Below are 46,982 nucleotides of genomic sequence, written 5' to 3' on the forward strand. Positions count from 1 at the left end.
TGCCAATTGTGAGCGAGGGTTCCATGAGCACTGCCCTGAAAATCGATTTCGTCTCCGATGTGTCCTGCCCATGGTGTGTGGTTGGTCTGCGCGCGTTGAACCAGGCGCTGGCTGATCTAGGCGATGAGGTCAAGGCGGAGATCCATTTCCAGCCGTTCGAGCTTAATCCTAAGATGCCAGCCGAAGGCCAAGACCTCAACGAACACATCTTCGAGAAATATGGTTCGACACCTGAACAGTCGAAGCAGAATCGCGAAATGATCCGTCAACGGGGCGCCGAGCTGGGCTTTACGTTTTCTCAAGGCGACCGCCGTATCTACAACACCTTCGATGCCCATCGGCTGCTGCATTGGGCTGAGTTGGAAGGCAAGCAGCAAGCGCTGAAAGAAGCGCTGTTCGCCGCGTACTTTACCGACCACGCTGACCCTTCGGATCATCAGGTTCTGGCTAATGTGGCCGGGCAGGTTGGCCTGGATCGGCAACGCGCAGAATCAGTTCTGGCGTCGGGCGAATACAGCGCCGAGGTCCGCGAAATTGAACAGCTGTGGGTGTCACGAGGCGTCAGTTCGGTGCCGACCATCGTCTTTAACGACCGCTATGCAGTGTCGGGCGGCCAGCCAGTAGAAGCGTTTGCCGACGCCATTCGTCAGATCATCAGCGAGTCGGTTGAGGTGCAATAACGCTGAACTGAAAAACCACTTGCCTGACGCCCCCACTTTCGGTTATCACTTTGTACATGATTAGACATGTCCGATTTGATAAGAAACAACGCGTAGTCGATGAACTCGCACGGCGCATCGAGAGTGGCCAGTGGGGCGCCGGGAATTTATTGCCGGGTGAGCACCAAATGGCCGTTGAGTTTGATGTCAGCCGAGGCACGCTGCGTGAAGCCCTGTCCGAACTCAAGCGGCGCAATTACATTGCGACCCAGTCCGGCGTCGGTTCTATCGTCACCTACGACGGCATCTCGCTTGACCAACGCAGTGGTTGGGCACAAGCCCTGGCCGACTCCGGCGCGGGTATCAGCACCGAAGTTCTGCGCATCGTAGCGGTCGAGCGGCCTGACTTGGACGTGCGCTTCGGCACCACCCAATTCATTGCCGTCGACCGTCGTCGCCGGGCAGCCGACGGCAGCATGGTCTCCCTTGAGCGCGCTTTGATCCCCGCCCGCGACGGTTTGGAAAGCCTGCCTAAAACCGGCCTGATCGACGACTCCCTGACCATTACCATGGCTGCCCACGGCTACGTCGGTGATCGTGGTGATCAATGGATCGGCGCGGAGCCGTTGGCAGCTTCCGATGCGTTGTTGTTGCTACGCGAGCCCGGCAGTGTATTTCTCAAAGCACTGCGCACCACCTACGATCGCCACGAACGGTTCATGGAGCATGTAGAAAGCTTGCTCGACCCCGTGCATTTCCGTTTGCACCTGGCGTTCGGGAGCCAGTCATGAACCCCGAAGGCCGAGCTGATCGCGCATTGGCCGCGTTTTACGGGTTGGCCTTGGGCGACGCCCTGGGCATGCCGACGCAATCACTTAACCGCGAGCAAATCACCGCACGCTTCGGCTCAGTGACGAGCCTGCTCGATGCCGGCCCTGATCAACCCATCGCACCGAACATGGTCGCCGGTTCGATTACTGACGACACCGAACAAGCGGTGCTGGTCGCTGAGTTATTGATCGAAAGTGGCGGACACATCATCCCTTCGGACTTGGCCCAGCGCCTGATCGATTGGGAAGCGGTGATGCACGCCAAGGGTTCCCAAGACCTGCTGGGTCCTTCCACCAAGCGCGCCATCGAGATGATTCTCGCCGGTCACAGCCCCGAAGAAGCGGGCCGTTTCGGCACCACCAATGGTGCCGCGATGCGCATAACGCCGGTGGGCATCGCCGCCGATATCGCCCATCCACAACGTTTTATTAAGTCCGTGGTGCAAGCCTGCCAAGTTACCCACAACACCACGTTGGGGATCTCCAGCGCAGCGGCAGTGGCGGGCGTGGTCTCCGCTGGCATCAACGGCGCAACCCTGACCGAGGCACTCACTGCTGGGGTGATGTTCGCGCGAATGGGCGAGGGCTACGGGCACTGGGTAGCGGGCGGCCAGATCGCTGCGCGTATTCAGTGGGCCCGGACCTTGTGCGCTGACTGCGACAACACTCAGTTACCGGCGCTGTTGTACGAGGTGGTCGGTACCTCCGTAGCGTCGCAAGAATCGGTTGTCGCCGCATTCGCCCTAGCACACCAAGTGGCGTCGGGCCGATTGTCGGCCATCGATGCGTTGTGCATGGCTGCAAGTCTGGGCGGCGACACCGACACCATCGCGGCGGTATTGGGCGCGATGCTGGGTGCATGCCAAGGCTTGGGCGCCTGGCCGGTCGACATGATCAACCAGATAAAAGCGGTTAACCAACTTGAACTGGCGCCGCTGGTAGAGGGATTGCTGGCGTTGCGCGCTACCTGACACTGCTGCGGTAAAGAACGCTGCTGTCGCGCCGGGAAACCGCTGCCGGCATGAGGCGTCTGGCTGTCTGGATAACGCTGCAAGACATGGATGTCATTAGATTCCGTACTGCCCACAACCAAAACAATTGGCACATCAGGAGCCTGACTATGACTTCATCCAACGTCACTCAAGGCGCGGGACAGCTGGAAACCCGTGGCATCGAACCGGTGCCGGAAAACGAATGCAACGGCCATCCGCTGCAATTGTTCTGGGTCTGGTTCGCCGCCAACATCAGTATTCTCGGCTTGCCGCTGGGGGCGACGCTGGTCGCATTCCGTGGCCTGTCGATCTGGCAGGCAATCATCGTTGCCATTCTCGGTGCGGGCGGATCATTTGCCGTGGTCGGGATTATCTCGATTGCCGGACGTCGTGGCCGTGCGCCGAGCCTGACCTTGTCCCGCGCAATATTCGGCGTGCGCGGCAACATCGGGCCGACCATTGTTTCATTGATGTCACGGCTGGGCTGGGAAACGGTTAACTCCACCACCGCCGCCTTTGTGCTGCTGTCGCTGTGCGCCATCCTGTTTAACACGCCGGTGGAAGCCAAAAGCGCCCCGGGACTGACCCTGCTGTTCATTGGCATTTTTGTGCTGCTGACCTTGTGCGTTTCCGGTTTGGGCCACGCCACGTTGCTGGTGATTCAGAAGACCGCCACCTATGTGTTCGGTGCGCTGAACGTCGTGGTGGGCGGATTCTTGATTGCCAATATCGACTGGTCTGCCGTGTTCAATGCCACCCCGGCACCGGTCAGCGCCATGATCATTGGCGTCGGCACCATGGCTGCCGGTACCGGGATTGGTTGGGCCAACGCTGGCGCTGATATGTCGCGTTACCAACATGCCGGTGTGCGTGCCGGAAAACTGGTGGCGTCTGCTGCGTTCGGTGCCGGGATACCGCTGGTGCTGTTGATCACCCTCGGTGGGCTGCTGTCGGTGGGCAACGACCATCTGGCGTCCGCCACTGATCCGATCATTGCCATTCGTCAGCTGTTGCCGACCTGGATGGCGGTGCCGTACCTGATTACCGCGTTTGGCGGATTGCTGTTATCCAACAATTTGTCGGTGTATTCGGCGGGCCTGACCACCTTGACCCTGGGGTTGAAGATCAAGCGCGTGCACGCGGTGATCGTCGACATCGTTGCGATCTTCGCCGGATCGATCTATTTCATGCTGATCGCCGACAGCTTTTACGGCCCATTTATCACCTTTATTTCGCTGCTGGCGGTGCCGATCACCGCGTGGGTCGGGATCTTCGTCGTGGATTTGATGCACCGTCACTACTACTCGCCGACGGACTTGATGAACGTCACGTCAAGCAGCGCATATTGGTACCAAGGCGGTGTTGAATGGCGCGCGCTGGGTGCCTGGGCAGTCGCCATCGTGCTCGGCTTCAGCTTTACCACCATCGCCACCACGGCAGATAACGTGTTGTTTGCCGGCCCGTTGTCTGATTCGTGGCTGGGCCACAACGGCCTGGGCTGGATCGTCACCTTCATCGTCGCCGGCGGCATTTACGCCTTGCTCGGCGGCGCACGTGATCGTCGGATGGCCCTGAACGAGATGTCCCATGTCCGCTAGATTGCTTCACACCGGCCAGGTCGTTGTCGACCTGGTTATGGCTTTGGATAACCTGCCGCGCTCCGGTGGAGACGTGTTGGCGAGCTCCGCACGCTTCGAGGTGGGCGGCGGTTTCAACGTGATGGCTGCGGCTCGCCGCAACGGGATGTCGGTGATTTATCTGGGGCGTCACGGCAACGGGCAGTTCGGCGAACTGGCGCGCCAGGCGATGACCGGCGAAGGCATTCAAATCGCTGCGCCGGTCACTGATGGACAAGACACCGGTTTGTCCGTGGCACTGATTGAACCCTCGGCCGAGCGCTCGTTCATTTCTTACGTCGGCGCGGAGGGTGGGCTGTCGGCGAAGGATTTGGCCGGCGTTGAAGTGCAGGCAGGGGATTATGTCTATGTCAGCGGCTACAGCTTGCTGCACCCCGGCAAGGTTGAGTACCTGTTGGATTGGCTGAGTGCGCTGGGCGAGTCGGTAACCGTGGTATTCGACCCGGGTCCGTTGGTGAGTTCGCCCACGGCGCCAGAGGTGGCGAAGTTGCTACCCAGGGTTGATCTGTGGACCAGCAACCGTGAGGAAGCGCTGCGCTTCACTGGCGTTGAAGAGACCGCCGATGCGTTGCAGCGTCTGAAGGATCTGTTGCCGAAGGACGCGTTGATCGTGGTTCGTGACGGACCGCAAGGGTGTTGGATCAGTCAGCACGGGCAAGTGCGGCAGATACGCGGCTTCCCCGTGACCGCCATCGACACCAACGGCGCAGGCGACGCCCACGCCGGTGTGTTACTGGCAGCGCTGGCCGATGGCCTGACTGCCGACCAGGCGGCGTTACGCGCTAATGCCGCAGCGGCGCTCGCCGTCACCCGCAGAGGCCCGGCGACTTCGCCGACCTCCGCGGAAGTGGATGCGTTAGTGCTGCGCTAAGCCGCTTCGCGAACAAGTTCACGCCTACAGGATTTATGCAACCGACCCGAATCTGTAGGAGCCAACGTGTTGGCGAGGCCATTTAAGTCTCGCTAACATGTTGGCTCCTACAGTGGGTCTTGAGAACGCCGTCCACTCAACGAACAATCTTATCCACATGGATTTCAAGCTTTTTCAGTCGATACCACAGGCTCCGCTCGGAGATGCCGATCAACTGTGCAGCGGCGGCCTGGACGCCGTTGGTTTCTTGCAGGGCGGCCAGGATGTAGGCTTTTTCAACGTTGGCCAGCGCCGCATCCAGGTTGTCGGGAATGCCCACGCCTTCCGTCAAAAACTGACCGGTATTGCTCTCTATCGGCCGTGAGCCAAACAAGTAGGCGGGCAAGTCGTTTTCTTCGATGGTATTGCTCGACGCCACGATGGTGGCGCGTTCTACGCAATTTTGTAGCTCGCGAATATTGCCCGGCCACGGGTAGTTGGCCATCGCCTGCAACGCGTCTGCGCTGAAGCCGCTAATGCGTTTTCCCGCCGTGGCGCCCAGCACATGGGCAAAATGCCGGGCCAAGGGGGCGATATCTTCCGAGCGCTCGCGCAAGGGTGGCAGCGGAATCGGAAACACATTCAGACGGTAATAAAGATCCTCGCGAAATTCTTTATTGGCCACGGCTTCCAGCAGATTCTTGTTGGTCGCAGCGATTACCCGCACATCCACCTTGCGCTCTCGGGGATCGCCGACCGGCTCGATCACCCGCTCTTGCAGCGCGCGCAGGATTTTCGCCTGCAACGCCAGCGGCATATCGCCGACTTCATCGAGAAACAGCGTGCCTTTGTCGGCCTGCATAAAGCGCCCTACGCGGTCAGACACCGCGCCGGTAAATGCGCCTTTGCGGTGACCGAACATCTCGCTCTCCAGCAGCCCTTCGGGAATCGCCGCGCAGTTGACCGCGACAAACGGTTTGCCCGCGCGGTTACCGTGCTTGTGAATCGCACGTGCGATCATTTCTTTACCCGTACCGCTTTCGCCGGTCAGGAGGATCGTGGCGCTGCTGTCGCGGACCGAGTCCACTGCTTGCAGCACCCGACGAAAGGCCGGGCTTTCACCCACCATGCTGTCAATCTGCTGATGATGATCAAGCTCGGCGCGCAGCCGCTCGTTGTCACGCAAGATGTCACGAAACTGCAGGGCCTTGTTGACGGTGATGTCCAGCTCGTCGATGTCGAACGGCTTGCTGATGTAATCGAAAGCACCGTTGCGCATGGACTGCACGGCATTTTTCACCGTGCTATAGGCGGTCATGACGATCACCGGCAAGCCGGGATAGCGAAGTTTGATTTCCGCCAACAACTGCGGTCCGTCCATCCCCGGCATACGCCAGTCGCTGATCACCAGATCAATCTCTTCACGCTCGAGCACCGCCAGGGCATGCAGGCCGTTGCCGGCAGTGAACACCTGAATCTCGCCTTGGCTCAAGGCTGACGCCAACAGATCGCAGAGCTTGGGTTCGTCGTCGACCACCAGCACGTTATGGCTCATGCCAGACCTCCGTCATGGGCTGGCAGGTACAGATTGAACGTTGCTCCAGCGCCCACAGTGCTGACGCATTCCACCCGGCCGTCATGGTTCTCCATGATCGAAAAGACCTTGGCCAGGCCCAATCCGGTACCGGAGGCCTTTGTGGTGACAAAGGGGTTAAAGATACGCTCGAGCATGTCGGATTCAACGCCTTGGCCGCTGTCGGAAATGCCAATGATTGTAATGTTTTGGGCCCAGGAGATGTCGATTGTCAGGGTACCGCCGCCGGGCATGGCGTCGATGGCATTAAGCACCAGATTCAAACACGCTTGGGTGAGCTGGCGTGCGTCTGCGTAAATCGTCGCGTTGGCATCATGTTCGACTATTCGCGCTTCCACTTTATGCGTCGACAATTCAGGCGCGCAGAAGCCCAGCAGGTCCTCTAACAGCGGCCTGGCCAGCTGCGTGGAGCGGATCGGTGCGCTGGGTTTGGCGAAGTCGAGAAACTCAGTAATCAGGTCGTTGATCCGGGTGACTTCGGAAATCACATATTCCAGGTGACGCATGTCGGCTTCTGGCAAAGACGCCCGGCGGTGCAGCAACTGGGTCGCGGTCTTGATGATACCCAGTGGATTCCGGATTTCGTGGGCCAGGCCCATGGCCACTTCGCCCAATGCATGCAGGCGGTCGCGACGGCGCAGTTGGGCTTCAAGGTGCTGGAGTTCCTTCAAGCGCTCGGTCATATGGTTGAAGGTGGTGCTCAGCTCGGCAATTTCATCGCTGCCCACCACTTCAACCCGTTGCCGATAATCGCCTGCGGTGACCGCCCTGACGCCTTCGGACAGCCTGCGCAACGGCCGGGTCAAACGCCGGGAAATCAACCAGCCGACGCTCAACGAGAGCACTGAACCGAGCAGCAGAATAGCCAGGAACAAGTTGGTTTGATTCACCAGCCCGACCAGTGTCGTGTGGCGCAGCAGCCCGCTGAAGATGATTCCTTGCAGTTCGCCGTTGTCATTGAAAATCGGCGTGTACAGCCCGGAATAAGCGCTGGTGGATTGTTCGTTGGGCTGTTTTGTATCGCGCAGGATCTGTTCGATTTGCTGCGGCACCACCGCCGGGTGGTTCATGAAGCGCTGGGTCGAGAAAATCTCGCTGAACCCGCCCGCGTCGTTCATGTACAAGCGCAAGTCCAGAGAGTGCACATCGGCCACGCTGGTGAGAAAGCTACTGTCCAGATAGGTGCCGATCAGCAATTCGTAGTCAACGCCGTCCTGGGTAGACGGATACGTCGATACCACGACACCGGCAAACACGCTGCCGTTGTGGATAGTTTGCAACACCGCGTCAGGGGCGAGGCTGATCTGGTCGATGATGTTATCCGACGCTGTCGAAAACACCACCTTATGATCTTTGGTGCGAATCAAAGCGACCACGTCGATGCCCATGGCGTTGGCGAGGTCGGAGGTCAATTTGTTGTGCCGAGCCGATGAGTTCGTGAACGGGCGAGTATTTTGCAGAAACAGTGGCGAGACCCTGGCGTTATCGCGCTGGATTTCGCTGATTTCGTCTTGAACGATCCGGGTAGATTCTTGCAACCAGACCCGCACGTTACTTTCGAATATTTGTGACAAGGTGGTCGCGGCGAGCTCAGCGGCGATCATCGTCGGAATCACGCTCACCAGCCAAAATGCCAGTACCAGCTTACGCTGCAAGCTCCAACGCGAGAGGGAAAACACTTTCTGGGTGGGGCCGGGTTGTTCAGTCATTACGTTCGCTTATCGGAGCAGCCAAACCAGGTGGTGATCGTTCCGAAGAACGGCGAGCGTTTCCAGCCAGACCCAGTCCTTTCAGTACGCCGGATAAGCAGTCGTGGTACGGACTGCCCAGAGAACTGAAAGGAGTATGGGCGAGAAACAGGATGGGTTCAGGCCGTTTGTCGCTGATCGTTCAAACAGACCGCTTCAGCCGGTAATTGTTCTATCACGCCATCGATGAAGTCAGCGCTCAAGGTAATGACCTTCCGATACTGCAGATCCACGGTGATCATGTGATAGCAATTATCCAGCAACACTTTAGTGACAGGGCCCGCTAAATGTTTCTCGCAGTAATCCGCGTTCCAACGACTGGTGATGTCGTCCTCGATGGAATGCAGAATCAAGGCCGGAGCCTTGACCGTACGCATGCCTTTTTTAACCACGGCGACCAGGCGATGCAATTCTCGGACGTTGATCCCCGACATGGTCAACAACCCGGCATTGCTGCTTTCGCCGGCTTTCATCTGACGTTCGACGATAGCCCGCAGACGTGCGTCTTTGATGCCGTACGGCGAGGTTTCATTGAAGCGGCACAAGTGCACGCCAAACGGAATGGCCATCAGCAAAGGCGCCAATACCGCCGCTTTCGGAATGTTCCAGCCGTCGTAGCGCAAAGTGGTCGAGTACAGCAGTAAACCGGCGACTTGCCCCGGATGCTCGGCCGCCATATGCATGGACAATACAGCGCCCATGGACAACCCGCCGACGAACACCTGTTCGTGCCGTTGGCGAATGCCGACAAAGGTTTTACGCGCGCTTTCGTACCAGTCTTTCCAACCGGTGGCTTGCAGATCAGCGTTGTCGCCGCAGTGCCCGGCAAGCGTGGGCACATAAACCGTGTACCCGCGCTTGGCCAGGCCTTGGGCCACCCGACGGAGTTCCGTCGGGGTGCCGGTCAGGCCGTGGATCAACAACACCGCGACCGGGCCGCTGCCGAGAACGAAACTGGCGTCGCCTTCGCCCATGTCGATCTCTGACAGGTTCACCGCTTCATTGCCCGATGCAGCAGGCGGTCGAGAAGGGCGATGCCGAGGTCGATTTCTGCGTAGCTGATTTCCAGCGACGGTGCCAAGGTGATCACGTTTTTGTAGTAGCCGCCCACGTCGAGAATCAGGCCGAGTTTCTTACCGTCGATTTCAATGTCGCCCTTCATGCCTTCGTCAACCATGAAGTCCAGGGTCGCTTTGTCTGGGGTGAAGCCGTCTGGACCGCAGATTTCTGCACGCAAAGCCAAGCCCAGGCCATCGACGTCGCCGATGATCGGGTAGCGCTTTTGCAGGTCTTGCAGGCCCGCCAGGAAGTACTTGCCCTTTTCCATGACCATCGCGCCGTAATCGACTTCCGAGGTCATTTTAAACATTTCCAGACCTACCGCCGTACCCAGTGGGTTTGAGGCGAAGGTGGAGTGGGTCGATCCAGGTGGGAAGATCGTAGGGTTGATCAACTCTTCCCGCGCCCAAATGCCGCCCAGTGGGTTGAGGCCGTTGGTCAACGCTTTACCGAAGACGATAACGTCTGGTTTGACGTCGAAGTGCTCGATGGACCACAGCTTGCCGGTGCGGTAGAAGCCCATCTGGATTTCGTCGACAACCATCAAGATGCCGTGCTGATCCAGCACTTGCTTCAATTCTTTGTAGAAGTTCATCGGCGGAATAACGTAGCCGCCGGTGCCTTGGATAGGCTCGACGTAGAACGCGGCGTATTCGCACTGATTGGTTTTAGGATCCCAGACGCCGTTGTATTCGGTTTCGAACAGGCGGGCGAACTGCTGAACGCAGTAGCTGCCATATTCTTCTTTGGTCATGCCTTTTGGACCACGGAAGTGGTACGGGAAAGGCACAAACTGTGCGCGCTCGCCGAAATGGCCATAACGGCGACGGTAGCGGTAGCTCGAAGTGATGGACGAAGCGCCCAGCGTACGACCGTGGTAGCCGCCTTCAAAAGCAAACATCAGGCTTTTGCCGTTGCTGGCGTTACGCACGACCTTCAAGGAGTCTTCGATGGACTGCGAACCGCCGACGTTGAAGTGAACGCGACCGTCCATACCGAATTTCTTCTTGGCATCAACCGCGATCATTTCCGACAGCTCGATTTTGCCGCGGTGCAGGTATTGGCTGGCAATCTGCGGCATCGAATCGATCTGTGCCTTCAGGGCGTTGTTCAGACGTGGGTTGGCGTAACCGAAGTTCACCGCCGAGTACCACATTTGCAGGTCGAGGTAAGCCTGGTCGCTGGTATCGTAAACATACGAACCTTCACAGCGGTTGAAAATTCGCGGCGGATCGATGTAGTGAACGGTGTCGCCGAACGAGCAATATTTCGCTTCTTTTTCCAGAAGAATCTGGTCTTCAGCGGTAGCGATACGGATGTCAGACATGGTGGAAGAGTTCCTGCTGTTCAAGAGGGAGGCTGTGTGCGCGCGCCGGTTCGCTGTGAGGCAAGCGGGCGAGCAGGGCCGGTAAATCGGCAAAGGTGTCGAAGCGGGCATACGGGATGCCATTGCGTTCGCAATGTTCTGCCAGGCGATCCTTGGCGAATACGAAGTCGGCGGTGCTGGCGACGCACATGTCCGATTGGCCGTCGCCGATCACCAGCACGCGTTTGCCTTCAGGCGCGGATTTGCATTTGCAGTTACCGGATGCTGCGCGGCAGGCGTCGCTGGAATAAGGAAATTCTATGCGCCAGCCGTCAGGACCGATCTGACGCAGGCGGTTGGCAATGATCGGCAGCAGCGGTGCATTGTTGCGCGACAAAATGCGTGCGATGCCCTGCTCGATGCCATCGCTGACAATGTCCAGCGACGCGCCGCGACCCATGACCAGTTCAACGAAATCAGGAAATGCCGGATCAATAGCGATAGTGTCGAAATAGCCCAGAAGCTCGTTAGGCGTGGCTTTAACCATAGCCAATTGGCGGCTCAAACATTCTCGCGAACCGATTTTGCCAGACAGCCATTCATCTTCGATGGCCTCCCAGCTTGGGTCAGCGAAACGCTCCAGGATGTTATCTATCGCGTCAGTCCGGGTGACGGTCCCATCGAAATCACACACGATATGCCAATGCATCATCTGCAGGTGCCTACTTAAGTGAGAGCGCTCTTTGCGCTTGCACAGGGGTAGAGCATAGACTGTGCCACATGCAGATTTCGCCGCCAGAGCCCGGTGTAGAGCGGGTTCGCCATTAAGGGAGTAGGGTTGGCCGTCAGGCGAGCTACAATTTTTGTAGGTCGCTACAAACAACATAAGTGCTTGCGTGAATGGGTCCGGCCAGGGATTGATTCACGCACGTTCCAACAGTACGAGAATATTTTTCATGCACTTGATCCTGCTTAACCGTTGCGTTCGCTCGGTAGTCACTGGCTTCGCAGCCTTCGCCTGCGCTATGAGTTTTAGCGCCCAGGGCCACGCCGAACCCATTACCGGCGACGTCGGTGCGGGCATCGGTTACAAAGCCAGCGATCCAACCGGCGTGCATTACGACCTTGAAGCATTTCCCTATCTGGATTTGGACTGGGGCGACGTGGGCTTGAGCTCCGACGACGGGCTGAACTGGAAGGTGTTCAAGTTTGACGGCTGGAGTGTCGGCCCGTTTGCCAACTACGTACCGGGTCGTACCGCTAACGGCTCGTTGCGCGGCTTGCGTGATGTGTCGGACATGGCTGAACTCGGTGGATTTGTGCAGTACAGCCCGGCTGATTTTTGGCGAGTGTTCGCGGAAATGGGCCGCGCTGTGGGTGGCAGCGAGGGCCAGGGCGGGATACTGGGCCGGGTTGGTGGCGAGTTAGGTTACCCGTTAGGGCTGGGGATTATTGGCGACACCGAGGTGACTGCCCATTACGCGGACGGCCGGCAGGCGCAGACTTTCTTCGGCGTCAGTTCACAAGAAGCACAGGCTTCCGGCTTCCAGCAATACAACGCCAGCGGCGGCCTGCAAAAAGTTGCACTGACCCAAAGCTTGCAGTTTCCACTGGCTGACGGCTGGCTGCTGCTGACCAGCGCCACCTGGACTCACCTGACCAACTCCGCGGCAGACAGCTCGATCGTCAAGGACAAAGGCGATGACAACCAGAGCGAAGTCAACGTGGCCGTGGCGTATCACTTCAAGGGGTTGTGAGTACGTCTCGCGCCTCAAATCTGTAGGAGGGAATGTTCATACCTCTTGCTTACCCTCCGCCAGTAACACGATTCCGCCGATGATCACGCACACGCCCAGCCAATGCAGGGCGCTGATGCTTTCGCCCAAACCCAGCCATGACCCAAGCAATACCACGACAAACACCAGCGAACTCAGCGGGAACGCCAGCGACAATTTGCTGCTGCGCAAGATCAGCATCCAGGTGAGAAACGAGCCGATATAGCAGAACACCGCGACCATCACCGCCACGCTGCTCAGCGCTGCCAACAGCCAGTTCAAGCCGAACGGAATCGCCGCCAAGCCATCGCCGCCCACTTTCAACGACAACTGCGCGCCGCTTTCAAACGCGATCAACAACACCCACAACACCCAACTCGCGCCGGGACTTTCAATCCAGTTATTGGTCATGATGACCTCAAGCTCCCGTGGCGCAAACCAGCATTACGCCGGCAGTGATGACCAGCGTACCTACCCAACGACGTCGGCTGACGGCTTCGCCCAGCACCAATCGCCCGCCCAGCACTACACCGCAATAGCTCAGACTGATGGCTGGAAATACCAGACTCAGCGGCGCCAGGGACAGCACCTCCAGCCAGGCAACGAACAGCACCGCATAACAACTCACGCCACACCACAGCAGCGGGGCGCCGGCGATCTGCCGCCAGAAATGGCTCAAGCGAAAGCCACCCGCGTGCTCCGGCAAGCGATCGAGGCCGAGCTTGAAGGCGATTTGGCCAATGACATCGAGGGCGATGCACAGCGCGATCAGCAGCATCACGGATGGGGTCAAGAGAACAGCTCCAGCAGGTTGGACCGGAGTGATGCAAGGGCTGGGCCGTTCTTGGATGATTTCGGTCCTACAGGCATTTGCAATCCTCTTTAGGAGCCACGTGTTGGCGAGGCAGGAGACGCGGTTCATCTGAATATCTTTGGTACTGCTGATATCGCCAACACGTTGGTTCCTGCAAATTTGCGTATGTCTGAATCATGCCTCACCCATGAAACCGCACCCACACCGTCACCAAAACGGTCGCCGCGATCAGCCAGGCCACGGCTGCCAGTGCGAGAGAAACCTCCAGGCGCCAGCGGTCAACCAGCACGTACAGCGCGGCCAGGTACACGAAGTAGGGAATGATTGACCACATGCCAAACAGGATGGTGGTCTTCAGATCGTCCAGTGATCGACCTTTACCGACGATGTAATGGGCAATCAAGGCAAAGGTCGGAAACAGTGGGACCAGCCCGGCGATGTAATAATTTTTGGTCTTGGCCAATGCGGCCAGAATCAGTACGACAGCAGCGCCCAACAGGGCTTTGAAAATCAGGTCCACGAGGTTCTCTTATTTAATTGCCAACACAGCGGACGGATCAGCCCAGTCCATATTTTTTTACCTTGTCGAACAACGTGGTCTTGGCCATTCCCAATTCCTGGCTGGCCTGGCTCAGATTGCCGCCGCTGCGGTTCAAGGCATCGGTCAACAGGTTTTTTTCGAAGGTCTCCACCGCCTCGGCGAAGTCGAGGCTGCTGTTCGCCGCGCCGGTTCCCGACTTCTTGAATGCCGGAAGGCCCAGCGCATAACGCTCGGCGACGTTGCGCAGTTCCCTGACATTCCCCGGCCACTCATGGGCCATCAGGCTCGATAACGTCTGGCGGTCCAGTTCTGGCGTGTCGCGGTCGAAACGTAGCGCTGACAACTGCAGAAAGTATTCGAACAATTGCAGGATGTCTTCGCGTCGCTCGCGCAGTGGTGGCAGTTCCAGCGTCACCACGTTCAGTCGGTAATACAGGTCGCTGCGAAACTGATTGGCTTTGCTCCGCTCGTCCAGATCGGATTTGGTCGCGGCGATCACCCGACAATCCACCGCTACACTTTGGTTTGACCCCAAACGTTCCAGTGTGCGTTCCTGCAAAACCCGCAGCAGTTTGATTTGCAGGTTCAGCGGCATGCTCTCCACTTCATCGAGAAACAGCGTGCCGTTGTGGGCGTGCTCGATCTTGCCGATCCGCCGTTTGCCAGCGCCGGTAAATGCGTTGGCTTCGTGGCCAAAGATTTCACTTTCGAACAAGCTTTCCGGCAGTCCACCGCAATTGAGCGCAACAAATTGATGAGTGTGACGACGGCTGAAGTCATGCAAGCAGCGGGCGACCAATTCCTTACCGGTGCCGGTTTCACCTTCGATCAGCACATTGGCCGAAGTGTCCGCCACGTTGGCGATCAAGGCGCGCAGGTTCTGCATGGCGGGCGAACGGCCAATGATTCGACTTTCCAACGAGTTGCGTTGGGCCAATTGCCGACGCAGCGACCAGACCTCTCGGGCCAGTCCGCGCTGCTCCAAAGCACGTCTCGCCACTTCCACCAGGCGCTCGGGAGAAAACGGTTTTTCCATGAAGTCGTAGGCGCCGTCGCGCATGGCATTGACGGCCATGGAGATGTCACCGTGCCCGGTAATCAACACCACTGGCAGGCTACGGTCCCGGGCTTTAAGGCGGGTCAGCAATTCCAGGCCGTCGATGCCGGGCAAGCGGATGTCGCTGATGACAATACCGGCGAAATCATCGCCGATTCGCGCCAGCGCTTCTTCGGCACTGCCCACGCCCTCGCTGGGAATATCTTCCAGTGCCAGCGCTTGCTGGCAGCCCAAAAGCACGTGGGGGTCGTCCTCGACGATCAGAACGGTGAGTTCGCTGTTCATGCTTGCAGGACTATTCATAGCAGTTCGGCTCCACAAGACTCGGGTGCGTTAAGCAATGGCAGGCACAGGATAAAAGCGGTACCGCCGCCAGGCGGATGCTCCGCGCCGAGTGTGCCGCCGGCCGCCGCGGCAAGGCTGGCGGACAGGGTCAATCCAAGCCCGAGGCCGTGATCGCCCGGCTTGGTGGTGAAGAAGGGTTCGAACAAATGCTTGCGCGCTTCGGAGTCAATGCCATGACCGTTGTCCCGCACGTATAGACGGTATCGGCCGTCAGCCATTTCGCCCTGCAGCCATAATTCCGGCAGTGGCTGTGCGTGCATGGCGTCCAGTGCGTTGCCGATGAGATTGACCAGGATTTGCTCAAGCCGGGTCTGGTCAATCTTCAACGCCACATTGTCGAACTGCTCGTGTAATTGCAGATCGAAATTCTCCAGGCGTCCGTTGAGGACCTGCAGTGCAGCCGCCACTGCCAACCCCAGCGATGCCTGGCCTTGATCATCGCCACGGCGGGCGAAGGCACGCAGGCTGGCAGTGATGCGGCCCATGCGATCTACCAAGTCATTGATGGTCCGCAGATTGGTGCTGGCGGTGTCAAGCGCGCCCCGCTCGATGAAGCGCACGGTGTTGCCGGACAAGGTGCGCAGGGCGGCCAATGGTTGGTTCAACTCATGGGCAATGCTGGTAGACATCTGGCCGATGGCCGCCAATTTGCCCGCCTGGACCAGTTCATCCTGAGCCCGGCGCAACGTGTCCTCAGCCTGGCGTCGTTCGCGAATCTGGCCTTTCAGGCGTTCGTTGCTGGCCCGCAAGTCTGCCGTGCGCTCGGTGATTTTACGTTCCAGTTCGTCGTTGGCGGCTTGCAATGCTTCCCGGGCGGCGAGCCGGGTCGAGAGCACCTTGCGCCGCTCGTTCCAGGCAATCAACAGAAACGCCACCAGCGCGCAGACCACCGCCACCAACATGCCTTGGCGGGCGGCTTCGCTGCGTAATTCTTCCAGCGGCGTGAGCAGGGTCAAGTGCCAAGGGGTGTCGGTAAGCTGGGTACTCTGCGCCAGATAGCTGACCTGAGTATGGTCGTGATCGACGCTGCTGTTGGCGGGATAGGTCAGTTTTTCCACGCCCTCGGCCAGTGGCTCACGGGCCAGGGGCACCAGTTCGTTCAGCGGCCACCAGTAATATTGCAGACTGCGGGCAAGACGCTCTTTGATTTCAGGGGTTAATGGTCGAACCGATTTAAGCCGGCGTGCCGGATCGCTCGACAAAATAATGATGCCGTTTTCGTCGGTCACATAGGCTTCCAGCCGCGCGCGTTGCCAGCGCTCCTCGAGGGCTTCGAGGCGCACCTTGATCACCGCCACGCCGATGATTCTGCCGTTCTCTTCAAGACCATGGGCCAGGTAATAACCCGGCTCACCGGTGGTGGTGCCAATCCCATAGAAGCGCCCAGGCTGACCGCGCACGGCGTCTTGGAAATACGCGCGAAACGATAGGTCTTCGCCCAGGTAACTATCAGCGTCGCGCCAATTACTAGTGGCCAATACGCGGCCCGTGGTATCGAGCACGTAGATCGCCCGGCTGCGGCTGCGGCGGTTAAGCCCTTCCAGGTAATTGTTGACGTTCTGCCGCAACTCCGGCGTAGGGTCGTTCAACAGCCGCGACACATTGGCTTCGAGTTCGAGCACGCTCGGCAGGTAGGTGTAGCGGTTGATCTCGCTTTCTACCGTGCGGGCGTGGAGTTCCAGTTGACGCTGGCCGTTTTCGCTCAGCGCCTTGACGCCGTTGCGTTCGCTGACCAGATAGCTGACGTAACCCAACGCGACCATCAACAAGACAATCAGCGGGGGGATGAACAGATGGCGTATCAGGCGGGGTTTCACGGCAAGTGATGGCGGGGGCGCGCGATAGGATTCGGGGTCGCATTTCATCACAGTCGTCCGGGACCGGCCAGCGTCCGTGCCGCAATCGATGCGGGCACGGACAGCCGGCATTGCTTAGTGCTGCAAGATCTTGGCAAGGAATTGCTGAGCGCGCTCTGAACGGGCGGTCACATCACCAAAAAACTCTTCTTTTTCGCAGTCTTCGACAATCGAACCCTGGTCCATGAAAATCACCCGATTCGCTACTTTGCGGGCGAAACCCATTTCGTGGGTCACGCACATCATGGTCATGCCTTCGTGGGCCAGTTGCACCATGACGTCGAGGACTTCGTTGACCATTTCCGGGTCAAGGGCCGAGGTCGGTTCGTCGAACAACATCACCACCGGGTCCATCGCCAATGCGCGGGCAATTGCCACGCGCTGCTGCTGGCCGCCGGACAATTGCCCCGGATGCTTGTTGGCATGAGCCGACAGGCCGACCCGTTCCAGCAGTTGCAGGCCTTTTTGAGTGGCCTCGTCCTTGCTACGACCCAGGACCTTGATCTGCGCGATGGTCAGGTTTTCTACGATGGACAGGTGCGGAAACAGCTCGAAATGCTGGAACACCATGCCGACCCGGGAGCGCAGTTTTGGCAAGTTAGTCTTCGGGTCGGCAATCGAGGTACCGTCGACAATCACGTCGCCCTTCTGAAATGGTTCCAGTGCGTTGACGCACTTGATCAAGGTCGATTTACCGGAACCCGAGGGGCCGCAAACCACCACCACTTCACCTTTTTTGACTTCGGTGCTGCAATCGGTGAGCACCTGAAAGTCGCCATACCACTTGTTGATATTTTTGATGGAAATCATACGGCGAACCTTTTTTGCAGACGCTTCACCAGTTGAGAGGCGGCAAAGCTGATCACGAAATACACCAGACCGGCGAAGATCAGGAACTCATTGGAGCGGCCAATGATGTCGCCACTGGAGCGCGAGGCGTTAAGGAAATCCACTAGGCCTACGGTGTAAACCAGCGAGGTGTCCTGGAACAAAATGATGCTCTGCTGCAACAGCAGCGGAGTCATCTTGCGAAACGCCTGGGGCAGGATGATCAAGCGCATCATCTGCCAGTAGTTCATCCCCAACGCCTGGGCTGCGCCCATCTGCCCTTTGGGAATGGCTTGAACCCCGGCCCGTACGATTTCGCAAAAGTACGCGGCCTCGAACATCATGAACGCCACCAGACACGAGGTGAACGCGCCGATGGGCGTGTCTTCGCCGGTTATCCAGCGCAGCACGAAAGGCACTGCCAGATAGAACCAGGTGATCACCAGTAGCAGCGGGATCGAGCGGAAATAGTTCACGTACGCGCCGGCGAACCGCGCCAGCAGCGTGCTGGACGACAACCGCATCAGCGCCAGGATTGTGCCCAGGGCAACGCCGCCCACAACCCCGAGCACCATCAGTTGCAGGGTCGTGATCATGCCGTTCCACATGCCGGGAAGGGCGGGAATAATTCCAGTGAAGTCCATTATTTACCCCCCAGGGATATCAACCCAGGCACTGCGACTTTCTTCTCGATCAGGCGCATCAGCAACATCAGGCTCATGTTCAAGGTGAAGTAGATCAGGGTGGCCAGGGTGAACGCTTCAAACAGGTTGGCGGAGAACTCGGCGGTTTGCTTGGTTTGCGCGAGCAACTCCATCAGGCCGATCAGCGAGGCTACGGACGAGTTTTTGAAGACGTTGAGAAATTCCGAGGTGAGCGGTGGAATAATGATCCGGTACGCTTGGGGAAGCAGCACATTCCAGTAGATCTGCGGCAGGGTGAACCCCATGGCGCGGGCGGCCGATTCCTGACCACGCGGCAACGCCTGAATCCCGGTGCGCACTTGTTCGCAAACCCGGGCAGCGGTAAACAGACCCAGGCAAACCACCACGCTGAGAAAGGCCGACGTCGTTGGGTTCAAGTCCTGCTTGTACCATTCCTGCAGGTGGGCAGGCAGTAGGTCCGGCACCAGGAAGTACCAGATAAACAGTTGCACCAGCAGCGGAACGTTACGGAAAATTTCCACGTAAACCGTGGCAATGCCCGATACCCAACGGTTCGGCACAGTGCGCATCACACCGAGCACGGAGCCCAGCAGTAACGCGACGATCCAGGCGGCGACGGCAATGGCGATAGTCCAGCCAAGACCGGTCAAATACCAGTCCAGATAGATTTCATTGCCGATACCGGTGGACTTGAGGAATACGCCCCAGTCCCAGTTGTAATTCATTGAGGTTTCCCCTCCGTCAGACAGGAGGACGCGTTGGCGTCCTCCTGTAATGGATCAGCCAGTGCTTAGATTTTTACGTCTGGAGCTGGCTGGTCGGTAGGGGTGGCGATCAATGCTTTCAGTTGGTCGCTCATCGGGAACATCAGATTCAGACCCTTGGGCGGGATCGGCTGAGTGAACCACTTGTTGTAGATGGTGTTGATTTCGCCAGACGCGTAGGTGGCCCTGATGGCGTCATCCACGGCTTTCTTGAACGGCGCGTCTTCTTTGCGGACCATGCAACCGTAGATTTCGTAGGATTGCGGAGTACCGGTTACCGCCCAGTCAGCCGGGGCCCTGGCTTTAGCCATTTCGCCTGCGAGCAACGCGTCATCCATCATGAACGCGACGGCACGGCCGGACTCCAGCATCTGGAACGATTCGCCATGGTCTTTGGCCGAGATAACGTTCATGCCCATTTGTTTGTCAGCGTTCATCGCTTTAAGGATGCGCTCGGAGGTGGTGCCCGCCGTGGTCACGACGTTCTTGCCTTTAAGGTCAGCGAAGTCCTTGTAGGCGGAATCTTTTTTCGACAGCAGGCGGGTGCCGATTTCGAAGATACCCACCGAGAAATCCACCTGTTGGCCGCGCTCGGCGTTATTGGTGGTCGAGCCGCATTCGACGTCAACCGTGCCGTTTTGTACCAGGGGAATACGGGTTTGCGACGTGACCAGGTTGTACTTGACCTTCAGGTCCGGCATGTCCAGGTCTTTCTTGATGGCTTCAACGATTTTCAGCTGGATGTCGTGGGAGTAGCCAACCGGGACGCCGGAAGCATCCGCGATGTAGGAAAACGGGATTGAACTGTCACGGTGTCCGAGGGTGATAGTGCCGGACTCCTTGATTTTCTTCAGTGTGCCAGTGAGCTCGGCAGCGAAAACTGGAGTGCTGATCAGAGCGGCAGCGATTGCTGCGCCCAGCAGATGGGGAACGATGCGCATCGGTTAATCCTCGGCTTTGTTTTTTTTATGGGACCGTCATGGCGGTCCGCTCAATCAGCGAATGCCTTTACGGCGGCCCAATCAGGCGCACGCTACGATCAATGCATTCGATCCAGTGCATAGAGCATGACTCATGCCAAGCTGGCTAATCTGCATAACCATATGATTTATATAGAGTTTATATTCTATCTTTGGCGGGATTTGAAAACGTGCGTCCGGTATGCCGAATCAGTGGCTACCGGGCGTTCGGAAAGCCGAACGACCAAGAGGCATGCCAGCCTTCCCATTGCGAGAAGGCTGGAGGCTGTTACAAAGGTTTAGGCTGCTTCAATGCTGCTTTTATGGCGAGCGACAGTATTGAGGTAGTCCTGCACGCGCTGATGTTCTTGCGCAGTGGTGAACAACCCCAGTTTGCTGCGACGCCACAGAATGTCCTCTGCGCTCAAGGCCCATTCTTCGCTGCACAGGTAATCGACCTCGCGGGTATACAGGCCGCCGCCGAGGTGCTCACCCATGTCGGCAAGGCTTTGTACGCCATCGACCAGGCGCCAGCTACGGCTGCCGTAAGTACGAGCCCAGCGGCGAGCGACTTCAGTGGGTAACCAATCAAAACGTGTTCTTAACTCGCTGGTCAGCGCATGTGGCGAGGTCATGTCTTCGCCGCCTGGCAAACTGGCAGTGGCCGTCCAGTTTGGTTTCATCTGTGGGAAGAACGGAGCGAGCTGCGCCATGGCCGATTCAGCCAATTTGCGATAGGTGGTGAGCTTGCCGCCAAACACCGAAAGAATCGGTGCTTCCTCGGCACTGCCCGACAGCGACAAGGTGTAGTCGCGGGTAATCGCCGACGGATTATCGGACTCGTCATTGCACAGCGGTCGAACGCCGGAGTAAGTGCGCAGAATATCGCTGCGGTTGAGCTGCTTTTTAAAATGCTCGTTGACCACGTTAAGGAGGTATTCCGTCTCACCTTCGGTGATCGACACCTTGCCTGGATCGCCCTGATATTCGCGGTCGGTGGTGCCGATGATGGTGAAGCGGTCCAGGTATGGAATAGTGAAAACGATACGTTGATCTTCGTTCTGCAGGATGAACGCATTGTCGCCTTCGTATAGGCGGGGCACGATTAAGTGGCTGCCCTGAATGAGGCGGATGCCGTATTGCGACTCGAGTTTCAGGTCATCACGAATGAACTTGGCCACCCACGGGCCTGCAGCGTTGACCAGCGCCTTGGCACGAATAGAAAACAGGCTGCCATTGGCGCGCTGCATGTTCAGGTGCCACACGCCGTTGCTGCGATGTGCATTGATGCAGCGCGTTTGGGTATGAACATGTGCGCCGCTTTCCCGGGCAGCCATGGCATTAAGGACAACCAAACGTGCGTCATCAACCCAGCAATCCGAATATTCGAAGCCGCGTGTAATGCTGGCCTTGAGTGGGCTGTCGTTGCCAAAGCGCAGGGTGCGTGACGCGGGCAGTTTTTCCCGCTTGCCCAAATGGTCATACATGAACAGGCCCACGCGGATCATCCACGCCGGACGCAGATGTGGGCGGTGGGGCAGTACGAAGCGCATGGGCTTGACAATGTGCGGAGCTTTGGCCAACAGCACTTCGCGTTCGGCCAGCGCCTCGCGCACCAAACGAAATTCGTAATGTTCCAGGTAACGCAGGCCGCCATGAATCAACTTGCTGCTGGCCGATGAGGTGTGGCTGGCAAGATCATCTTTTTCGCACAGGAACACTGACAAACCGCGGCCGGCTGCGTCGGCGGCAATCCCGACGCCATTGATGCCACCGCCAATCACAGCAATGTCATAAACCTCGGAAAGCGGTGGCACAGGCAAGGAAGAAGTGGGCATCTGGCGGCCTCTTGGATCGGCGAATTCGAACATTTATGTTCAATTTCGAAAATAATAGCGCAATAAAGAGGCGACTTCCAGTGGGAAGCTATTGAAAATACTGATGAGAAAGGCGGGAAAAGAACAAAAGTGAACATTCAGCTGCAGGGGCCAACGCATTGGCAAGGGGGTCCATCAGGTCAACTGCGTCCAGCCCCTCGCCTGTAGGAGCCAACTTGTTGGCGAGGCGGTTCATCAGGTAAACCGCGTCGAGCCATCGCCAACACGTTGCTACAGGACGGCAGTGTTCACACTATCTCTAACCGAATCTTGTGCTGCGTCAGCAAGTGCATCAGCGCGGGGACCGGGGCGTGGTCGGTTACCAGGCAGTCAATCAGGCTGATCGGTCCGAGGCGAACCATGGCGTTGCGTCCGAATTTGCTAGAGTCGGCGGCTAATATGACCTGGCGAGCGTTGGCGATGATCGCTTGGGAAACACGCACTTCTTGATAGTCGAAATCCAACAGGCTGCCGTCTTCATCGATCCCGCTGATGCCGACCAAGGCGAAATCCACTTTGAACTGGTTGATAAAATCGACACTGGCCTGGCCAACCACACCGCCGTCGCGACGAACATTCCCGCCCGCTAACAACACCTCAAAGTCGTCCTTGGCACTGAGGATCGACGCGACGTGCAGGTTATTGGTGATGATTTTCAGGTTGTTGTGATTCAACAACGCGCGGGCGATGGATTCGGTGGTGGTGCCGATGTTGATGAACAGCGAGGCGTGATCCGGTATTTGCGAAGCAATCGCTTCGGCGATGCGTTGTTTCTCATCGCGCATTTGGTCCGCGCGCATGGCGTAGGCCGTGTTCTCGATGCTTGAGTCATAGGCTGCGCCGCCGTGGTAACGGCGCAACAGGTTCATTTCCGCCAGTTGATTGATATCGCGGCGGATCGTTTGTGGGGTCACGACAAACAGCTGAGCCATTTCTTCGATGCTGACGTAACCGCGTTCGCGTACCAGTTCGAGGATTTGCTGCTGGCGGGGAGGCAGATTCATTATTTTGATTTTCCTGTCTGGCTGCCTGTAAATGGCGTCCATGATGCCGCAGGCAACTACTGCCTGTCAGCCGGAAACTCGTGCTGCTCCCCGTACAGCTATGGATCAGTCGGCGTTTTCTTCGTGTGGCTCCCAGTCGCGGGTGCGGCTCACCGCTTTCTGCCAGCCCGCATAAAGCTTCTCTTTGTCAGCGTCAGCGAGCTGAGGCTGAAATTCCCGTTCGATGACTGCCTTGTTGCGCAACTCATCGAGGCTGCCCCAGAAGCCTATCGCCAGGCCGGCCAGATAGGCGGCACCCAGCGCGGTGGTTTCGCGCATTTGTGGGCGTTCCACCGTCGTGCCCAAAATGTCTGCCTGGAACTGCATCAAAAAGTTATTGGCGACCGCGCCGCCGTCCACGCGCAAGGACTTCAGGCGCTCGCCGGAGTCCTGCTGCATGGCATCGAGGACGTCACGTGTCTGATAGGCAATGGATTCCAGCGCTGCGCGAATGATGTGATCGACTTTGACCCCACGAGTCAGGCCGAACAGTGCGCCCCGTGCATACGGGTCCCAGTAGGGCGCACCCAGGCCAGTAAACGCAGGCACTAGATAGACGCCATGGCTGTCTTTAACCTTGCCGGCAAAGTATTCGGTGTCGAGTGCATCATTAATTAATTTCAGCTCGTCTCGCAGCCACTGGATCGTCGACCCGCCATTGAATACCGCGCCCTCCAGCGCATAGGCCACTTCGCCACGTGGACCGCAGGCGATGGTGGTAAGCATGCCGTGGGCCGACTGCACGGCTTTTTTACCGGTGTTCATCAGCAGGAAGCAACCGGTGCCGTAGGTATTTTTAGCCTGGCCAGGTTCCACGCACATTTGTCCGAACAAGGCGGCCTGTTGATCACCGGCAATGCCGGCAATCGGGATGCCGCTTTTGCTGTGGCCGTACACTTCCGAGGAGGAGCGAACTTCAGGCAGCATCTCCCGAGGGATATCCAGCACCTGCAACATCTTTTCATCCCACTCCAGGGTATGGATGTTGAAAAGCAGGGTGCGCGAGGCATTGGTGTAATCGGTGACGTGCACCTTGCCGCCAGTAAACTTCCAGATCAGCCAGCTATCAATGGTGCCAAACAACAGTTCGCCTTTGCGCGCGCGTTCGCGGCTGCCCTCAACCTGGTCGAGAATCCACTTCAGCTTGGTGCCGGAAAAGTACGGGTCAATGACCAATCCTGTCGTTGCGCGGATGTAGTCTTCGTGCCCGTCACGTTTGAGTTGCTGACAGATTTCAGTGCTGCGACGGCATTGCCAGACGATAGCGTTATACACCGGGCGGCCGGTATCGCGTTCCCATACCACCGTGGTTTCACGTTGGTTGGTGATGCCGATAGCGGCGATTTGGTCATGGTGCAGATCTGCCTGGGCCAGTGCCTTAGTCATGCAGGCGGTCTGGGTGGCAAAAATTTCCATGGGGTCATGTTCGACCCAGCCCGGTTGCGGGTAATGCTGGGTGAATTCACTCTGCGCGGTACTGATCACGTTGGCATCGCGGTCGAAAATCATCGCCCGTGAGCTGGTTGTGCCTTGATCAAGAGCAATGATGTAATTCTTATTCTTTGAGTCAGTCATGTCGATTGCCTTGCACTAATGAGTGAGTTTTCAAAAACTGGCTGGAACGTTGTTCACTACTGCTTTGGACACCTGTTGTTTTCCAGCGACGGGCGCGCTGGGAAGGTGCCGTGCGATCAACCCACGATAACCTGCTGCGCCCAGGCATGCGCCGAGGATGGGGGCAACTATCGGTATTAAGAAATACGGAATTTCCCTGCCACCGGTTAAGGCCATCGAGCCCCACCCCGCGAAGAATGTCATCAGTTTAGGCCCGAAATCCCGAGCCGGGTTCATGGCGAATCCGGTTAGCGGCCCCATGGATGCGCCGATTATCGCAACCAACAGGCCGATCAGTAGCGGCGCCAGTGGTCCTTTCGGCAGGCCGTTATTATCGTCGGTCAGGGACATGATCACGCACATCAGGATGGCCGTAATAACCAGCTCCACCAGAAAGGCTTGGCCTGTGGAAATAGCGGAATTGGGATACGTCGAAAAGATTGAAGCCAGTTCCAGGCTCGCCTGGCTGCCTCGAATCATGTGATGGGCGTGTTCGAAATCGAAGAACAGGCTGACGTAAAGTCCGTAGACCAATGCGGCGGCACAGAGCGCGCCCGCCACCTGCGCCACGATATAGAACGGCAATTTTCTTTTTGCGAAGTCGCCGAATATACACAACGCGATACTCACAGCGGGATTCAGGTGAGCGCCAGAAACGCCAGCAGTCAAATAGATCCCCATGCTGACCGCCAGGCCCCAGATTATGCAGATTTCCCACAAGCCAAGGCTGGCGCCTGCGACCTTGAGCGCTGCAACACAACCGGTGCCAAAAAATATCATCAGCGCGGTGCCCATAAATTCGGCGATGCACTGCCCGGTCAGCGTCGGTTGTAAATGCGGTGGCTGATTAGCCGTGGTCATGCAATTCCCCTTATTTTTGTTTTTGAACACTGCCGAACAATCAGCTGCATTCAATTTTTTTACCCTGAAACGAGAAACCCCATCTCCTCTCAGGTTACGAACTTTGACCAGAGGAAATTTGATTTATTCGTTATCGAAAAAATATAGACATTAAAGAACTCTGTCAAAGGTCGAAAGTGAACCTGGTGATTTTAGTGATTGGCCGTTGCGGTTGCGCTTCGGATTCCGTTGTAGGAATGGTTTTGTTGTTGTTTTTTGATCGTATGACGATGCTGCCGCACTGATCCAGCCACAGTCGGAGCATCGCGGTGAATGGGGAGTATTCGTGGTAGATGTCTTAAACTATCGCCACATTCTCAACGGCCAGTGACCTAGCGGAGAGCTGCATGACACCTGCATTGGATTTGTTGAAAAAAGTTCGAGCGGAACATCGTATTCACAGTTACGAACATGATCCGAAAGCTGCGTCCTATGGGTTAGAGGCGGCGGAAAAGCTTGGATTGGAGCCCGCGCGGGTGTTCAAGACCCTGTTGGCAGCCACTGAGAAAGGCGAATTGCTGGTGGCCGTGGTTCCCGTTGCGGGCACCCTGGATCTCAAAGCATTGGCCCACGCCGCTGGTGCGAAAAAAACCGAAATGGCTGACCCTGCTGCGGCTCAACGCGCCACTGGGTATTTGCTGGGAGGCATCAGCCCGCTGGGCCAGAAAAAGCGCCTGCGAACGTTTATTGATCATTCAGCGCAGCCGTTTTCCACGATCTTCGTCAGCGCAGGCCGCCGCGGTCTTGAGGTTGAACTCTCTGCCGCCGTGCTGGCCGAACACACCCAGGCGACGTTTTCGGAAATAGGCCGCCCATAAACACTTTATTGTTGTTAAACCTCCCTTCTGTGACTGGCGATACACTCAGTTGAAGTGCATGCTTCGTTTCAAATAATGACTCGAACACAGCAGGGATGTGCCCGTATGCAGCTTGAATATCATCAGGTAGACGCGTTCAGCGAGCGGCCTTTCGGCGGCAACCCGGCCATGGTTTATCGGCTCGACAGTTGGTTGGCTGACGAGTTGATGCAACACATCGCGGCTGAACACAATTTGGCAGAAACGGCCTTCCTGGTGCGTGAAGCCCAGGGCTGGCACATCCGCTGGTTCACCCCGACCACAGAGGTACCGCTGTGTGGTCATGCGACGTTGGCCAGCGCGCATGTGTTGTTTGAGATCTATAACGAACCGTCCGATCGCATCGACTTCATTGGCAAGACAGGGGCGCTGAGTGTTACCCGTGAAAACGACCGTTTGGTGCTGGACTTCCCGGCAATGGTGCCCACCAGTTCAGCGGTGACCATCGAACTGGAACGCGCGCTTGGCGTGGATATCGTCAACGTTTACGGCTCAGTCGAGCTGATGGTGATACTTGAGTCCGAACAGGCCGTACGTGAATGCAAGCCAGACATGGCCGCTTTGGCCCGGCTGCCTTGGCCCGGGGTGATCGTAACCGCAAGGGGCGAGCAATATGATTTTGTCTCACGCTATTTCGCGCCGGGCATAGGTGTCGCTGAAGACCCTGTAACCGGTTCAACCCACTGCTCGCTGATTCCTTACTGGTCGGGCCGGCTCGGTAAACTCAGCCTGACGGCCTATCAATGTTCGGCCCGAGGCGGTGAGTTGTTTTGCCGTCTCGAAGGCGACCGGGTCAAAATCGGCGGCCATGCAAGGCTGGTGGCGAGCGGGACATTGTTGCTGGGGTGAATGCTTGCGGGAATTCAATCTGTAGCCGACTTGTTGCGAGGCGGGCGAGGCGGTACGCCTGGAACATACCCGGTGGTGCTTATATCGCCAACAAGTTGGCTTCTACCGTGGCTTCGGGTTCGCTTTAAACACCACCACGGCCTGCTCTTTCACCCGAACCCCGACCTCTTCACCGGGCTGGTGATTGGCGTGGCTCGGGAACAGCGCTTCTAACGGACTACCCGAAGGCAGTCGTAACCGATACAGCGTCGACGACCCCTGGAAGGTTCTGCTCATCACCGTCGCCTTCACCTGGCTGTCCGGCGCATAAACGATACCGTCGGGACGCAGTAGTACGTCTACGGCCGTGCCCTGGGGAAATGTGCTGTTTGCGCCCAGGACACCCAGTTCGGTTTGCACCGATGCCGCATCAATAACCTGACCTCGAACGAAAAATCCCTGACCGATAAAGCTCGCGACAAAGGGCGTCAACGGCGCGTGGTAGAGATTGTAGGGCGTGTCCCATTGCTCGAGACGGCCTTCCTTGAACACGCCGACTTGATCGCTGACGGCGAAGGCTTCTTCCTGATCATGAGTCACCAGAATCGCACTGGTGCCACGTACCTTGAGAATGTCGCGAACTTCACCGCTGAGGCGTCTGCGCAATTCTCCGTCGAGGTTGGAGAAGGGCTCATCAAGCAACAATAGCTGTGGTTCCGGTGCAAGCGCTCGGGCCAGGGCAACCCGTTGCTGTTGACCGCCTGACAGCTCATGGGGGAAACGTGTGCCCAGTGTGCCCAGGCCGACCAGTTCGAGTAATTCGCTTGTCACCCGTTTGAGGTGCGGATGGTTTCGTATGCCAAAACCGACGTTATCCGCCACGCTCAGATGGGGAAACAGCGCGTAATCCTGGAATACCATGCCGATTCGGCGCTTCTCAGGCGCTAGCGTAAACCCGGCGCGGGAAATAATGTCACCGTGAAGGCTGATTTCGCCTTCAAGCAGTGGTTCAAAGCCGGCGATGGCACGCAGCGTGGTGGTCTTGCCGCATCCGGAAGAGCCCAGCAGGCAACCGATGTCGCCCGCGTTAAGTTGCAGATCAAGCTGCTGCACCACGGGTTGATCCTGATACCCACACGCCAGGTTGCGCAGGCTCAGCAGAGCGGGTTGATTCATGCGCTGCGGTAGGCCGGTTCAACCAGAAACTCAAGCAGCGCTTTTTGCGCGTGCAGGCGATTTTCGGCCTGGTCCCAAGGTACCGCACGTGGGTCGTCGAGCAGGTCGAGACTGATCTCTTCGCCACGGTGCGCCGGTAAACAATGCATAAACAGCACATCTTTGTCCGCAAGATCCAGCAATTGGCGGGTCACCTGGTACGGTGCGAACAGGGCCAGACGCTTGGCGGTTTCTTCTTCCTGGCCCATGGACGTCCAGACGTCAGTGCTGACGAGATGGGCGCCGCTGACCGCTTGTTTTGGATCGCGGACAACGCTGACACGATCCCCGGCCAGGGCCAAAAATGCCGGGCTGGGTTCGAAACCCTCGGGGCATGCGACACGCAGTTGGAAATCAAATTTGATTGCCGCTTCTATATAGCTGTTGCACATGTTGTTGCCATCGCCGATCCAGGCCACGGTTTTGCCTTGAATCGAGCCGCGATGCTCCAGGAAGGTTTGCATGTCAGCCAGCAGTTGGCATGGGTGCAGATCATCGGACAGACCGTTGATCACCGGGACGCTGGAATGGGCGGCAAATTCGACCAGATTGCTATGGGCAAATGTACGAATCATCACGGCGTCGACCATGCGTGACATAACGCGAGCGCCGTCACCGATAGGCTCGCCTCGTCCCAGTTGGGTGTCGCGCGGGGACAAAAAGATTGCCTGACCGCCCAGCTGGATCATGCCGGCTTCAAACGAAACACGTGTCCGAGTCGAAGATTTCTCGAAGATCATTCCGAGAACCCGGTTTTTCAAGGGCTCGAAGAGTACGCCGCGATTTCGCAGGTCCTTCAGCTCTATGCCGCGACGAATTACGCTGCCTAGCTCTTCTGGCGTGTAATCCATCATCGAGAGAAAGTGCCTTGCGCTCATCATTAACTACCTTTTTGCAACAGACCGCAGATACTCAAAGCCGGGTTTTATCGGGAAAACGGGCGAGACCTGCGGCGAAAGCCGCACGGGGCGACGAATAGGGAAGGCGCGATGGTATAAGCAAATGTCGCGTATTGCCAATAGCGAGCCAACTTCAACAACTTGGGCGTAGTTGTACACTGTGCTCCCGCGCATTGGCAATTCGTACCAATCTTGTAACGGTGACAAACCGTTACCTGATACAGACCGCACTTTTGCCCGCTGCAGACCATTTCTTAATTTGCGGCGCTGGGTTATAAAGGTCGCTTGCTTAACGTGCGGGGCGGACTGGCGAATGGATTCTAAAGAACAGCAATTAACGGAACTACTCGGGCTTACTGCCCGCACGCTGACGCACCTCACCGCATCGATGACCTCCATGTCTTTCGAATTGCTGCGCAGCAAGGACGAAGTCACCCGCATGGCCGGCAAGCACATGATTGATCGCATGGCGACCATCAGTGCGGGTCTGGATGAGCATTGGCGTTTGATCGGTGAGCTGACAGGCGTACATATTGCTCAAGAGCAGATCGAAACCATCCATGAAGTGCAGATGACGCTGAAAACGGTCGTGCCCATCGGCTAATCGACCGGCATCTGCCTGCCTGATGCCATCCGATTCACATGACAAACGTCTCTGGCGTAGTCGTCCTCCAAACGCCATAGTTTTGTTTCCGCGATCGCTGAGATCGTTCATGACAAAATGAGGCTGGCGATGACCAAGACTCTCCACCACCGTGCCTGCCACCTGTGTGAAGCCATCTGCGGGCTGACCATCGAAACCACCGATGAAGAGGGTGTAGGTACCCGGATCACCTCAATCAAAGGTGATGCCCTGGACAGCTTCAGTCGTGGCCATATCTGCCCTAAAGCGGTGGCGCTGCAAGACATTCAAAACGACCCTGATCGCCTCAGGCAGCCGATGCTCAGAGTGGGTACGCAATGGCAACCCATCGAGTGGCAAGCTGCGTTTGACCTGGCGGCCGAGCGCTTGTTTTCCATACAGCAGCGTCAGGGCCAAAACGCGGTGGCGGTTTATCAAGGCAACCCCAGCGTGCATAACTACGGGTTGATGACCCACAGCAATTACTTCCTCGGATTATTGAAAACCCGCAACCGCTATTCTGCGACCTCGGTTGACCAACTGCCCCATCACCTGACCAGCTTTTTGATGTACGGCCACGGCCTACTGTTGCCGATCCCTGACATCGACCACACGGACTTCATGTTGATCCTGGGCGGCAATCCTCTCGCCTCTAACGGCAGCATCATGACGGTCCCCGATGTAGAGAAACGCTTGAAAGCGATTCAGGCGCGGGGCGGTAAAGTAGTGGTCGTGGACCCTCGTCGCAGCGAAACCGCAGCCATTGCCGATCAGCATCTGTTTGTACGTCCCGGCGGTGACGCCGCGTTACTGTTCGGCTTGCTCAACACCTTGTTCGAAGAGCATTTGACCCGTACCAGCCACTTGCCGGTGGATGGGCTGGAGGAGGTGCGCCACTCTATCAAGCATTTGAATGCCGAAGCGATGAGCCCGCGGTGCGGAGTGCCCGCAGAACACATTCGCCAGTTGGCCCGGGACTTCGCCGCAGCCGACAAAGCGGTTTGCTACGGGCGGATGGGCATCTCCACCCAGGCTTTCGGCACGCTGTGCCATTGGCTGGTGCAATTGATCAACCTGGTAACAGGTAATCTTGACCGGGTGGGCGGAGCGCTGTGCACCGAACCCGCAGTGGACCTGGTGGCCTCGACCTCGGGCGGGCATTTCAATCGCTGGCAAAGTCGCGTGTCGGGACTACCTGAATACGCCGGGGAGTTGCCGGTTTCAGCCCTGGCCGAAGAAATGCTGAGCCAGGGGGAAGGGCAGGTCCGCGCGTTGATCACTGTGGCGGGCAATCCGGTGCTGTCGACGCCCAACGGGCGCATGTTGGAACGAGCCCTCGAAGGCTTGGAGTTCATGCTCAGCATTGACCTGTACATCAACGAAACCACGCGTTTTGCCGACCTTATTCTGCCTTCCACTTCAGCGCTGGAAAATGACCATTACGACACCACCTTCAACATGTTCGCCGTGCGCAACGTCACTCGTTTTAACCGCGCCATTCTAGAAAAGCCGAAGGGCGCTTTACACGATTGGGAAATTTTTGTCGGCTTGGCCCAGGCGTTTGCCGCCAAAGCCGAACGAGAGCTGAAACCTACCATCGCGCCGTCACAGATGATTGATCGTGGCTTACGTGCTGGGCTGTATGGCGATGCTTCAGACTACAAGCTGTCCGTGGAGCTGCTGCGTGATTACCCCCACGGCCTGGATTTGGGCGCGCTTAAGCCGAATCTCCAGCCGCGTCTGAAAACCGCCAACCTACGCATTCAGGCGGCGCCGGAGGTCATCCTTGCTGACCTTGCCCGATTCGCGGCGGTGGAGGTGCCTCAAGCCGGGGAACTGCTATTGATCGGTCGTCGGCATGTACGGAGCAATAATTCCTGGATGCACAATTACCACCGACTGGTGAAAGGTAAGCCGCGCCATCAATTACTTATGCATCCCGATGACCTGACTAGCCGCGGGCTGAGCGATGGGCAATGGGTTCGCGTAAGTTCCCGGGTGGGCATGGTTGAAGTGCAGGTCGTAGGCAGTCTGGAGATGATGCCCGGCGTGGTCAGCCTACCCCATGGATGGGGCCATGGGCGCCCCGGCGTGCAGATGGAAATTGCGGGAAATCAGCCGGGCGTCAGTGCCAATGACTTGACCGATGAGCGTCAATTAGACAGGCTGTCTGGTAACGCCGCGCTGAATGGCGTACCGGTGCAGGTCGCCGCAGCGTGAGTTTCATTAGTCAATGGTCGATAGCCAGGGGAGAGTCCGAGCGTGTTACTCGGGTTTGGGCTACAATGCGCGACCGTGCCGACATCTGAGTCGGAAAGTTTAGCCGAGGTGTTCCATGGATATCATCGAAACGATTAAAGAGCAGATCAACGCCAACACCGTTCTGCTTTACATGAAAGGCTCTCCAAATGCGCCACAGTGTGGTTTTTCGGCAAAAGCTTCCCAGGCATTGATGGCATGTGGCGAAAAGTTCGCTTATGTCGACATCCTGCAGAACCCCGAAATTCGTGCAAACCTGCCTAAATATGCCAATTGGCCAACCTTCCCGCAGCTGTGGGTCGGTGGTGAGCTGGTTGGCGGTAGCGACATTATTACTGAGTTGTTCGCCAGTGGCGATTTGCAGACCCAGATCAAGGACGCAACCGCAAAAGCAGCCGCTGAAAAAGCCGACGCTTGATTGCGGGTGTCAGCCTGCCGCGATTGCGGGCAGGTTCGTTTGCAAGCGGTTTGAAACGGTGTAACCGATGCGCCGTTCTCAGCCAGCAGACCTGAAAAAGCCCCGTTCTCCATGGAAAGCGGGGCTTTTTCAATGGGGCGACAGCTGAATCAGTCGCCCATCTGCGATTGCAGGTAGTTTTCAATACCGACTTTATCGATCAGGCCCAGTTGTGTTTCCAGCCAGTCGATGTGCTCTTCTTCCGACTCAAGAATGTCTTCCAGCAGCTCACGGCTGCCAAAATCGCCGACGACTTCAAAGTGCTTGATGGCGTCTTTAAGGTCGACCAAGGCTTTCTGTTCGATCTTAAGGTCGCACTCGATCATTTCTTTGGTGTGCTCACCGATCAGGATTTTGCCCAGGTCCTGGAGGTTGGGCAGACCTTCCAGGAACAAAATCCGTTTGATCAGTTTGTCGGCGTGCTTCATCTCGTCGATGGATTCGTGATACTCGTGTTCGCCGAGCTTTTTCAAGCCCCAATCCTGGTACATGCGGGCGTGCAAGAAATATTGATTGATTGCGACCAGCTCGTTTCCGAGGATCTTGTTGAGATGCTGGATGACTGTGATGTCGCCTTTCATTTTGACTGCCTGCCGTTGGCTCTCTAGATAAGCCACAAGTCTGAGCCGCGTTATTACCTCTGTCAAACCTAAGTTGTTGAATAATATATAGATTAAATACAAATAAGAATGTTTGAGTTCCGCATCTTAGCCCTAAGCGCTTGAATTACAGGCATAAAAAAACCGGACGCGAGGTCCGGTTCTTTAAACTAAACAGAGTCAGGCAACTGAAAATTCTGCGGGATAGCCCATCCCTGCCTGGCTGCTTTGCAGTTCCGTCAGCGTGTCACGCACGATTTCCTTGGCGAACGTGGCGCATTTTCCACATTTGCTGGCAACACCCAATGTTTGGCGGACGTCGCGGTAACTGCAGCAACCTTCCAGAATCGCGTCCCGGATTTGCCCATCAGTCACACCTTGGCAGAGGCATACATACATAAGTGAGAACCGTCGTTGGTTGTGGCTCAATGCAGCGGATACTAATGTTAATGAGAATGCTTGTCAAAACAACTTTCATTGAGATGTCGTGTTAATTCATTCCAGCGACGGACGGGCTACCTGCACGCAGGCAGAAATCTGGGCGTAAAAAAACCGGCCATACGGCCGGTTTATTCTGAACGCGACCCTTATCAGTCGTTGAAATCTTCCCAGCCACCCATCTGTTTCCAGCGGTTGACGATGCCGCAGAACAGCTCTGCGGTCTTTTCAGTGTCGTAGCGCGCTGAGTGAGCTTCGCGGCCATCGAAATCGATGTCAGCGGCCTGGCAGGCCTTGGCCAATACAGTTTGGCCGTAAGCCAGGCCAGCAAGGGTCGCGGTGTCAAAACTGGAGAAGGGGTGAAACGGGTTACGCTTCATGTCCATCCGCGCAACGGCCGCATTCAAAAAACCCAGGTCGAAGCTGGCGTTATGACCGACCAGAATGGCCCGCTTGCAGCCATTGGCTTTCAATGCTTTGCGCACCCCGCGGAAAATATCCGTCAGCGCCACCTCTTCACTCACGGCCATGCGCAGAGGGTGATCAAGTTTAATGCCGGTGAACTCTAGCGCTGCGGCTTCAACATTAGCGCCTTCGAACGGTTCTACGCGAAAGAAATACGTGTGTTCAGGGAATACGAAACCTTTTTCGTCCATGCCGATAGTTACAGCGGCAATTTCCAGCAGAGCGTCGGTGGCCGAGTTGAATCCGCCGGTTTCTACGTCGATAACGACCGGCAGATAGCCGCGGAAGCGGGCCGCCATCGGGTGCCTGGAGCCCCCTCCGCCGCCATGGCCTTCCTGTTCGTCGTCGAAATGATCTTCGCTCACGCGTGTTCCTCCAGCAGGCGCCAGCGCAGTTTTTCACCGGCGCGCAGCGGAATTACGGACAGCTCGCCAAATGGCAGGCTGGTGGGTGCGGTCCATTCATCACGGACCAGCGTTATGGTGTCGCGGTTGGTTGCAAGGCCGTAAAACGCCGGGCCGTGAACACTGGCGAAACCTTCCAGCTTGTCTAGCGCATCACGGGTTTCAAACGCCTCGGCGTAGAGTTCGATCGCCGCGTACGCGGTGTAGCAACCGGCGCAGCCGCACGCTGCTTCTTTAGCATGCTGGGCGTGGGGTGCAGAATCGGTACCGAGGAAGAACTTGGTGCTGCCACTGGTGGCGGCGTCGAGCAATGCTTCCTGGTGAGTATTGCGCTTGAGAACCGGCAAGCAATAAAGGTGTGGACGAATGCCGCCGACCAACATGTGGTTGCGGTTATAAAGCAGGTGATGGGCGGTAATGGTTGCGCCAACGTTGGCTGAGGCTTCGTTGACGAACTGAACTGCTTCGCGCGTCGTGATGTGCTCGAAGACCACTTTCAATGTTGGGAAGCGCTCTACGACGCGCCGCAGATGCTCCGCAATGAAGGTTTTTTCGCGGTCAAACACATCGATTTCGCCACGTGTCACTTCGCCGTGGACCAGAAGTGGCAAGCCAACCTCGGCCATGGCTTCAAGGGCAGGGAAAATTTTGTCGATGCTGGTGACGCCTGAATCGGAGTTGGTGGTCGCTCCGGCCGGGTACAGTTTTGCGGCATGGACGAAGCCGCAGGCCTTTGCCGCATGAATATCTTGCGGTTGTGTCAGGTCAGTCAGATAAAGCACCATCAACGGCTCAAAGCGGCTACCGGCCGGGCGTGCAGCGAGGATGCGCTGGCGATAGGCGTCAGCCTCCCGGGCATTGCGAACCGGCGGAACCAGGTTAGGCATGATGATGGCGCGGCCAAAAGTACGCGCAACGTCAGCAACGGTGTGAGGCAAAACAGCTCCATCGCGCAAATGGATGTGCCAGTCGTCGGGACGTAGAAGGGTCAGGCGGTCAGACATTGGGGATTCCAGGCGGGTCAAACTCGCTGGGAATCCTACCGGAAAACACTCTTCCAGGCACTCGCTATCAAGTTTTCCCAGAACTAACCGATAGCCAGACGTATGCAGTATTTCTAGTGGAGCCTCCCGTGCGCCAGCGTTATTTAGCCTTGCTTAGCGTGTTTGCCAGTTTGCCGGCGGTGGCTATCACTTTCCAGACGCGTCTGGAAAGCATCGAATGGAAAGTCGAAGGTGATAAATTCGAATGTCGCCTGACCCAACCCATCACTGATTTCGGTGCGGGTGAATTCGTTCGTCGTGCGGGCGAGCAAGCCACTTTCCGTCTGAAAGCCAACGGAGGGGTACTGACCCCTGGTTCGGCCACGCTGCTGGCGGCGGCGGCACCCTGGCAGCCCGGCCGAGGCGACATCAACCTCGGCGCGGTGCGGGTAAACAATGGTGCGGTTCCGTTCAATACCTCCCAAGGGCAGGCGGGACGTCTGCTGGCAGGTCTGCTGGAAGGCCGCAGTCCGCTGATCCGCCATCAAAGCGAGGAAGGAAATCTGCTGGAAGTACGTTTGCTGCCTGTCAGGTTTAACAAAGCATTCGTCGATTACCAAGCCTGCACCGCCAAGCTATTGCCCAAAAACTATGAACAGGTCAGGCAAGCGCAAGTGGGATTTCCCGCTGGTGATGCCGAGCTTGATGCGCAAGCGCGCGCCAAGCTGCAGGTCATTGCTGACTTCCTGAAGGCCGACCCGACGGTGAATCACATTGAACTCGATGGCCATTCCGACAACAGCGGCAATCGATTGACCAACCGCGATATGTCCAGGCGCCGAGCGCTGGCTGTAATGGATTTCTTCAAGGCGCAAGGTGTTCCCGAGAAAGAAATCGTCATGCGCTTCCATGGCGAACGCTACCCGCTGGCTCCAAACACCAATGCGGCCAATCGCTCCCGTAACCGGCGCGTCAGCGTGCAACTCGAACGGTTGCCGCCGGTTGACAAGATACCTGCGGTCGTAACAGCGGGATCGGCTGCATCAACGTCGTAATCGGCTGCGATTGTTGGTTCGGTCGACATTAACTGTCGCTTGGTCGTCACAAGCTGTCGCGCCTCTGTAAAGCCATGGGTTTGAGCGGTAGAATCCTCCGCTTTCCGTACAACCCGGTGGAGTGATGGCATGGCGGATGTAAACAAGGTAGTTCTCGCGTATTCGGGTGGCCTGGATACTTCGGTAATCCTGAAATGGCTGCAGGATACCTATAACTGCGAAGTAGTGACGTTCACCGCTGACCTGGGTCAAGGCGAAGAAGTCGAGCCGGCACGCCTCAAGGCACAAGCCATGGGCGTCAAAGAAATCTACATTGATGACCTGCGCGAAGAATTCGTGCGTGACTTCGTGTTCCCGATGTTCCGCGCCAATACGGTCTACGAAGGCGAGTACCTGTTGGGTACGTCCATTGCGCGTCCTTTGATCGCCAAGCGTCTGATCGAAATCGCCAATGAAACCGGCGCTGATGCCATTTCCCATGGCGCGACCGGTAAAGGCAACGATCAAGTCCGTTTTGAATTGGGTGCTTACGCGCTTAAACCAGGCGTCAAAGTAATTGCTCCGTGGCGCGAGTGGGACTTGCTGTCGCGGGAAAAACTGATGGATTACGCCGAGAAGCACAACATCCCGATCGAGCGCCACGGTAACAAAAAATCGCCATACTCCATGGACGCCAACTTGCTGCACATCTCCTATGAAGGCGGCGTGCTGGAAGACACCTGGACTGAGCACGAAGAAAGCATGTGGCGTTGGACCAAGTCGCCAGAGGACGCGCCGAACGTTGCTACTTACCTTGAGCTGACTTACCGCAACGGCGATATCGTCGCGCTGGACGACGTTGAAATGTCCCCTGCGACCGTCTTGGCTGAGCTGAACCGTATCGGCGGCGAAAATGGCATTGGCCGTCTGGACATCGTCGAGAACCGCTACGTTGGCATGAAGTCCCGCGGCTGCTACGAGACCCCGGGCGGCACCATCATGTTGCGCGCTCACCGCGCTATTGAATCCATCACCCTGGACCGCGAAGTCGCTCATCTCAAAGATGAGCTGATGCCCAAATACGCCAGCTTGATCTACACCGGCTACTGGTGGAGCCCTGAGCGGCTAATGCTGCAACAGATGATCGATGCGTCACAAGCACACGTGAACGGCGTCGTACGTCTGAAGTTGTATAAAGGCAACGTGATCGTTACTGGTCGCAAATCGGATGAGTCTTTGTTCGACGCCAACATCGCAACCTTTGAAGAGGACGGTGGTGCTTACAACCAGGCCGATGCAGCCGGCTTCATCAAGTTAAATGCGTTACGCATGCGCATCGCGGCCAATAAAGGCCGCAAGCTGTTCTGATAAATCGTTGTCTTTGCTGTGCCCTACGGGGCGCATCAAGGACTGCCATAGTGCGTGCGGTTTTGATTTCGGGCAATGTGCACCGGCTGATTATTTAAGTTCAGATTTTTTGATGGCTTTCAAAAAGTTGTTCTCGTTGGAAAAGTCTGACGGACCGTATAGAACTTTATGATTGAAGTTTAGCGTCAAGAAGAACAAAAAAGTTAATGCTGACGGGAAGGCGATAAGAAACCAAACGTAGATCCCTTGGTTGTTCTCGTCGAGGTAGGGCAGCGCCGTGGCCGCCGAAGCTTCACACAGGCTGGCGAACAGCGCGATGACGTGGACTGGGGTGAGTGCTTTGATTGAATTTTTAATCATGGCTATTATTACTCTAATGGGTGGCGGAGCAAGTGCTCAACTGTCTTTAAGCGTACTGTCTATATCTTTGCAATAAACAGTTGAGAGCAGGCTTCGTTTAAACACAATGGCAAGTGGATGCCATCGCTCATTCCGCTGTTGGCGGGTCGCAGATTGTGGGGTCCCTCGTCTGTTTGAAGTCGAACCGATAGTCCCGCCCGATTTTCCATACCTGGCGCACGGTCAAGCGCAGTTGCTGTGCTATTTCAACGACGTTGTAGCCCAAGCCGGAGTAGTGCATGGCGTGGCCGGCTGTCTCATCGCTCACGCTGTCGAGGTCTCTTGTCGTTTCGCTTCTGGCTATGCGAACAGGACGGCTGTACGAGATTTTAAGGCTTTGTTCTCTTGCCATTCGCTTAATGTCTTTCTTGTTCATGCGCAGTGAGTATTGCAGTGAATTCACTCCAGCCCCCTTCGCCACCAAGCTCTTTAATAGTTCGACTTTTTTATGACCGTCTTCCTCTGTTTCGATATCATTTTTTGCAGCCCGTGATAACTCGCTGGGGAATTCGGCGGTTTCCCCAACAGGCACTACATGGATAACACCTCCTTGTTGAATGAAGCGTTCTACGGCGCTAGTCAAGTCGAGTTCGGGCATAGATAGGGACGAGGGGCTAGGGGTTTTATTATTCATGGTGCTGTACCTGTTCTGTAGACGGCAGCAGGCTTAACCGTTGGATAGAACACACCCGTGGTGGTCCGCCATGGAGGTGGATTTCTCCATGGGTCGGCCCAAAAAGGTGAGTCCTATCGGCTCGGTTATACCCAAGAAGGGGCTTTTTTTGCCAGCGAGCGGCGGGCCGATAATCTGTTATTCAGAAGTGCGCAACAGCACTCAATTTGAAACTATTGAAGTGCCTGTCGATAAAAAGTAACGAGTGGTAATAGGTTTTGCAAGAGAAAAAAGTAGAAGGGATAAAATGTAATGACAGGAGTGCGAATCGCTTACTTTTTATTCGCCACTCTTCTGTGTCTGATGTAGTACGTTTCCTTTTTGCGCTTTTGAGACTAGTAACACTGTAATGAATAGCATTAACTCCAAGTCGAACGAGCCCATAACGCCGGTTCGGGGTTAATTTCCCATCAAGTAGAGGGCGGAATTGTTTTGTCAAGGGCAGCAGGCTATGGCTGTTTTTTAACGCTGCCGGACACACGTGGCGTGAGAATTTCCCGGACGGCTCTGCTGCTGATTTTTTAAGTTAAATTGTAGGACCGATCAAACGTCAAGCACGCCGGCAAAGGTTTTAGGATGTAGGAAATGTCTTGTCGGGATGTAGTCTTTTTCCTATAGGTAACAACATGGCTACCATTTTCTGTTTAAAAGGATAGTTTGCACAATCGTTTCGCAAATCCTCTGGATGGAATTAGTAATAATTCTCTGTACGTAGTTCTGTGGTATGTCAGACAATTCGATTTATTCTGCTGATACAAGAGCGATGAACCTTGAACGTGCGCTTGTCTTGCCGATGCCGCGCATCGCCAGGTTCTGATTTCCAGGGATGAGGATCTAAAATAAAAACTACTGAAGTGCTGGCTAGTGGCCATGCGACACGATCGGCCTATGTTGCTAATAGGAATCGAGGCTAGTGCTGAATAGTCTAAGGGAGCGGGGATATGCTTGACCGAACGGCGATAATTCTATTACGTGAATCAATATGCAGTAGATCGACAAACGGAGGTGCAACCATTTTTTTAGCCCGCGAGGTAAACGCGTTGCGAATGGACGCCAGAAACTTCATGTACATGAGGACTTTTGTAGGAAATGTCTCTCGCTCATGTAGGAATCGTCTTTGGCTGTTGGTCCTCGAGGAGGTGCGCTATGCAAAGCACTAAACGACTAGGCTATTGTGCTGACTCTGACAATTTGAACAGCGAAAATTGGACTTGCTCATGAATAAAGTGCTGATCGTGGATGATCACCCCGTCATTCGGCTTGCTGTACGCATGCTAATGGAGCGCCATGGCTATGAAGTCATCGCGGAAACGGACAATGGCGTGGATGCCTTGCAACTTGCTCGCGAGCATTTACCCGATATCGTTATTTTGGACATCGGCATTCCGAAACTGGATGGGTTGGAAGTTATCGCTCGTCTGTCTGCGATGACGCTACCTTTCAGGGTGTTGATTCTGACTTCGCAAGCGCCGGGTCATTTCTCCATGCGCTGCATGCAGGCGGGGGCTGCGGGTTATGTGTGCAAGCAGCAAGACCTCACCGAACTGCTGAGTGCAATCAAGGCGGTGTTGTCCGGGTACAGCTATTTTCCGAACCAGGCACTGCACACTGTGCGCTCAAGCATGGGCAATGCCAGTGAGACGGACATGGTTGATCGGCTCTCCGGCCGGGAGATGATGGTGCTTCAGCAGCTGGCGCGGGGAAAGACCAACAAGGAGATTGCGGATGGAATGTTTCTTAGTAACAAGACTGTCAGCACTTACAAAACCCGTTTGCTGTTAAAACTCAACGCTCGCTCCTTGGTAGACCTGATCGAGCTAGCGCAACGCAACGGGTTGGTATGATGACGTTCAGAGGCGTAAGGAAGGCGTATCAGGCAGGAAGATACAGGGTGTACCAACCTTGATGATTCAAGGGTAAGGTTGCGCTAAAGCCTCTCGCGGACGAGAGGCTTTATACCGCATGCATTGATTTTACGACCACAAAATATCTTATAAATCAAAGTCATAATCGGCCAATCTACGCTGCAAGCGTCGTTCTTCCAGTAGATTGTCAATGGTACGACGTTTACTCAAATTGGTTTTTGCCTGTTCCACAGGCGGTTGGTTTTCATCGTCCGTTTCAACCGCGACGAAATCGTCGTCCTCGTCCAGTTGCTCTTTGCCAGTGCTCATAAAGTGACTCCAGGCTTAGGCTCTCATTGGCGGACCTTATAGCGGCAAATCCTGACCGGGTAAAAAAGATTTTTTCAATCGATCACCTCTAAAAACTACTATCGCTCAATCGTCGGACGTTTTTTCCTTGAATTCACACAAGTCTTCAATCCTGCAACTGCCGCAGCGGGGCTTGCGGGCCTGGCACACGTAGCGTCCGTGGAGGATCAGCCAGTGATGGGCGTCAAGCAAGAAATCTTTAGGAACAAATTTCATAAGCTGGCGTTCTACTTCGACGACATTTTTGCCTTTGGCTATGCCTGTCCTGTTGCTGACCCGAAAAATATGGGTATCCACTGCCATGGTCAACTGGCGAAAGGCTGTGTTGAGAACCACGTTCGCCGTTTTACGTCCGACACCAGGCAGCGCTTCCAACTCTTCGCGGGTCTCAGGCACCTGCCCACCGTGCCGTTCGAGCAACAACCTGCAGGTTTCGATCACGTTTTTTGCTTTAGCGTTGTAAAGACCGATGGTTTTTATGTACTCGGAAAGCCCGGCAACGCCGAGGTCATAAATCGCCTGAGGGGTATTCGCCACGGGATAAAGGCGTGCAGTCGCTTTATTGACTCCGACATCGGTCGATTGGGCGGAAAGGATCACGGAGATAAGCAGTTCGAAAGGCGAGCCATAGGCCAGTTCGGTTTTCGGTTCTGGATTGTCCTCATGCAGCCGACGAAAAATTTCCAGGCGTTTAGCAGCGTTCATGGATGCAGCGTTTCCTTGAAGGCGGAGGGGTAGATTAGCGCTTGGTAGCCGACACTTGGCGTTTACTTGGGCGAATGGGTCCAAACAATAGCGCAGTGGCTGACGGGGCGCTGGTGGCCGGCCACAATGCAGCGCTCAGTAGCGGGCGTATTCATGATAAGCGTGTCGTGTGCGAGCCCACGACGACGTTGGGTTGCGTCACGGTGGTTGTTTCGAAGAAATTCAGAGCCTGCTCGGCCGCTTCGAACTCGCGCTGCAACTCTACCAGCTGTTGCTGCTGCTCCCGGGTTGGCGGGTGGCCAAAGGCTTTCAATGATTTGTTCAGTTGCGCGCGGTTCATGGCCAAGGTGATCTTGGCCTTTTTCAGCGCTTGGTCGCTGGCAGCCGCTTTTTGGGCGCGAATACGCTCGATGGCCGATTGCACCAGGTCGTTCGCCGTATCGGAGGCTACGGGTGCGGTTGCCACGCGTTGCGCACGTGCCAGACGTTCCCCCTGCCGCTTTTCTTCTTCTCGATGCATTCGATCGTTTCGTAGCTCGAAACGTCGGCGCGCATGGTTGCGTTTGGCCGTGCGTGCTTGTTGCTGCTCAGTACCAAAAGCCAAGCCGCCAACGATAGGCACGACACTACCAAGGGCTGTCTCGTTACCAAGGGGCAGCGCATGCATCTCGATGCAGTCCACTGGGCATGGCGCCACGCAAAGATCGCAACCGGTGCACTCGTCAATGATGACGGTGTGCATCAGTTTTGCCGCACCGAGAATCGCATCCACCGGGCAAGCCTGGATGCATTTGGTGCAACCGATGCATTCCGCTTCGCGAATGAACGCGACCTGCGCCGGTGCCGGGCCGCGCTGAATGTCCAGTTGGATCACCGGCACTTTCAGCAAACGAGCGAGCGCGACGATGGTTTCGTCGCCACCAGGTGGGCATTTATTGATCGCTTCGCCAGCTGCGATCCCTTCTGCATAGGGTTTGCAGCCGGGGTGGCCACATTTCCCGCATTGAGTTTGTGGCAACAGGGCGTCGATGCTGGTGATCAGGTTCATGGCGTGAGCTTGATTTTTGTCATGGGATGTCGAACGGATGACTGGCCTTCAGAAAAGATAGTACCGAGCAGGCTGAGCGTGTGCTTCTTGCATAAAAAAGCCCACGAACGGTGAGGCTCGTGGGCTTGACGCAGGGTTTACTTGATTCGTTGGCCTGGCTTGGCACCGCTGTCCGGGCTAAGCAGGTAGATTTCCTCGCCTCCAGGGCCCGCCGCCATCACCATCCCCTCGGAAATACCGAAACGCATTTTCCGTGGTTTGAGGTTGGCAATCATCATCGTCAAGCGGCCCTCAAGCTCGGCCGGGTTCGGATAGGCGCTCTTGATCCCGGAGAATACATTGCGCTGTTCATCGCCGATATCCAGGGTCAGACGCAGCAGTTTGTCGGCGCCTTCAACGTGTTCGGCCTTGAGGATCAATGCTACCCGAAGGTCGACCGCAGCGAACGCATCAAAGTCTATCTCGGCGGCCAGCGGTTCTTTGACCAATTCGCCATTGCCTTGCGGGGCAACCGAGGTCTGGCTGACGGTCAGGTCTTCTTTCGACGCATCGCTCATGGCCTGGACTTTTACCGGGTCAATTCGGGTCATCAGCGCAAGGAACGGATTGAGCTGATGATCGCTCAGCAGCGTCAGGTGATCGCCCCAGGTCAACGGCGCGACGTTGAGGAATTTCTCGGCATCGGCAGCCAGCAGCGGCAACACCGGCTTGAGGAAAATCACCAGTTGGCGGAACAGGTTGATGCCCAGCGCGCAAACGGCCTGAACCTCATCTTGCTTGCCTTCCTGCTTGGCCAACGACCAGGGCGCCTTGTCGGCGATGTAAGCGTTTGCGCGATCAGCCAGGCCCATGATTTCACGCATGGCGCGGGCGAAATCTCGCGCCTCGTACGCCTCTGCGATGCCTGGCGCAGCAGCGAGGAATGCGTCGGTCAGCTCGGGCGCTGCGTTGCCCGCAACCAACACACCGGCGTTACCTTTGTGGATGAACCCTGCACAACGGCTGGCAATGTTGACCACTTTGCCGATCAAGTCCGAGTTGACCTTCTGCACGAAGTCTTCGAGGTTCAGGTCCAGGTCATCGACCCCACGGCTGAGCTTGGCCGCGTAGTAGTAACGCAGGTATTCCGGCGGCAGATTGTCAAGGTAGGTACGGGCCTTGATAAAGGTCCCGCGAGATTTCGACATCTTCTGGCCATTGACGGTCAGGTAGCCGTGGACGTTGATTGCGGTTGGCTTACGGAAGCCTGCGCCTTCGAGCATGGCCGGCCAGAACAGCGCATGGAAATTAACGATGTCCTTGCCGATGAAATGGTACAGCTCGGTGGTGGAGTCCTTGGCCCAATACGCATCGAAATCCAGATCGGGGCGGCGTGCGCACAGGTTCTTGAAGCTGGCCATGTAGCCAATCGGCGCATCCAGCCACACATAGAAATACTTGCCCGGCTCACCAGGAATCTCGAAACCGAAATACGGCGCGTCCCGGGAGATGTCCCACTGTTGCAAGCCAGCATCCAGCCATTCTGCGATTTTGTTCGCGACGGCTTCTTGCAGCGTGCCACTGCGGGTCCAGCTTTTCAGCATGGCGTCGAAGTCGGGCAATTTGAAGAAGAAGTGCTGCGATTCCTTCAAGACCGGCGTGGCCCCGGAAATGGCTGATTTCGGGTTCTTCAGGTCAGTCGGCGCATAGGTCGCACCACATTTCTCGCAGTTATCACCATATTGGTCTTCCGTGCCGCATTTCGGGCAGGTGCCCTTGATGAAGCGGTCGGCCAGGAACATCAGCTTTTCCGGGTCGAAATATTGAGTGATGGAGCGCGTAGCGATGTGCCCGGCATCGCGCAGTCGGGTGTAGATCATGCTCGACAACTCGCGATTTTCATCCGAGTGCGTAGAGTGGAAGTTATCGAAATCCACCAGGAAGTCGGCAAAGTCGGCGCTGTGTTCAGCCTTTACATTGTCGATCAGTTGTTCTGGAGTGATCCCTTCTTTTTCAGCACGCAGCATGATTGCCGAGCCGTGGGCATCATCCGCGCAGACGTAGATGCACTGATTGCCACGGTGCTTTTGAAAGCGCACCCACATGTCAGTCTGGATGTACTCAAGCATATGGCCAAGGTGGATTGATCCATTGGCGTAGGGCAGGGCGCTGGTGACGAGGATCTTGCGTGGCTCGGACATGGGGCTCGGCTACTTGAAGTGGAACGGAGGTCGGCCACTATAAAGGTCTGGGCGATATTTTTCACCCCGCCGTCACATATTGACCGCATTCAACGCAACGTTAAGCTCATGGCTAAAACATGCCGAACGGCTGCATAAGGGGTAGGATAGCCGCCTGTTTTACTCAGTCTTTATTCTCGGGAGTAGCCATGAGCGCCGTTAATCGCGCAGCGGTGGAAGCCGTTCTTCGCCAATATACCGACCCTTATTTGAATCAGGATCCTGTCAGCGCTGGCTGTGTTCGTGCCATCGACATTCAGGGTGATCGCGTCGCCGTGCAGCTTGAACTCGGCTATGCCGCCGCGTTGTTCAAGAATGGCTGGGCGCAAATGCTGCAAATCGCCATCGAAGGGCTTGATGGCGTGTCGTCGGCCAAGGTCGAGGTGCGCAGCGTAATTGCCCCGCACAAGGCTCAGGAGCAGATCCCGGGCCTGGCCAATGTGAAAAACATTGTGGCGGTGGCCTCGGGGAAGGGCGGGGTGGGTAAATCCACTACTGCTGCGAACCTGGCGCTGGCGTTATCTCGCGAAGGGGCGCGGGTCGGCATTCTCGATGCCGATATCTACGGCCCAAGCCAAGGCGTGATGTTCGGCATCGCGGAAGGCACCCGGCCGAAAATCAAGGACCAAAAATGGTTCGTGCCCTTGGAATCCCATGGAATTCAAGTGATGTCCATGGCGTTTCTGACCGATGACAACACACCAATGGTTTGGCGTGGGCCCATGGTTTCTGGCGCTCTGCTGCAATTGATTACGCAGACCGCGTGGGATGATCTGGACTATTTGGTTATCGACATGCCGCCAGGCACTGGGGATATTCAGCTGACACTGGCACAGAAAGTCCCGGTGGCGGGCGCTGTGATTGTCACCACACCGCAAGATCTGGCATTGCTGGATGCGAAGAAGGGCGTGGAGATGTTCCGTAAGGTGAACATTCCGGTGTTGGGCGTCGTGGAGAACATGGCGGTACACATTTGCTCTAACTGCGGTCATGCAGAGCATTTGTTTGGCGAAGGTGGCGGTCAGAAGCTGGCGGCGCAATACGACGTCGAGTTGCTGGCCTCATTGCCCTTGTCGATGTTGATTCGAGAGCAGGCGGACGGCGGCAAGCCTACGGTCATCGCTGAGCCTGAAAGCCAGATTGCTATGGTCTATCAGGAGCTGGCCCGGCATGTAGGTGCGCGGATCGTTCTGCAGGAAGCGCAATCGCAGGCAATGCCGAGCATTACCGTTAGCGACGACTAACGCTAGCTGTAGGAGCCGACGTGTTGGCGAGAGGTGTTGCGCAGTCTTATCAAACAACGCATAACTTAGTGACTTAAAAATAATATGTAGGAGCTGCCGAAGGCTGCGATTCGACCGGGAACCGGTCGCCCTCGTGATACCGCTGAAGGAGTGCCGGTCGCCCGCGACCCCGGCCTATCGCAGCCTTCGGCAGCTCCTACAGATTTTTGTTTGCTGCGCGACAGCGAGGCGTCTGGACAAAGGGCGACCTCCTGCAGGGTCCTGCATTTACCCATAAATTACAGGCGTAAAAAAACCTCGCTTTTAAGGGCGAGGTTCTTTTTAAGCGAATAAGTACAAG

45 protein-coding genes are annotated in these 46,982 nt (G+C 56.5%); 15 read left to right on the forward strand and 30 right to left on the reverse strand.

Going from position 1 to position 46,982, the window contains the following annotated elements; all coding sequences use genetic code 11:
* Positions 1–23: 23 nt before the first annotated feature.
* From JWR17_RS22060 to JWR17_RS22080, 5 genes are all read left to right on the forward strand, one after another.
* Positions 24–680, forward strand: a complete 657-nt coding sequence (locus JWR17_RS22060) for a DsbA family oxidoreductase (protein WP_299834881.1) — start codon at positions 24–26, stop codon at positions 678–680.
* Positions 681–736: 56 nt separating this feature from the next.
* Positions 737–1,450 carry a GntR family transcriptional regulator gene (locus JWR17_RS22065; RefSeq protein ID WP_299834815.1) on the forward strand — a complete coding sequence of 238 codons (714 nt, stop codon included), beginning with the start codon at positions 737–739 and terminating at the stop codon, positions 1,448–1,450.
* Positions 1,447–2,460 (forward strand): ADP-ribosylglycohydrolase family protein, encoded by a 1,014-nt coding sequence (locus JWR17_RS22070; protein ID WP_299834817.1) that lies wholly within the window; start codon positions 1,447–1,449, stop codon positions 2,458–2,460. The genes JWR17_RS22065 and JWR17_RS22070 overlap by 4 nt, the downstream gene beginning before the upstream one ends.
* Before the next feature lie 149 nt (positions 2,461–2,609).
* Positions 2,610–4,079 (forward strand): cytosine permease, encoded by a 1,470-nt coding sequence (locus tag JWR17_RS22075; protein WP_299834818.1) that lies wholly within the window; start codon positions 2,610–2,612, stop codon positions 4,077–4,079.
* Complete coding sequence (locus JWR17_RS22080; protein WP_299834820.1) at positions 4,069–4,989, forward strand: PfkB family carbohydrate kinase; 921 nt, start codon at positions 4,069–4,071, stop codon at positions 4,987–4,989. The genes JWR17_RS22075 and JWR17_RS22080 overlap by 11 nt, the downstream gene beginning before the upstream one ends.
* A 136-nt stretch (positions 4,990–5,125) precedes the next feature.
* Here the strand turns inward: JWR17_RS22080 and JWR17_RS22085 are convergent, their stop codons facing one another.
* The 5 genes from JWR17_RS22085 to JWR17_RS22105 form a co-directional block, all read right to left on the reverse strand.
* The gene (locus tag JWR17_RS22085; protein WP_299834822.1) at positions 5,126–6,523 is read right to left on the reverse strand and encodes a sigma-54 dependent transcriptional regulator; all 1,398 of its coding nucleotides are present in this window, start codon (positions 6,521–6,523) and stop codon (positions 5,126–5,128) included.
* Positions 6,520–8,271 (reverse strand): HAMP domain-containing sensor histidine kinase, encoded by a 1,752-nt coding sequence (locus JWR17_RS22090; RefSeq protein ID WP_299834824.1) that lies wholly within the window; start codon positions 8,269–8,271, stop codon positions 6,520–6,522. The genes JWR17_RS22085 and JWR17_RS22090 overlap by 4 nt, the downstream gene beginning before the upstream one ends.
* A 158-nt stretch (positions 8,272–8,429) precedes the next feature.
* Positions 8,430–9,305, reverse strand: a complete 876-nt coding sequence (locus JWR17_RS22095; protein WP_299834826.1) for an alpha/beta fold hydrolase — start codon at positions 9,303–9,305, stop codon at positions 8,430–8,432.
* Positions 9,302–10,696, reverse strand: a complete 1,395-nt coding sequence (locus tag JWR17_RS22100; protein WP_299834828.1) for an aminotransferase class III-fold pyridoxal phosphate-dependent enzyme — start codon at positions 10,694–10,696, stop codon at positions 9,302–9,304. The genes JWR17_RS22095 and JWR17_RS22100 overlap by 4 nt, the downstream gene beginning before the upstream one ends.
* The gene (locus JWR17_RS22105; protein WP_299834830.1) at positions 10,689–11,387 is read right to left on the reverse strand and encodes an HAD-IB family phosphatase; all 699 of its coding nucleotides are present in this window, start codon (positions 11,385–11,387) and stop codon (positions 10,689–10,691) included. The genes JWR17_RS22100 and JWR17_RS22105 overlap by 8 nt, the downstream gene beginning before the upstream one ends.
* 313 nt (positions 11,388–11,700) lie before the next feature.
* Between JWR17_RS22105 and JWR17_RS22110 the strand changes: the two genes are divergently transcribed.
* A complete protein-coding gene (locus tag JWR17_RS22110) occupies positions 11,701–12,432 on the forward strand; it encodes a MipA/OmpV family protein (RefSeq protein ID WP_299834882.1) in 732 nt (243 codons plus the stop codon).
* Positions 12,433–12,468: 36 nt separating this feature from the next.
* Here the strand turns inward: JWR17_RS22110 and JWR17_RS22115 are convergent, their stop codons facing one another.
* From JWR17_RS22115 to JWR17_RS22175, 13 genes are all read right to left on the reverse strand, one after another.
* The gene (locus JWR17_RS22115) at positions 12,469–12,861 is read right to left on the reverse strand and encodes an EamA family transporter (RefSeq protein ID WP_299834832.1); all 393 of its coding nucleotides are present in this window, start codon (positions 12,859–12,861) and stop codon (positions 12,469–12,471) included.
* A gap of 7 nt (positions 12,862–12,868) precedes the next feature.
* Entirely contained in the window at positions 12,869–13,243 is a 375-nt protein-coding gene (locus JWR17_RS22120; protein ID WP_299834834.1) for an EamA family transporter, read from the reverse strand.
* A 202-nt stretch (positions 13,244–13,445) separates the two neighbouring features.
* Entirely contained in the window at positions 13,446–13,775 is a 330-nt protein-coding gene (locus JWR17_RS22125) for a GlpM family protein (RefSeq protein WP_299834884.1), read from the reverse strand.
* Between the two features lie 46 nt (positions 13,776–13,821).
* Positions 13,822–15,147 carry a sigma-54 dependent transcriptional regulator gene (locus JWR17_RS22130; RefSeq protein WP_299834885.1) on the reverse strand — a complete coding sequence of 442 codons (1,326 nt, stop codon included), beginning with the start codon at positions 15,145–15,147 and terminating at the stop codon, positions 13,822–13,824.
* Between the two features lie 14 nt (positions 15,148–15,161).
* Entirely contained in the window at positions 15,162–17,072 is a 1,911-nt protein-coding gene (locus JWR17_RS22135; protein ID WP_299834836.1) for an ATP-binding protein, read from the reverse strand.
* 66 nt (positions 17,073–17,138) lie between these two features.
* Positions 17,139–17,873, reverse strand: a complete 735-nt coding sequence (locus JWR17_RS22140) for an amino acid ABC transporter ATP-binding protein (RefSeq protein ID WP_299834837.1) — start codon at positions 17,871–17,873, stop codon at positions 17,139–17,141.
* Positions 17,870–18,538 carry an ABC transporter permease subunit gene (locus JWR17_RS22145; protein ID WP_299834887.1) on the reverse strand — a complete coding sequence of 223 codons (669 nt, stop codon included), beginning with the start codon at positions 18,536–18,538 and terminating at the stop codon, positions 17,870–17,872. The genes JWR17_RS22140 and JWR17_RS22145 overlap by 4 nt, the downstream gene beginning before the upstream one ends.
* Entirely contained in the window at positions 18,535–19,281 is a 747-nt protein-coding gene (locus JWR17_RS22150) for an amino acid ABC transporter permease (RefSeq protein WP_299834839.1), read from the reverse strand. The genes JWR17_RS22145 and JWR17_RS22150 overlap by 4 nt, the downstream gene beginning before the upstream one ends.
* 65 nt (positions 19,282–19,346) lie before the next feature.
* On the reverse strand, positions 19,347–20,261 hold the full coding sequence (locus JWR17_RS22155) for a glutamate/aspartate ABC transporter substrate-binding protein (RefSeq protein ID WP_299834841.1): 915 nt from the start codon (positions 20,259–20,261) through the stop codon (positions 19,347–19,349).
* Between the two features lie 317 nt (positions 20,262–20,578).
* Positions 20,579–22,117, reverse strand: coding sequence for a glycerol-3-phosphate dehydrogenase (glpD, locus tag JWR17_RS22160; RefSeq protein ID WP_299834842.1), 1,539 nt, complete (start codon positions 22,115–22,117; stop codon positions 20,579–20,581).
* Between the two features lie 287 nt (positions 22,118–22,404).
* The gene (locus JWR17_RS22165; protein ID WP_299834844.1) at positions 22,405–23,160 is read right to left on the reverse strand and encodes a DeoR/GlpR family transcriptional regulator; all 756 of its coding nucleotides are present in this window, start codon (positions 23,158–23,160) and stop codon (positions 22,405–22,407) included.
* Positions 23,161–23,265: 105 nt separating this feature from the next.
* Positions 23,266–24,774 carry a glycerol kinase GlpK gene (gene glpK / locus JWR17_RS22170; protein ID WP_299834846.1) on the reverse strand — a complete coding sequence of 503 codons (1,509 nt, stop codon included), beginning with the start codon at positions 24,772–24,774 and terminating at the stop codon, positions 23,266–23,268.
* A gap of 30 nt (positions 24,775–24,804) precedes the next feature.
* Positions 24,805–25,674 (reverse strand): MIP/aquaporin family protein, encoded by an 870-nt coding sequence (locus tag JWR17_RS22175; protein WP_299834848.1) that lies wholly within the window; start codon positions 25,672–25,674, stop codon positions 24,805–24,807.
* 386 nt (positions 25,675–26,060) lie between these two features.
* Here JWR17_RS22175 and ybaK point away from each other — a divergent pair, with 386 nt between their 5' ends.
* Together ybaK and JWR17_RS22185 are read left to right on the forward strand one after the other, a co-directional pair.
* On the forward strand, positions 26,061–26,531 hold the full coding sequence (ybaK, locus tag JWR17_RS22180) for a Cys-tRNA(Pro) deacylase (RefSeq protein WP_299834850.1): 471 nt from the start codon (positions 26,061–26,063) through the stop codon (positions 26,529–26,531).
* Between the two features lie 105 nt (positions 26,532–26,636).
* Entirely contained in the window at positions 26,637–27,419 is a 783-nt protein-coding gene (locus tag JWR17_RS22185; RefSeq protein WP_299834852.1) for a PhzF family phenazine biosynthesis protein, read from the forward strand.
* A 102-nt stretch (positions 27,420–27,521) separates the two neighbouring features.
* Here the strand turns inward: JWR17_RS22185 and JWR17_RS22190 are convergent, their stop codons facing one another.
* Positions 27,522–28,574: an ABC transporter ATP-binding protein gene (locus tag JWR17_RS22190; RefSeq protein WP_299834854.1), complete on the reverse strand. Its 1,053-nt coding sequence runs from the start codon at positions 28,572–28,574 to the stop codon at positions 27,522–27,524.
* Complete coding sequence (gene argF / locus JWR17_RS22195; protein ID WP_299834856.1) at positions 28,571–29,491, reverse strand: ornithine carbamoyltransferase; 921 nt, start codon at positions 29,489–29,491, stop codon at positions 28,571–28,573. The genes JWR17_RS22190 and argF overlap by 4 nt, the downstream gene beginning before the upstream one ends.
* A gap of 334 nt (positions 29,492–29,825) precedes the next feature.
* On the opposite strand from argF, the gene JWR17_RS22200 reads away from it, so the two are divergent.
* The 3 genes from JWR17_RS22200 (at position 29,826) to grxD (ending at position 32,811) form a co-directional block, all read left to right on the forward strand.
* Positions 29,826–30,116, forward strand: coding sequence for a hypothetical protein (locus JWR17_RS22200; protein WP_299834858.1), 291 nt, complete (start codon positions 29,826–29,828; stop codon positions 30,114–30,116).
* 129 nt (positions 30,117–30,245) lie between these two features.
* Complete coding sequence (locus JWR17_RS22205) at positions 30,246–32,354, forward strand: molybdopterin oxidoreductase family protein (protein WP_299834860.1); 2,109 nt, start codon at positions 30,246–30,248, stop codon at positions 32,352–32,354.
* A 115-nt stretch (positions 32,355–32,469) separates the two neighbouring features.
* The gene (grxD, locus tag JWR17_RS22210) at positions 32,470–32,811 is read left to right on the forward strand and encodes a Grx4 family monothiol glutaredoxin (RefSeq protein ID WP_299834862.1); all 342 of its coding nucleotides are present in this window, start codon (positions 32,470–32,472) and stop codon (positions 32,809–32,811) included.
* Positions 32,812–32,960: 149 nt separating this feature from the next.
* Here the strand turns inward: grxD and bfr are convergent, their stop codons facing one another.
* From bfr to pyrC, 4 genes are all read right to left on the reverse strand, one after another.
* Positions 32,961–33,431 carry a bacterioferritin gene (gene bfr / locus JWR17_RS22215; RefSeq protein WP_299834863.1) on the reverse strand — a complete coding sequence of 157 codons (471 nt, stop codon included), beginning with the start codon at positions 33,429–33,431 and terminating at the stop codon, positions 32,961–32,963.
* A 198-nt stretch (positions 33,432–33,629) separates the two neighbouring features.
* The gene (locus JWR17_RS22220) at positions 33,630–33,848 is read right to left on the reverse strand and encodes a bacterioferritin-associated ferredoxin (RefSeq protein WP_299834865.1); all 219 of its coding nucleotides are present in this window, start codon (positions 33,846–33,848) and stop codon (positions 33,630–33,632) included.
* 191 nt (positions 33,849–34,039) lie between these two features.
* A complete protein-coding gene (gene rnt, locus JWR17_RS22225; protein WP_299834866.1) occupies positions 34,040–34,717 on the reverse strand; it encodes a ribonuclease T in 678 nt (225 codons plus the stop codon).
* Positions 34,714–35,760, reverse strand: coding sequence for a dihydroorotase (gene pyrC, locus JWR17_RS22230; protein ID WP_299834868.1), 1,047 nt, complete (start codon positions 35,758–35,760; stop codon positions 34,714–34,716). Before pyrC ends, rnt begins: the two co-directional genes overlap by 4 nt.
* 128 nt (positions 35,761–35,888) lie before the next feature.
* Between pyrC and JWR17_RS22235 the strand changes: the two genes are divergently transcribed.
* Complete coding sequence (locus JWR17_RS22235; RefSeq protein ID WP_299834869.1) at positions 35,889–36,794, forward strand: OmpA family protein; 906 nt, start codon at positions 35,889–35,891, stop codon at positions 36,792–36,794.
* A gap of 129 nt (positions 36,795–36,923) precedes the next feature.
* Positions 36,924–38,141, forward strand: a complete 1,218-nt coding sequence (locus tag JWR17_RS22240; protein WP_299834870.1) for an argininosuccinate synthase — start codon at positions 36,924–36,926, stop codon at positions 38,139–38,141.
* A gap of 90 nt (positions 38,142–38,231) precedes the next feature.
* Here JWR17_RS22240 and JWR17_RS22245 read toward each other — a convergent pair whose 3' ends face one another.
* Positions 38,232–38,501: a hypothetical protein gene (locus JWR17_RS22245; RefSeq protein ID WP_299834871.1), complete on the reverse strand. Its 270-nt coding sequence runs from the start codon at positions 38,499–38,501 to the stop codon at positions 38,232–38,234.
* Between the two features lie 127 nt (positions 38,502–38,628).
* On the reverse strand, positions 38,629–39,174 hold the full coding sequence (locus tag JWR17_RS22250; protein WP_299834873.1) for a hypothetical protein: 546 nt from the start codon (positions 39,172–39,174) through the stop codon (positions 38,629–38,631).
* A gap of 1,256 nt (positions 39,175–40,430) precedes the next feature.
* Between JWR17_RS22250 and JWR17_RS22255 the strand changes: the two genes are divergently transcribed.
* Positions 40,431–41,057, forward strand: a complete 627-nt coding sequence (locus tag JWR17_RS22255; protein ID WP_299834874.1) for a response regulator transcription factor — start codon at positions 40,431–40,433, stop codon at positions 41,055–41,057.
* A gap of 147 nt (positions 41,058–41,204) precedes the next feature.
* On the opposite strand, the gene JWR17_RS22260 is transcribed toward JWR17_RS22255, so the two are convergent.
* The 4 genes from JWR17_RS22260 to metG form a co-directional block, all read right to left on the reverse strand.
* Positions 41,205–41,387, reverse strand: a complete 183-nt coding sequence (locus JWR17_RS22260; protein WP_299834875.1) for a PA3496 family putative envelope integrity protein — start codon at positions 41,385–41,387, stop codon at positions 41,205–41,207.
* A 105-nt stretch (positions 41,388–41,492) separates the two neighbouring features.
* The gene (gene nth, locus JWR17_RS22265; RefSeq protein ID WP_299834889.1) at positions 41,493–42,131 is read right to left on the reverse strand and encodes an endonuclease III; all 639 of its coding nucleotides are present in this window, start codon (positions 42,129–42,131) and stop codon (positions 41,493–41,495) included.
* A gap of 151 nt (positions 42,132–42,282) precedes the next feature.
* On the reverse strand, positions 42,283–43,218 hold the full coding sequence (gene rsxB, locus JWR17_RS22270; protein WP_299834890.1) for an electron transport complex subunit RsxB: 936 nt from the start codon (positions 43,216–43,218) through the stop codon (positions 42,283–42,285).
* Between the two features lie 98 nt (positions 43,219–43,316).
* Positions 43,317–45,359 (reverse strand): methionine--tRNA ligase, encoded by a 2,043-nt coding sequence (gene metG, locus JWR17_RS22275; RefSeq protein ID WP_299834877.1) that lies wholly within the window; start codon positions 45,357–45,359, stop codon positions 43,317–43,319.
* Between the two features lie 188 nt (positions 45,360–45,547).
* Between metG and apbC the strand changes: the two genes are divergently transcribed.
* Entirely contained in the window at positions 45,548–46,642 is a 1,095-nt protein-coding gene (gene apbC / locus JWR17_RS22280; protein ID WP_299834879.1) for an iron-sulfur cluster carrier protein ApbC, read from the forward strand.
* Positions 46,643–46,982: the final 340 nt, after the last annotated feature.

Origin of the sequence: Pseudomonas sp., from assembly GCF_028293835.1 — a bacterium.
GTDB lineage: Bacteria > Pseudomonadota > Gammaproteobacteria > Pseudomonadales > Pseudomonadaceae > Aquipseudomonas.

Excerpts from the sequence above, each read along its gene's own strand:
- JWR17_RS22155 (WP_299834841.1), bottom strand. The coding sequence starts at position 20,261 with ATGCGCATCGTTCCCCATCTGCTGGGCGCAGCAATCGCTGCCGCTCTG.
- JWR17_RS22220 (WP_299834865.1), bottom strand. The coding sequence starts at position 33,848 with ATGTATGTATGCCTCTGCCAAGGTGTGACTGATGGGCAAATCCGGGAC.
- JWR17_RS22130 (WP_299834885.1), bottom strand. The coding sequence starts at position 15,147 with ATGAACAGCGAACTCACCGTTCTGATCGTCGAGGACGACCCCCACGTG.
- JWR17_RS22150 (WP_299834839.1), bottom strand. The coding sequence starts at position 19,281 with ATGAATTACAACTGGGACTGGGGCGTATTCCTCAAGTCCACCGGTATC.
- JWR17_RS22115 (WP_299834832.1), bottom strand. The coding sequence starts at position 12,861 with ATGACCAATAACTGGATTGAAAGTCCCGGCGCGAGTTGGGTGTTGTGG.
- JWR17_RS22085 (WP_299834822.1), bottom strand. The coding sequence starts at position 6,523 with ATGAGCCATAACGTGCTGGTGGTCGACGACGAACCCAAGCTCTGCGAT.
- JWR17_RS22190 (WP_299834854.1), bottom strand. The coding sequence starts at position 28,574 with ATGAATCAACCCGCTCTGCTGAGCCTGCGCAACCTGGCGTGTGGGTAT.
- JWR17_RS22110 (WP_299834882.1), top strand. The coding sequence starts at position 11,701 with ATGAGTTTTAGCGCCCAGGGCCACGCCGAACCCATTACCGGCGACGTC.
- JWR17_RS22240 (WP_299834870.1), top strand. The coding sequence starts at position 36,924 with ATGGCGGATGTAAACAAGGTAGTTCTCGCGTATTCGGGTGGCCTGGAT.
- JWR17_RS22105 (WP_299834830.1), bottom strand. The coding sequence starts at position 11,387 with ATGATGCATTGGCATATCGTGTGTGATTTCGATGGGACCGTCACCCGG.
- JWR17_RS22080 (WP_299834820.1), top strand. The coding sequence starts at position 4,069 with ATGTCCGCTAGATTGCTTCACACCGGCCAGGTCGTTGTCGACCTGGTT.
- JWR17_RS22065 (WP_299834815.1), top strand. The coding sequence starts at position 737 with ATGATTAGACATGTCCGATTTGATAAGAAACAACGCGTAGTCGATGAA.
- JWR17_RS22135 (WP_299834836.1), bottom strand. The coding sequence starts at position 17,072 with ATGAAATGCGACCCCGAATCCTATCGCGCGCCCCCGCCATCACTTGCC.
- JWR17_RS22090 (WP_299834824.1), bottom strand. The coding sequence starts at position 8,271 with ATGACTGAACAACCCGGCCCCACCCAGAAAGTGTTTTCCCTCTCGCGT.
- JWR17_RS22175 (WP_299834848.1), bottom strand. The coding sequence starts at position 25,674 with ATGACCACGGCTAATCAGCCACCGCATTTACAACCGACGCTGACCGGG.
- metG (WP_299834877.1), bottom strand. The coding sequence starts at position 45,359 with ATGTCCGAGCCACGCAAGATCCTCGTCACCAGCGCCCTGCCCTACGCC.
- JWR17_RS22140 (WP_299834837.1), bottom strand. The coding sequence starts at position 17,873 with ATGATTTCCATCAAAAATATCAACAAGTGGTATGGCGACTTTCAGGTG.
- glpK (WP_299834846.1), bottom strand. The coding sequence starts at position 24,774 with ATGACTGACTCAAAGAATAAGAATTACATCATTGCTCTTGATCAAGGC.
- JWR17_RS22070 (WP_299834817.1), top strand. The coding sequence starts at position 1,447 with ATGAACCCCGAAGGCCGAGCTGATCGCGCATTGGCCGCGTTTTACGGG.
- JWR17_RS22250 (WP_299834873.1), bottom strand. The coding sequence starts at position 39,174 with ATGAATAATAAAACCCCTAGCCCCTCGTCCCTATCTATGCCCGAACTC.
- JWR17_RS22185 (WP_299834852.1), top strand. The coding sequence starts at position 26,637 with ATGCAGCTTGAATATCATCAGGTAGACGCGTTCAGCGAGCGGCCTTTC.
- JWR17_RS22260 (WP_299834875.1), bottom strand. The coding sequence starts at position 41,387 with ATGAGCACTGGCAAAGAGCAACTGGACGAGGACGACGATTTCGTCGCG.
- JWR17_RS22245 (WP_299834871.1), bottom strand. The coding sequence starts at position 38,501 with ATGATTAAAAATTCAATCAAAGCACTCACCCCAGTCCACGTCATCGCG.
- nth (WP_299834889.1), bottom strand. The coding sequence starts at position 42,131 with ATGAACGCTGCTAAACGCCTGGAAATTTTTCGTCGGCTGCATGAGGAC.
- pyrC (WP_299834868.1), bottom strand. The coding sequence starts at position 35,760 with ATGTCTGACCGCCTGACCCTTCTACGTCCCGACGACTGGCACATCCAT.
- apbC (WP_299834879.1), top strand. The coding sequence starts at position 45,548 with ATGAGCGCCGTTAATCGCGCAGCGGTGGAAGCCGTTCTTCGCCAATAT.
- JWR17_RS22200 (WP_299834858.1), top strand. The coding sequence starts at position 29,826 with ATGGATTCTAAAGAACAGCAATTAACGGAACTACTCGGGCTTACTGCC.
- JWR17_RS22165 (WP_299834844.1), bottom strand. The coding sequence starts at position 23,160 with ATGAATCTGCCTCCCCGCCAGCAGCAAATCCTCGAACTGGTACGCGAA.
- JWR17_RS22100 (WP_299834828.1), bottom strand. The coding sequence starts at position 10,696 with ATGTCTGACATCCGTATCGCTACCGCTGAAGACCAGATTCTTCTGGAA.
- JWR17_RS22060 (WP_299834881.1), top strand. The coding sequence starts at position 24 with ATGAGCACTGCCCTGAAAATCGATTTCGTCTCCGATGTGTCCTGCCCA.
- JWR17_RS22255 (WP_299834874.1), top strand. The coding sequence starts at position 40,431 with ATGAATAAAGTGCTGATCGTGGATGATCACCCCGTCATTCGGCTTGCT.
- ybaK (WP_299834850.1), top strand. The coding sequence starts at position 26,061 with ATGACACCTGCATTGGATTTGTTGAAAAAAGTTCGAGCGGAACATCGT.
- JWR17_RS22205 (WP_299834860.1), top strand. The coding sequence starts at position 30,246 with ATGACCAAGACTCTCCACCACCGTGCCTGCCACCTGTGTGAAGCCATC.
- JWR17_RS22075 (WP_299834818.1), top strand. The coding sequence starts at position 2,610 with ATGACTTCATCCAACGTCACTCAAGGCGCGGGACAGCTGGAAACCCGT.
- glpD (WP_299834842.1), bottom strand. The coding sequence starts at position 22,117 with ATGCCCACTTCTTCCTTGCCTGTGCCACCGCTTTCCGAGGTTTATGAC.
- grxD (WP_299834862.1), top strand. The coding sequence starts at position 32,470 with ATGGATATCATCGAAACGATTAAAGAGCAGATCAACGCCAACACCGTT.
- bfr (WP_299834863.1), bottom strand. The coding sequence starts at position 33,431 with ATGAAAGGCGACATCACAGTCATCCAGCATCTCAACAAGATCCTCGGA.
- argF (WP_299834856.1), bottom strand. The coding sequence starts at position 29,491 with ATGAGCGCAAGGCACTTTCTCTCGATGATGGATTACACGCCAGAAGAG.